The organism is Sphingomonas sp. P2_B6, from assembly GCF_056404755.1.
Genome location: NZ_JBFUDK010000004.1, coordinates 1 through 55,109, shown reverse-complemented (window position 1 = coordinate 55,109; position 55,109 = coordinate 1). Strand labels below are relative to the sequence as shown.

The following is a 55,109-nucleotide window of genomic DNA, read 5'->3' as shown; positions in this document are numbered from 1 at the left end:
GACCCGTGAGGGATCCCGACCGTCTGGTCGCGGCATTGCGCCAGATCGTGACCGCGCCTCAGCCCCTGTAGCGTGCCGCGGTCTCGCGGATCAGGGCGATCATGTTGGGTATGCCCTGAGTGCGGTTCGAGCTGAGCTGGTTCTTCAGGTCGAAGGGCGCCAGCGCCGCCTCGATATCGGCCGTGAGGATCGCGGCGGGGGCCTGATCCTGCACCGTCAACAGCACCAGCGCGATGATGCCCTTGGTGATCGCGGCGTTGGAATCGGCGAGGAAATGGAGCCTGCCGTCATCCTTTGCCGTGGGATAGACCCATACCGACGCGGAACAGCCGCGGACCAGCGTGGTGTCGGTCTTCAGCGCCTCGGGCATCGGTTCCAGGTCCTTGCCCAGATCGATCAGCAGACGGTAGCGATCGTCCGCATCGAGGAAGCTGTATTCGTCTTGCAGGTCAGCGAGGCTTTGCATGAGGTGGGCGCTAGGGCCTGTGCGGACCAAAATCAAACCGATGTTCCTTCCCCGGCGAAGGCCGGGGTCCAGTTGGGAAGGCCACTCGACGGCACGCATCGCCAGTTACAACCGTCCCCCAACTGGACCCCGGCCTTCGCCGGGGAAGTAGAAGAGCGAGGGTGTCCTTCACTACATTACCGCGCCGCTTCGCACCTGAGGATGTGCGAGGTGCGGCGCAGCCAGGTCAGAGATCCACGCCGGCGGCGATCGCCTCGAGCTTGCGGATGCGTTCCTTCAGGTCGGCAATCTCGATGCGGGCGCTGGCATTGGGCATCGAAGGGGCGGTGTGCAGGTCGCCCTGCAGATTGAGCTCCTGGCGCTTCAGGGCGAGCCAGCCGCGCCAGCCGGTGAGGGCGACGAAGCTCAGCATGCCGAGGCCCGCCAGCGTGGTCATTGCCATGGTGATGTAGAAGTTCGGATCGGTCATGATCCCTGCTCCCTCGGTCAAGTGCGGTCGCGCAGCTTTTCGATCTCGCGATCGAGGCGTGCGCCGCTGGTGTCGTTTTCGGTGGCGAGCCGTTCGAGGACCGCCAGGCGCTCCTTCATGGCCCGGAGTTCTTCGCGCAGCCGCTGGTTCTCTGCCTGGGCCATGCCGTCGTCGCGGACGCTGTAGTCGTTGCCCTTGCGGTCGCGGCCGATGCCGTAGCGAGCGCGGAGCACGCTGCCGATCGTGGCAATGACGACGATGGCGACAACCATTTCAAAGGGGTTCATGTTTCAACTCCCTGTTTCGAAAACGGGTGCTTCAGAGGGCCTTGCCGGCCTCACGCTCCAGGCGGCGGCGGGGGGCATCGACCCGCTCGCAGAGGTAGACGGCGACGCCGGCAACAGCGGTCATCACGGCCAGGAAGATAATCATCGCGAAATCCTTCTATTCAAAGTTCAGTTGAGCGGGGGCTGGTTCCGGAGCTTCTCGATCTCGTCCGCGACGTCGATGCCGCGGTCGGTGACGATCCTCTCCAGCACACGCACCCGTTGTTCGAGGCCGCCGGTCTGGGACGCATATTGCGCGGCCTTCTCGGCGATCATCTTGGCTTCGAGTTCCATCTGCTTCTCGCGGTGGGCCAGCCACGGCTTGACGATCACGCCGCCGACCACCGCCACCAGTCCGACCATGATCGCGAGGATCGGGATCATGAAAACGATATTGGGTTCCACAACCTGTCTCCTCAGTTTGCCTTCAGCCGGAGCTGTTCGATCTCGCGATCAAGGCTGTGCGCGCCGTCCGTGACGATGCGTTCGACATTAGCGAGCCGATCCTTAACCGCGCCGATCTCGGCGCGAAGCTGGCTGTTCTCCTGGGTCAGCAACTTGACCCGCTCGATCGTTTCCTCGCCCGAGCTCGGATAGAGCGTCTGCCCGTTGCTTCCCGTGAGCGGATAGCCGTGGCGGACCTTCATCCAGGTGGTGACCAGCCAGGCGCCGATCGCGATCAGCGTCAGCAGCGAAACCGGCTTGATCAGCTCCATGATCAGATGTTCGTTCATTGGTGCTGCTCCTAGCGAAGGGCGTCGATTTCGCGAGCGGTGCGCTCGGCGGGATCGGTGGCGATGCGTTCGAGGACGGCGATCCGCTCCTCGAGGCGGGAAACCTGGCCCACCAGCCGCTCGTTCTCGGATGAGAGGAGGTGGATCTTGCGTTCGGCGTCGGGACCGTCGTCGGCGTAGCGATCGCGGTACCGGCGGCTGCGGCGTGTTTCGATCGGCAGGCCGTGCTGGGCCCGGATCCACATCTTCGCGACACCGCCGAGCATGGCGAGGGCGATGATCGCGAGGACGAAAATTTGACCGTTGTGCATCGTTCTAACTCCTGAGCCTGTGCGCTTCAGCGCAGCTCGTCGATCTGGCGGGCAGTGCGTTCGGCGGGGTCGGTTGCGATGCGTTCCAGCACTGCGATCCGTTCCTCCAGCCGGCTGATCTGCCCGGCCTGGCGCTCATTCTCCGTCGTCAGCAGCTGGATCTTCCGTTCCGCGTCGGGGTCTCCCTTCGCGCTCTTGCCGGACCACTCATCCTCGAGAGGATAGCCGTGGCGGGCGCGGACCCAGTTGTTGATGATCCAGCCGGCATAGGAGATCGCGATGATCGCGATCACGAAGCCAGGTCCACCCCAAGTCATTGTCATTCTCCCCTGTTCGGCGGCGAGGTTCAGCGCAGGCTGTCGATCTCGTCGGCGAGGCGGCTGTTGCGGCTGGTGTACATCATCTCGATGTCGGCGAGCCGGCGATCGATGTCGCGGAACTTGGAGCGGACCTCAGCGGTCGAGCGCTTCGGGTTCGAACGGACACCCTGCCAGAACTTCGCGTCTTCCGGGGTTTCGTACAGGCCGTAGGGCTTGCTCTCGGCCATCCAGGCGACCAGCCAGTAAGCGAGCAGCGTCCAGGGGAAGCCGCCGGCGATGGTGAGCAGAACGGCGCCGACGCGGACCCAGGTGACATCGACCCCGGTGTAATCGGCGATCCCGGCGCAGACGCCCAGCCATTTGCGGTTCTGCTTGTCGAGATAGAATTTGGTGCGGCTTGCGGACATCTCAGTTGCTCCTGGGAAGGTCGTTGCTGGTCGAAGGCGTCATCGTGCCGGGGCGCCACTCGGGGTGGTCGGCGGCGACGATGCGCTCCACGGTATTCAGGCGGTCTTCGAGCCGGCGGGCGAGATAGTGCAGCTCATCGAGCAGATTCTCGTCCTCGGTGGTGATCTTCGGCGCCTGCTTCCACTTGGTCACATAGTGGAGGATCACCCAGGGCATGCCGATGAACAGGATGCCGCAGACGATCGCTGGGATAAGGACGTCTTCCATCTCAGACTTCCTTCGAGCCGGCGGCGCGCGCCTTCATCGCGGCGAGTTCCGCCTCGACCTTCTCGCTTGCCTTCAGCTCCGCGATCTCCTCCTCGAGGCTCTTCGGGACGCCCATGCCGGCGACTTCGGCGCGGCCCTCGGCCATGTCGACCCGGCGCTCCATGATCTCGAAGCGCGAGAACGCGTCCTGCATCTTCGGGCCGGCATACATTTCGCGCAGCTTGTAGCGGTTGTGCGCGGTCTCGAGCCGGGTGACGATCGAGTTCTGGCGGGTGCGGGCCTCGCGAAGCTTGGTCTGCAGCTTGTTGATGTCCTCTTCCGAGGCGCGGAGCGCTTCGTCGAGCACCGTGATCTCGCCGGTCAGCTGGGCGGCCATGTCGGCGGCCTTCTGCTTTTCGACCAGGGCGGCCTTGGCCAGGTCCTCGCGGCCCTTGGACAGGGCCAGCTCGGCCTTTTCGGTCCAGCTTTCCTGAAGCGATTCGAGCTTCGAGATGTGGCGGCGCATTTCCTTCTGGTCGGCAATGGTGCGCGCGGCGGAGGCGCGGACTTCAACCAGGGTCTCCTCCATCTCGAGGATGATCATGCGGATCATCTTGGCGGGGTCTTCCGCCTTGTCGAGCAGATCGGTGAAGTTGGCGGCGATGATGTCGCGGGTTCGGGAGAAAATGCCCATCTCGAAAACTCTCCTAATAGGTACGCAGGATACTGGGTGAGGGTTGAAGGGGTGCCGGGGCGGTGCAAGGGGTGGCCGCCCCGGCAGCGCCGCCTGACGATCAGGCGGCGGTCTGGGTGTAGAGGGCCGCCGGAGCGGCCTGGGCCGGCGCGACGGCGCCGAGCAGGAAGGTGGAGCCCAGCACGACCGCACAAGCGACGGCTGCGACGGTGTGGCGGAGGTCGCCGGCTTTGTAGCGGTTCTTCATGGCGTAATTCCCTGTAACTGGTTGTCCGTGTCGCCCTGTTGGGCAGATGCCAGGAGTATTGCAGGGAGCGTGCCAGTTTCTAAAAGCTCGGTTTTCCGCCATTTTCGGCTGAACGCCACATGAACCGATCTAAAATATCTTGCCAAGCCTTGGGAATTTACGCCAAGGCTTGGGCATGGATCGCACTACCCAGGTCATCGGCCAGTCGAACGTTTTTCTCGAGACGCTGGAGCGCGCCAGCCGCGCGGCCGCGCTCGACCGCCCGGTGCTCGTCATCGGCGAACGCGGCACCGGCAAGGAGTTGGTCGCCGAGCGTCTCCACCGCCTGAGCCCACGTTGGGACCAGCCTCTGGTGGTGATGAACTGCGCTGCCTTGCCCGAGACGCTGATCGAGGCCGAATTGTTCGGGCATGAGGCAGGGGCCTTCACCGGCGCGACCAAGTCGCGCGTCGGGCGGTTCGAGGAAGCGCATCGCGGAACCCTGTTCCTGGACGAGCTCGGCACCTTGTCGATGGGCGCGCAGGAAAGGCTGCTGCGCGCGGTCGAATATGGCGAGATCACCCGAATCGGATCCTCGCGACCGTTGCAGGTCGATGTCCGCATCGTCGCGGCGACCAACGAGAATCTGCCCGACAAAGTGGCGCGGCACCAGTTTCGCGCCGATCTGCTCGACCGGCTGTCGTTCGAGGTGGTGACCCTGCCGCCGCTCCGTGCGCGCCCCGGCGACGTGATGGTGCTGGCCGAGCATTTCGGGCGGCGCATGGCCTCCGAAATGGGCTTTGACGACTGGCCCGGATTCGGCCCCAACGCGATGGCGGCGATGGTCGACTATCAATGGCCCGGCAATGTGCGCGAGTTGCGCAACGTCGTGGAGCGCGCCGTCTATCGGTGGGAGCAGGCAGGGCCGATCGATGCGATCGAGTTCGACCCGTTCCATTCACCCTATCGGCCGGCACCGGCCGGCGCGCCCCTGACGCCCGCGCCGGTGTTGACGGCGCCGCCGGAAAGCGCGCAGCCCGTGACGGCACCGGCGGAGGAGGCCGATGAGGCACCGTCCGACTTCAAGACGCGCATTGCCCGGTTCGAGCGCGATCTGCTGACCAAGGCGCTTGGCGAGCATCGCTTCAATCAGCGCGCCACCGCGGAAGCGCTTGGGCTGAGTTACGACCAGCTTCGCCACGCGTTGAAGCGCCATGGGCTTATTTCCGCCGGGGCGTGACGGAATCGGTTGCGTAACGAGGCTGTCGGACCCATTTCACCGGCTCGGCGTTGCGTCAGTGACCCGCGCATTTCCAAGGAGGATGACTCATGGCTTTCGAACTGCCCCCGCTTCCCTACGCCTATGACGCGCTGGAGCCGACCATCAACGAAGAGACGATGAAGTTCCATCACGACAAGCACCACAAGGCGTATACCGACAAGCTCAACGAGGGGGTCGAAAAGGACCCCTCGCTGGCCGGCAAGACGATCGAAGAGATCCTGGCCGTGATCTCGACCCAGCCGCCGCTGGTCCGCAACAATGGCGGCGGTTTCTGGAACCATGACTTCTTCTGGAAGATCATGACCCCGGGCGGCGGCACGCCGTCGGGCAAGCTGGCGGAGGCGATCGACGCCTATGGCGGGCTCGACAAGCTGAAGGAAGATTTCAACGGCAAGGGCGCCGGCCAGTTCGGCTCGGGCTGGGCATGGGTGATCGCCGACGCCGATGGCAAGCTGCAGGTCACCAGCACGCCGAACCAGGACAATCCCCTGATGGACGACGTTGCCGTGAAGGGCACGCCGATCCTGGGCAATGACGTGTGGGAGCACGCTTATTACCTGATCTATCGCAACGACCGCCCCGGCTATCTCAAGGCGTGGTGGGACGTGGTGAACTGGGACGAGGCCGGACGCATCTACGACGGCGTGGTGGGCTGATCTACGGAATTCCTCCCCTGAGCGGAGCTCAGGGGAGGGGGGCGTAGCTGCGATCAGCGACATGCCGGGGGCATGTCGCGGCAGCGAAGCCGGGTTGCGGAGCAACCCGTGGCGAAGCTGGCGGAGGGGTTTGGAGCGCGGTGAACGCGTCTAAGTAGGAACGGTGAGAGTTGCGGCGTTCGCGCGGAGCCGGTCTATGCCAGGCCCCGCCCGACCAGCCCCTCCACCGCCTTCGGCGCGTTCGAGCGAGATCCTATTCCCCGGATAGGATCTTGTTCTGCCGGGGGGCAGAACAAAGCTCGGACGCCCTCCCCGTTCCGGGGAGGAATTTTATCCCTCAGGCGGGACCGGCGGCTCTTGCCCTGTATTCAGCCCGTGCTTCATCAGCATCGGCACATTGGCGATCGCGAAGACCAGGGTCAGCGGAATCGCACCCCATAGCTTGAACGCCACCCAGAAATCGGTGGTGCTGTTGCGCCACACAACCTCGTTGAGCACCGCCATGCAGGCGAAGAAGATCGTCCAGTTGATCGTCAGCTTGCGCCAGCCCTGTTCGGTCAGACCGGGATAAGCGGTCTCCAGCAGCGACTGGAGCAAGGGGCGGCCGGTTGCGAGGCCGAACGCCAGAATCGCCGCGAAACTGGCATAGACGAAGGTCGGCTTGATCTTGATGAAGGTCTCGTTGTGGAAATAGAGCGTGGCACCGCCGAACACGAGCACCAGGGTTCCGGTCATCCACAGCATCGGCGAGATGCGGCCGGTCTTCCAGCGCGACACCACCATCGCGATCGCGCTTGCAACCATGAACGCCGTCGTCGCCGCGAGCAGCCGCGCGATCTGCGGGCCGCCGCTCATGAAATTCACGACGAAAAAGACCGCGAGCGGCGCGACGTCGATCGCAAGGCGGAGGCCGGGGCCGACCGGGGGAAGCTTGGTTTCACTTGCCATGGCGAACCCCTTCCACACCCGCGATGATCCGCGCAACCTCGTTCGCATCGAACGGCCGAAGATCGCCCATGCCCTCGCCGACGCCGATGGCGTGAATCGGCAGGCCATATTTCTCCGCCGCCGCGACCAGCACGCCGCCGCGCGCGGTGCCGTCCAGCTTGGTCATGATCAGCCCGGTGACGCCGGCGAATTCCTTGAACACCTCGATCTGGTTGAGCGCGTTCTGGCCAGTCGTCGCGTCCAGCACGAGCAGGATGTCGTGTGGGGATTCCGGGTTGATGCGGCCGAGCACGCGGCGGATCTTGGACAGCTCGTCCATCAGCTCGCGCTTGTTCTGCAGGCGTCCGGCGGTGTCGACGATCAGCGCGTCGATCCCAGTAGCGGTCGCCTGCTTTACGGCCTCATAGACGATGCCGGCCGCGTCGCCGCCTTCGTTGCCCGAGACGATCGGCACGCCGACCCGGCCAGCCCAGGTGGCGAGCTGGCCGATCGCGGCGGCGCGGAAGGTGTCGCCGGCGGCGAGCATGACGCCATAATCCTGCTCGGTCAGATAATGCGCCAGCTTGGCGATGGTGGTGGTCTTGCCGGACCCGTTGACGCCGATGACCAGGATCACCTGAGGACGTGGAAACGCCGCGATCTCGAGCGGTTTGGCGACCTTCGCCAGCACCTTCTCGATCTCCTCCGCGACGACCAGGCGGATGCCGAGTTCCTCCATGTTGCGCTCGAAGCTGCCCTCCGCGAGGCGCGCGCGGATGCGGGCGGCGGTCTCGGGACCGAGATCGGAGGCGATCAGCGCTTCCTCGATCTCGTCGAGCGTCGCCTCGTCCAGGCGCGCGGTACCCAGGCCGGCGAGATTGCCGATCAGGCGATCGGAGGTGCGCTTGAAGCCGCCGAGCAGTTTGTCGTGCCAGCTTGGAGTAGTGCTCATGCAGGGATTCCGGTGAGGGTGGTGGCGCTGGCGCCGGTGATCAGGATGGGTTGGATACTCCCAACCTCCGTTCGCGCCGAGCCAACGGGGAGGGGGAAGCGTACTTCTGCGAAAGCCGGGGCATGGCCGCGGTCGCCGGGGCGCTCGACCAGGACCGGCTGGACGGTGCCGACCAGGCTCTGCAGCCAGGTCGCGCGTCGTGTCGCGCCAGCCTCGCGCAACATCGCGGCGCGGCGCTTGCGCACTTCCGGCTCGACCTGCGGCATCCGTGCCGCTGGCGTGCCCTCGCGCGGCGAATAGGGGAAGATGTGCGGGTGGACGATGTCGCAATCATCGATCAGCGCCAGCGTATTGCGGAACATCGCCTCGGTCTCGGTCGGGAAGCCGGCGATCAGGTCAGCGCCGATCGCGATCTCGGAGCGCGCCGCCTTGAGCCGTTCGACCATCCGGACGCTCTCCGCGCGGTTGTGGCGCCGCTTCATGCGTTTCAGGATCATGTCGTCGCCCGCCTGAAGCGAGAGATGGACGTGCGGCATCATGCGTGGCTCGGTCGTCAACAGCTCGAACAGCCGGTCGTCGATCTCGATCGAATCGAGCGAGGACAGGCGCAGGCGCGCGAGCTTCGGGGCATGGTTGAGGATGCGTTCGACCAGCAAGCCGAGAGAAGGCGTGCCCGGAAGGTCCGGGCCGTAGCTGGTGAGGTCGACTCCGGTCAGCACGATTTCGCGGTGTCCGGTATCGACCAGTGTCCGGATCCGGTCGATCACCCCGCCGGCCGGAACCGAGCGGCTGTTGCCGCGCCCGAACGGGATCGCGCAGAAGGTGCAACGATGGTCGCAGCCATTCTGCACCTCGACGAACGCGCGGGCGTGCGCGGCAAAGGCGGCGGCAAGATGCGGCGCCGTCTCGCGCACCTGCATGATGTCGCCGACCATCACCTCATCATGCGCTTCCCAGGCTTCCGGTTTCAATTTCTCGGCGTTGCCGATCACCCGGTCGACCTCGGGCATGGCGGCGAAGCTCCGCGGATCGATCTGCGCGGCGCAGCCGGTCACCACGATCTGCGCCCCCGGCCGGTCGCGGCGCACGCGGCGGATCGCGCTGCGCGTCTCGCGCACCGCGCTGTTGGTCACGGCACAGCTGTTGACGACCACCATGTCGCGGCCGCCGACGAGCGTACGGATCGTCTCGCTTTCCGCGATGTTGAGACGGCAGCCCAGGCTGATAATGTCGGGCTCAGCCATCAGGGAGGCCGGAACGGTGGTACATGCGCGGTGATCTAGGGGCGGGTTCGGACGAAGTCCATGAAAAGGCCCATGCGATACTGTCCTTCTGGTTTGACGAGGTTCCGGCGAAGAAGCGTTTCGGCAAGGATTTGGCGCTCGACCGCGAAATCGCCCAACGGTTCGGTGCATTGCGCGACGCGGTGCTGGCAAGCCAGGCGCGTGGCTGGCGGGACGACCCGGAGACTTTGCTGGGGGCGATCATCCTGCTCGATCAGTTCTCCCGCAACATCCACCGCGACACGGCGGCGGCGTTTTCCGGTGACGCGCTGGCGCTCGACCTGACGCGCGAGGCGATCGAGCGGGGCTGGGACGAACGGCTCGACCCGGACGAGCGGCGGCCCTTCCTCTACATGCCGCTGATGCACGCGGAGAGCCGCGAGGCGCAGGCGCTGTCGGTCGGCTGTTTCGAGCAACTCGGCAACGAGGAGAATCTCTCCTACGCCCATGACCATGCCGATGTGATCGCGCGGTTCGGGCGATTTCCGTCACGCAACGCGGCCCTCGGCCGGCAATCGACGCCCGATGAACAGGCCTATCTCAAACAGCCAGGCGCTGGCTGGTAGAAAGGCCGGCAGTTATCTCTCTGATATCGCCGGCAGCCGGCTGAAGCAGCAGGCGCCGCTCGGCGAGCAGGCGACGGGTGTTGGCGATGCTCATCGGCCGGCCGTAGAGATATCCCTGGCCTCTGGAGCAGCCAAGCGCGCGCAGCCGCTCCTCGATCGATGCGTCCTCGATACCTTCCGCGGTGATCGGCAGGTTGAGGCTGTCGCCGAGCCGGGTGATGGCATTGACGATCGCCGCGCTTTCGGAATTCTCGGTGATCGACATGATGAAGCTCTTGTCGATCTTGATCCGGTCGAAGGGCAGGGCGCGGAGATGCGCCAGCGACGAATAGCCGGTGCCGAAATCGTCGAGCGCGAGCCTGACACCCTGGTTCTTCAGGCTGGCGACGATCGACTGGGCGAGCGGCAGATTGTCGAACAGCGAGCTTTCGGTGATCTCGATTTCGAGCCGGGTCGCCGGGAAGCCGGTTTCGGTCAGGACCTTGATGATCTTCTGCGCGAGCCAGGCGTCCTTGAGCTGCCAGGGTGAGATGTTGACCGAAATCGACAGCGCCGGATTCCAGTCCTTCGCCGCCGTGAAGGCCTGGCGCATGATCGAGAGCGAGAGATCGGCGATCATGCCGGTTTCCTCGGCGATCGGAATGAAGGCCTCGGGCCCGACCAGGCCGCGTTGCGGATGCTCCCAGCGCGCCAGCACCTCGAACCCGCCGAGCCGGCCGGTGGTGAGATCGATCTGCTGCTCGAAATAGGGAACCACCTCCTGCCGCGGGATCGCGCCGCGCAGGCCGGCCTCGAGCTCGTTGCGTGCCTGGAGCTCGCGCTCCATCGACAGGTCGAACCAGGCGAACCGATTGCGGCCCGAATTCTTCGCGGCGTACATGGCGATGTCGGCAGAGCGAGTCAGTGCATCGATGGTCGCGCAATCGAAGTCCGAGCGGGCGATACCGAGCGAGACGCTGATATGGAGCTGAAGCCCCTCCGCCCTGAACGGCTGGGCGAGGCGCGACACGATTCGCTCGGCGATGCGTTCGACCGTGTCGGGATGGGCGGGGTCGAACAGAAAGGCGCAGGCGAACTCATCGCCGCCGAAGCGCGCGGTCAGCGCGATCGAGGGCATTGCGGCCGCGATCTCCACCGCGACCTCGCGCAATAGCGTATCGCCGATCGCGTGGCCGTGCATGTCGTTGATCGTCTTGAAATGGTCGAGATCGAGCATCATCATCGCCATCGCCTTGCCCCGGCGTTCGGCACGGGCGAACATCGCCGCACCCTGCTCGCCAAGGCTGCGGCGATTGAGGAAGCCGGTCAGCGGGTCCTTGGCGGCGAGCTGGTGCGCGCGTTCCTCGGCGGCGGCGCGGACCGTGACCTCGCGGGCGAGTTCGCGGTGGCGGCGCCAGCCGAACAGGATCAGGGCGACGTTGAGCAGCAGGGCGATGACCAGAGTCTGGTCTGTGCCTTCCCCACCGGAGAAATAATGCTGAAGCGTCGAGGACAGCACTGAACTGCCCGTGCCAATGAACAGCAGGATCGAGGCGACGGTAATTGCCCCACTGATCGAGTCGCCACGCGTGCTGGGCACTTCCAGCCCCGAGTCGTCGCCGATTTCACCCACCATCCCACGTGCCCCACGGATACTCATGCACCTCCTTTCCACGACAGGCGTATAGATCGGGTTAAGCCCGGTGCATGCAAATCGCCGGCGCGCACCGAGGTTGCGCGATCATGTGCGGTGCGCTAAGGGCGGCCGCGTTCGTTTCCGTCATCGGATTCGTGAAGGGGTGCCCATAGGGCTACGCCGGCCGACGAGGTTTCGTCCGCCGGCGTTCTTTGCGTTTCTCGGGCCGGATGTCGATCCGGAATGAAAGGTTGTTGATGTTCGAGAGCCTGAGCGACCGTCTTGGCGGTGTGTTCGATCGACTGCGTGGGCGTGGTGCGCTGACGGAGGCGGACGTGCGCGCCGCGATGCGCGAGGTGCGCGTCGCGCTGCTCGAGGCTGACGTGGCGCTGCCCGTCGCGCGCGATTTCGTCGACAAGGCGACCGAGAAGGCCGTCGGCCAGAATGTGCTGCGCTCGGTCACGCCGGGCCAGCAGGTCGTCAAGATCGTCAACGATGCGCTGGTCGAGATGCTCGGCTCGGACGCGTCGGAGCTGGAGCTGGGCGTCACCCCGCCGGCCGTAATCATGATGGTCGGCCTGCAGGGCTCGGGCAAGACGACCACCACCGCCAAGATCGCGCTTCGGCTGGCGAAACGCGAGCGCAAGAAGGTGCTGATGGCGTCGCTCGACGTCAATCGCCCGAACGCGCAGGAACAGCTGGCGACGCTCGGTACCCAGGCTGAGGTCGCGACCCTGCCGGTCGTGCCGGGCCAGCAGCCAGTCGATATCGCGCGGCGCGCGATGCAGGCGGCGAAGCTGCAGGGCTATGACGTCCTGATGCTCGACACCGCCGGCCGTCTCCATGTCGACCAGGCGCTGATGGACGAGATGAAGGCGGTTGCCGACGTCGCCAGGCCGGCCGAGATCCTGCTCGTCGTCGATGCGCTGACTGGCCAGGACGCCGTCAACGTCGCGAGCAGCTTCTCCGCACAGGTGCCGCTGACCGGCGTGGTGCTGACTCGCATGGACGGCGATGCGCGCGGCGGTGCTGCGCTGTCGATGCGTGCCGTCACCGGCAAGCCGATCAAGTTCGCCGGCATGGGCGAGAAGCTCGACGCGCTCGAGGCGTTCCATCCGGGCCGTGTCGCGGGGCGCATCCTCGGCATGGGCGACGTGGTCGGCCTGGTCGAGCGTGCCGCCGAGGCGATCCAGCAGGAAGACGCCGAGAAGATGGCGGCGAAGCTGGCCAAGGGCCAGTTCGACATGAACGACCTGCGCGCCCAGCTTGGCCAGATGCGCCGGATGGGCGGGCTCGGCGCACTCGCCGGCATGATCCCCGGCATGAAGAAGGCGCAACAGGCCATGGCTTCGGGCGCGGTCGACGAGCGGATCCTGCTCCGGATGGACGCGATGATCACCTCGATGACGCCCAAGGAGCGCGCCAAGCCGGAGATCATCAACGCCAAGCGCAAGATCCGCGTGGCGAAGGGCAGCGGCACGACCGTGCAGGACGTGAACAAGCTGCTCAAGATGCACCAGGAAATGTCCACCGCCATGAAGAAGATCCGCAAGATGGGCGGGTTGAAGGGCATGGCGGCGATGCTCGGCCGAGGTGGTCCTGGGGGCGGCATGGGTGGCCTCGGCAATGCCCTTGGCGGCCCCGGGCTCGGCAACATGCTGGGCGGCAACGGCCCCGTTGGCGGCCCCGGATTGCCGGGGCTGGGCGGCGGACAGGCCAATCTGCCCCCCGGTTTCGAGAATTTGATCAAGAAGAAATAACGTAATCGAAAGAAGGAAGAAGAAGTAATGGCACTCAGCATTCGTCTGTCGCGTGGCGGCTCCAAGAAGCGTCCGTATTACCGCATCGTAGTGGCGGACGCCCGTTCGCCGCGTGACGGCCGCTTCATCGAGAAGCTCGGCACCTACAACCCGCTGCTCGCCAAGGACGATGACAAGCGCATCGTGCTCGACGGCGAGCGCGCCAAGCATTGGCTGGGCGTCGGTGCGCAGCCGACCGACCGCGTCGCGCGTTTCCTCGACGTCGCGGGCGTCCGCGAGCGTCCGGCGCGCAACAACCCGAACAAGGGCAAGCCCGGCGAGAAGGCCACCGAGCGCGCCGAGGAGCGTGCGACCAAGCAGGCCGAAGCCGATGAGGCAGCCGCTGCAGCCGCCGCCGCGCCGGCACCCGAGCCTGAGCCCGTCGCCGAGGAAGCTCCCCCGGCGCAGGACAGCAACGAGGAAGCCGAGGCCGTGATCGCCGCCGAGGTCGAAGCAGCGACCGAAGAGCCGACGCCGGAAGCCGAAGCGGTTGCCGAGGCCGTCGCCGAGCAGACCCCGCCGGTCGAAGCCGCTCCCGAGGAAGCACCGGCCAACGAGGCGACCCCGGACAGCGATGCCGGCGACACCGACGAGACCGCCGAGGGCAAGTCGGCTCAGGCTCCGGCCGAGGGCTGATGCCTAAGGACGCCCCCGTCACGCTCGCCGTCATCATCGGCGCGCACGGCGTGACGGGGGAGGTCCGTCTCAAGGTCTTCACCGAGGACCTGAAAAGTTATCAACGCTTCAACGACGGGACACTGACGCTCAAGTCGGTGCGCCCGGGCAGCAATGGCACCATCGCGCGCATTGCCGAGATCAACGACCGCAACGCCGCCGAGGCGCTGCGCGGCACCGAACTGACGGTGCCGAGATCGGCGCTGCCTCCGCTCGAAGAGGGCGAATATTACCATACCGATCTGCTCGACCTGCCGGCCGTTTCGACGACGGGCGAGGACCTCGGTCGCGTGGTCGCGATCGACGATTTCGGGGCGGGCGACGTGATCGAGATCGAGCGGCCCGACGGCAAGCGCTTCATGGTGCCGATGCGGCCCGAGGCAGTGCCTGAGTGGGACGCGGAGCGGATGGTCGTCGCCGAGGAGTTCGTCACCGCCTGATCGGGCGGCGCTCGTCGAGCAGGTTGCGGATCGTCGTCGCGGCGACGCCGGCTTCGCCCATCGCGTGGCTGATCTGATCCAGCCCCTTCACCACATCGCCCGCCGCGAACAGGCCGGGGACCGAGGTGCGCTGATGGTCGTCGACCTCCAGGCACCCATCCTCCGATGCCCGCGCCCCGGCCGCCACGGCGAGGCCCGAGCGGATGCGCGAGCCGAGCGCGGGGTAGATGCTGTCAAAATGCAGATCGCCAGCGGGTGTCGTCGCGACGATCGTGTCCGTAGCCACTCGCAGGGGAGTGCAGGGGCCGTCGACATGGAGGATGCCCGCCTCTTCCAGCTTGGCACGGCAGGCCGCGTCGAGATCATGCGCGGCGCCGGGCGCGATCAGGGTGACGTCGTCGGTGTAGCCGCGAAGGAACAGCGCCTCGCGCATGCCATGCTCGCCGGTGCCGATCACGCCGACGCGCTGGTCGGTGACCTCATAGCCGTCGCAGATCGGGCAATAGCGCAGCAGCCCGCGCGACAGCGCTGCGTCATGCTCGTCGGCGGGCATGTCGGGGCGGTTGTTGAGCACGCCGGTTGCGAGCAGCACGGTACGGGCGCGGAAGACGGTACCGCCCTGGCCGACATGGACCTCGAACCCGTCCTCCGACGGGACGATCGCCGAGACCTCGGCCAGTTCGCGCCGGGCGCCGAAGCTTTCGGCCTGGGCCAGCATCAGGGCGAGCAACTCCTTGCCCGCGATGCCGCCCGGAAAGCCTGCATGGTTGTGCGTGCGCGGGATCAGCGCCGCGCGGCTGGAGCCGCAGTCGAACAGGCGGATCGAGAGATGGAAACGGGCAAGGTAGATCGCGGCGGTCAGCCCGGCGGGGCCGGCCCCGATGATGATGCAGTCTTCCATGCCCAGCCTTAAAGGTCGGCGGCGAGGATGGTTCCCGGCAGGTGGCAACGATTGACGGTATGAACATCGGAATGTATATACATTACGTATATACGGAGACTGATATGAACGCTCCACGCAAGTCGCGTACCTTCAAGTCGGGCAACTCGGTTGCCCTGAGGCTGCCCAAGTCGCTCGGCATCGAAGCCGGGGTCGAGATGACCGTGCGCGAGGAGAAGGGGCGGTTCATCGTCGAGCCGGTTGCGGCCGAACCGCGCAGGATTGATTTGACCGGCATCTATGGATCGATCCCAGGGCTGAAGCTGCTGACCTCCGAGGACCGTGAGTTCGAGGAACGGGAACTCGACTGGGAAGGGAAGCTGCTGAAGCGTGACTGACCCGAAGTTTCTGCTCGACAGCAATATCCTGATCTATCTTCTCGGTGGTCTTTCTCTCGAAGCAAAGGCGCGAGTCGAGGAGCGTCCTGTCGAAACGATCGCGACCTCGGCAGTTGCGTTCGCCGAGGTGATGCTCGGCGCGAAGGCGCTTGATGCGGAGCGGGAAGCGCGGCGATTGTTCGCCAATCTTCAAGTCCTGCCGTTCGACGCGGAGGCAGCGCTTGTCTATGCGAGGTTGCCGTTCAAGCGCGGGCGCTTCGACCGCTTGATTGCGGCGCATGCTCTGACACTTGGCCTGACCCTCGTCACCAACAACGAACGCGACTTCGCCGACATCCCCGGCCTCAGGATCGAGAACTGGACCTTATGACCTTCGCCGCCACCGTCCTCACGCTCTACCCGGACATGTTCCCCGGGCCGCTCGGCGTGTCGCTGGCCGGGCGGGCGCTGGGCGAGGGGAGATGGTCGCTCGATGCGGTCAATATCCGGGACTTCGCGGCGGACAAACACCGCACCGTCGACGATACGCCGGCCGGGGGCGGGGCAGGGATGGTTCTGCGCGCCGATGTACTGGCCGCGGCGATCGACAGCGTCGCCGATGACCGACCCATCCTGGCCATGACGCCGCGGGGCGCGCCGCTGAGCCAGGAGCGGGTCCGGGCGCTGGCCGAGGGGCCGGGCGTCACCATTTTATGCGGCCGGTTCGAGGGTTTCGACGAGCGGATCTTCGAGGGACGGCAGGTCGAGCAGGTGTCGATCGGCGACTATATCCTCTCCGGCGGGGAGATGGGGGCGTTGGTGTTGCTCGACGCTTGCATTCGGCTGCTTCCCGGCGTAATGGGCGCGGCTTCCAGCGGTGTGGACGAGAGCTTCGAAACGGGGCTGCTCGAATACCCGCAATATACCCGACCTGTTGAATGGGAAGGGCGCACGATCCCCGAAGTGCTGCGATCGGGGGATCATGCGAGGATCGAGGCATGGCGAAAGCTCATGGCCGAGACCGATACACGGCTAAGGCGGCCGGACCTTTGGGAGCGCCATGAGGGCGCTCGGGTCCAGTCGCCCTCTGGTGCGCGGCGACAGACGAAGGACGAATGAGATGAATCTCATCCAGACGATCGAAGCCGAGAACATTGCCAAGTTTCTCGAGAACAAGAAGATCCCGGAATTCCGCCCGGGCGACACGCTGAAGGTCGGCGTGAAGGTCGTGGAAGGCGAGCGTACCCGCGTTCAGAACTATGAAGGCGTGTGCATCGCGCGTTCGAACAAGGGCATGGGCTCCAACTTCACCGTGCGGAAGATTTCGTTCGGTGAGGGCGTCGAGCGCGTTTTCCCGCTTTATTCGCCGAACATCGATTCGATCGAAGTGGTCCGCAAGGGCGCCGTGCGTCGCGCGAAGCTCTATTATCTGCGTGGCCGCACCGGCAAGTCGGCGCGTATCGCCGAACGCCGCGACACGCGTCCGGCCAAGGTTACCGCTGCCGAGTAATCGGTCAGGCATTTTCGCCGAAGTTTCGAACGGGGCGTGGGGACGATGGTTTCCACGCCCCGTTTCGTTGTGCCTGGAAGGGCCGGCGATCTCCAACAGCGACTCGGCTTTTGCGCTGTTGCGCGCAGCGCATTTTTTCTTTCCGCTGTTATGTTGGATTTTGGAGCCGGATTTCCCCAATATTTATAGAGACTTGAGAGGCGATACCGCTGTTAAGCATAACAGCGGTAAAATCGGCCGAAAACAGCGGGAAAGTTCCGCTGTTTTCCGCTGTTACCGCGGTAAAAACATGCCTGAAATGATATCACGATGAGAAGGAGCGGGCCGGCGCAGATGCGCGCACCGGCCGCGCCTGCTGCCACACCGCGCGCGTGGGTTGAATCGAGCAGAGCTGACGATCCCCTATTCGATCCGGTCGTCATCGAGAAAATGGAAGCGCCGGCGGGCTTGTATCACGAGGGGCGCGGCGGCGATGGCTTTCGTGCCCGTTTTGCGAGCCGCGCAAATGCTTGACTCACGCGCATGAGGATGGCGGCGATCGTCCCGGAGAGCCGGGTGTGATGCTCGGCCCAGGCGGCACTGTGGAAATCATCGTGCATGGCCGCAGGCTTCGTCACGGACTCGCCCGTTTCCACACCGAATAGGCGATGGTGCCATTGCCCGAAGCGTTCGCCGGGACGGCATAGGACAACAGGTCGTTCGCGTAGGTGTAGTCGCGGACCTGTTTCCTGCCTTCCCAATTGGGGAAGGACGCTGCCTGGATGTCGAACAGCAGCTGGTGCCGCGCCCGATCGACCGTCACCCGGCCGAAATGGGTGCTCGATCCCAATACGGCCTGGCGATATTCGTCGGGCGATCCGCTGGTCTTGTCGCCCGAAGCGAATTTGGGGCGGTCGACCCGAAAGATCTGCAGGCTGTAACGGCCCGACGCATCGACGGTCAGCAGCCCTTGGGGATGCTCGCCATAGCCCGTCACGCGTGTGCCGTCGGCGCGTATTTCGTAAGCGGATTCCATCGTCCAGGTGCCGGTCAAGGACAGCGGCGCGGGATCAGGGGGCGAAACGGCGGAGGCCGGTGCCAGAAGGAGCCAGCCCGCCAGCAGCATCGTGATGGGTGTCGACATGATCAGCGCCTTTCAGTGAGTAACCGACTCAGCGGGTTACACGACATGTGTTGCGACGGCGTCGGTAACCTGTCAATGGGGTTTCATGAGCCGGCAGAAGATACGACCTCCGTCATTGGCCACATCCGAACTGCGCGACGGTTTCCGTTTCCGCGGAGGCCATGCGGCGCTCGATTTCGCCGCGACGCTGGCCGCCCGGATGAAGCCTTCGCCGCGCGACCTGCTCGCGACCCCGGCCGATCTCGATCGATGGCTCGCGGCCGCTGGCCTGGCCTCCCGGCTGCCGTCGACGGCGGACGACCTTTCCAGCGCCCGCGCGCTGCGCGAGGCGATCTATGCGCTCTCCACCGCGGTGATCGCCGGCGGGCCCATGCTTCCCGACGCCGTCACGACGCTGAACCGGATCGCGCAGGCGCCGTCGGCCGTGCCGCATTTGGGAGAAGATGGGAGCCTCCGTCTCGACGGTTCGCCGGGCGCTTTCCTCGCGACGCTCGCGCGCGACGCGATCCAGCTGTTCGGCGCAGATCCGGACGGGCGCCTGCGCCAATGCGAATCCGACGGTTGCGCGCTGCTGTTCCTCGATACCTCGCGGGGTGGCGACCGCCGCTGGTGCTCGATGACCGGGTGCGGCAACAAGGCCAAGGTCGCTGAGTTCAGGCGGCGGCGGCGGGAGGCCTCCTGATTACCCGTAGCTGACGATCTCATATTCGATCCGGTCGTAATCGAAGAAATAGAAGCGCCGGCCGGGTTCGTAATCGCCGTGCGAGAAGGGTTCGAGCCCGGCGGCGACCACACGGCGTTCGATCTCGTCCAGGTCGTCGACCACGGCAGCCGACGGACGGCGATCAGCAACAGCTTTGCGCCTGTCGACGCAATACCGTAATCCCTAAGCGATTATTGCGCACAGCCAGAGGTCGCAGCCGGCAGAACCGGCGCACTGCTCCCTGTGCGCCAGGTCCAGGACTGGCTGCCTTCCGCCCGGCGTCGGCACATCACTTGCTCGTGAAGCGCGTACATGCCCGGCATGAACCCGGTCGAGGCGTTCGCGCTTTCGCCGAAGTGCATGAAGGCGCTCCCGGTACCGAACGGCGCCCAGGCAGGTCCGTTGGGGGACGATGGCGTCCCGTTGCGGGCAAAACCCGTCCAGTAGTCGAGCATCTGGTCCGAGATGCGCCGCTCAGCGGCCGTGTTGGGGATCGCCGGCCAGAAGGACGGGGTATTGGTCATCGTCCCGAACACGAACGGCACCTCGCTGGCGTGGAAGCCTGTCATGTCCGCGGCGTCCGCGCTCGGATAGCTGTGGCTGAAATAATAGAGGTATGCCGGCTGGCCGAGCGCGGCCTGCTTGCGCACAAGCCGTTCCGAGGCCCAGCCGAACACTGCGTCGCGCGTGCTGTCCAGGCCGTTCTGGGCGAGGTCGCGGGACGTGGGGTAGAGGCGCAGATAGGCGTCGGCGAGGTCGCCGTACCGCGCCTTGATCTCGTCCGCATAGGCCTGCGCGCTTTGCGGAACCGGCGGCAGCAAGTGGCGCAGCGTGCGGATCTCGCCGCTGTTGAATCCGGCGATGAGCGGCACCGGCGCCTGCTCGCCGCGATCGAAGGTGTCGACGAGCTGGCGCTTGAGGATTTTGCCGTCGATCGTGCCATAGGGGACATAGCCTGTGGCAGCGGAGGCATCGGCGAGCTGGCGCGCATCCATCGCGCGCAGTGCCGCGAGATTGGGCGCCTGCAGCTTGCCCGCCAGCCAGACGCCGATGTCCTCGGCGGCGAACTCTTCCCCGCGCTTGCTGCGTAGCTCGGGCATGGTGAACAGATAGCCGCTCTCGACGATGGCCCGGTCGAACGTGCCGCGCGCCGTCGGCGAGGCGAGCAGATATTCGGTGCTGAGCGCGCCCGCCGATTCGCCGAAGATCGTCACGTTGCGCGGATCGCCCCCGAACGCGGCGATGTTCCTGCGCACCCATTGCAGCGCCTGGATCTGGTCGAGCAGGCCGTAATTGCCGGAGACGCCTTCCGACGATTCCTTGCTCAGTTCGGGGTGGGCGAGATAGCCGAACACGCCGAGGCGATAGTTGATCGAGACAAGCACGACGCCGCGTTTGGCGAACGCCCCGCCGTCGTACATCGGCGAATGGCCCGAACCCCAGATCAGCGTGCCGCCATGAATCCACACCATCACCGGCGCGTTGCGCGCGTTCGCCGGTGCGGTCACATCGAGCGTCAGGCAATCCTCCGACATCGCGACCTTGCCGCGATCATAGGGACCCGCCGCCATCGGCGGCTGCATGCAGGCGACGCCCATGGTTTTCGCGGGTCGCACGCCTTTCCACTGCGGCATCGGCGCGGGCGCGCGCCAGCGGCGCTGACCGACCGGCGGCAGCGCATAGGGAATTGCGCGGAATACATCGGCATTGCCCTCGCGCAGGCCGCTCACCGATCCGGCCGGGGCCTTGACGACCGGCGCCTGGCCGGGCGGCGACGCGCCTGCGCCGGCGGGCAGGACAAACGCCCCGAAGGTGGCGATGGCGGCGATCAGCAGGTGCGACAGGCTCTTCATGACAGGGCTCCTTCGTGGAGACGTTCGTTGCGACGGATCAGGCGACCCAGGACCAGGAAGAGCGCGGCTCCGATCAGGTACATGGGGGCGAGGGCGTAATAAGCGGCCTGGAGGGCGTGACCGCCATGCGTTGGCCGGAAGAAGTCGCTGGCCATGCCGACATAGGTCGGGCCGAGGCCGAGGCCGATGAAGTTCATCACCAGCAGCAGCAGCGCGCCGGAGATCACGCGCCGCTCGGCCGGAACCTCGCCTTGCACGAAGGTGACGGTCGCAGACAGGAAGAAGGAATTGAGGAACATCGGCACGCACAGAAAGGCCAGGGCCAGCTGCCAAGTCGGCGCCCAGACGAAGCCGAGGAAGAAGGGCAGGGCCAGCAGCAGCGAGATGGCCGGGACCGTGGCATAGGCCGCCTTGCTGCGCGCCGCGAACCGATCGACGATCCGCCCCGAGGCGAAGATTCCGCCGCCCATGCCGATGCCGACGACCAGCGCGTACCAGACCGCGACGTCGCCCAGCGCCATGCCCTTTTCGCGCATCAGGAACAGCGTCGTGAAATTGAGCAGTCCGTAGGTGATGAAATTGCCCGCGCCGCTGGCCAGCGAGGCCATCAGCAGCAGCGGATTACGGAAGAACTGCGCGATCGTCGCGACAAGCCCGAGCGGCTCGGGGCGGGGGGTGGATGCGTCCAACGGCGCGTCTTTCTGGCCGCGCGCGGGCTCCCGGACGATGAGCCAGACGCCCAGGGCAGCGACCACGCCGATCGCGCCGATCACGTAGAAGGGCGTACGCCAGTCGAAGGCCGCCGCCAGCGTGGCCCCGAAGGCAACGCCCAGCGCCGACCCGATCGGCGGTCCGAGATTGAAGATCGCCATCGCCGTGGTGCGCCGCTCGCGCGGAAAGGAGTCCGAGATGATCGCGTAGGATGGCGGCACGCCGCCTGCCTCGCCGATGCCGACCATCATCCGCGCCGCCACGAGCTGGCCGTAACTGCCGGCCAAACCGCAGGCCGCGGTCGCCGCGCTCCAGATCGCGCAGGCGACCGACAGGACGTGGACCCGGTTGGTGCGATCGGCGAGCCAGCCGATCGGGATCGCGATCACGCAGTAGAAGCACGCGAAATAGAAGCCGGTGATCATGCCCAGCTGGCCATCGCTGACGTGCAGGCCGTCCTGGATCGGCTTGGCGAGGATCGAGATCAGCTGGCGATCGAGGAAATTGAGGACATAGACGAAACACAGCATCGCCAGCGTGATGGTGGCGCCCCGGCTCGATCGAGTAGTCATTGGCTGTTCCACGCGTCTCTCCTCAAGCCTTGCCGAGCCAGCCCGGCTTGCCCCGTCCGCCGGCATAGCCGGCGGCGACACGCTGCTTGAGCAGGGGCGGCGGGCGGAAGCGCTCGCCGTAGGAATCCAGCAGGATCTCCTGGACCTGGACGCACAGGCTAGACGTCACAGCGTCCATCAGGGCGAACGGCCCGATCGGATGGCCGAGCCCCAGACGGCAGGCCGTGTCCAGGTCCTCGGGCGTCGCGACGCCTTCCTCGACCAGCCGCACTGCCTCGATCAGCATCGCGTGCAGCATCCGGTTCACCGCGAAGCCGGCGACGTCCTTGACCGCGATCGGTTGCTTGCCGACGCGGGCGAGCAGGGAGAGGGTCCAGGCGAGGATGTCGGGATCCGTGTCGAAGGCCGGGACGACCTCGACCAACTGCATCCGCGAGACCGGCGAGAAATAATGGGTGCCGAGGAATCTCGCCCTGCGCTCGGGCGGCAAGGCCGCGCTGAGCGTCGAGATCGGCAGGGTGGAGGTATTCGATGCGATGATGCATGCCGGCGGGCAGGCATGGTCGAGTGCGGTGAGGACCGTGCGCTTGACGTCGAGCGATTCGAACACTGCCTCGGTCACCAGGTCGCGGTCGCCGAAACGGGCGAGATCGGGCGCGGGCTGCAGCCGTTCGAGCGCCAGGGTGCGCTGATCCGCTGTGTAGAATCCGCGCGCGATGCCGCGATCCAGGACTGTGCCGAGCCTTGCCATTGCGGCGTCCAATGCCGCCGGATTGCTGTCGTTGAGCAGCACGTCCATGCCCGCCAACGCGAAGACGAGCGCGATCTCCGCGCCCATCAGGCCCGCGCCGACGACACCGATCTTCAGGTCAGGGCCGATCTTCAGTTCAGGGGCGAGCGGCGACATAATGGTCGAACTCCCCTTGCGCATGAGCGGTGCGGAGCCGGACCTTGTCGATCTTGCCGGTCGCCGCCAGCGGCATGCGCGGCAGCTGAATGATTTCATCGGGCAGCCACCAATCGGCTACTCTGCCGCGCAGCGCCTCGATCAGCGCCCAGGCGTCGCCGGTGTCGCCGAGGCTGAGCTCCACCACCAGCACCGGGCGCTCGCCCCATTTAGGGTGAGGCTTGCCGATCACCGCGACCTGGCCGACGCGCGGATCGCGGCCGATGATCGCTTCCATCTCCGCCGGGTTGATCCACTCGCCGCCCGACTTGATCAGGTCCTTGGAGCGCCCGCAGATCGTCAGCGCGCCGCTTTCGTCGATGGTGGCGAGATCGCCGGTGTCGAAATAGCCTTCCGGATCGAGCGCGCTGTCTGCCGCGTTGAAATAGCGGTCGATCACCGCAGGTCCCTTGACCTTCAGATGCCCGATCACGCCGCGTTGCTCCGGCAAGGTGACGTCATCGGCATCGGTGAGCCTGAGATCGACGCCGAATGGCGGGCGGCCGGAGGACCGCTCGGCAGCCGGCGGAAACTGCACCGAATCCACGGTGCCGAGCGGCGACATCTCGGTCATGCCCCAGGTCGTCTGGACGCGCGCGCCCAGCCGCTCCTCCATGCGCCGGATCAGCGCCTCCGGGCATTTCGATCCGCCGATGATGAGGCGCTCGAGGCTCGGCACGTCCTCGCCGGTGGCGTCGAGATGGTCGAGCAGGCCGATCCAGACGGTCTGCACGCCGCCGGCGATGGTCACTTTCTCGCTGCGGATCAGCGCCGCCAGGCTGGCGCCGTCCAGCTCGCGCCCGGGCAGCACCAGGCTCGCGCCCACCGCCGGCGCGGAGAAGGGGAACCCCCAGGCATTGGCATGGAACATCGGGATGGCGACGAGAATGATGTCCTTCGCCGACAGGCAATAGGCGTCGGGCTGGATCGACATCAGCGTGTGGTGATAATTGGAGCGGTGGGTGAACACCACGCCCTTGGGCTTGCCGGTCGTTCCCGAGGTGAAGCACAGGCCGGCAGGGCTGGTCTCGTCGAACTGCCCCCATTCGATGGCGCGGCCATGTGCCTCGACCAGGGCGTCGAGCCCCTCGACCGGCACCGCGCAGCCGGCGACAAGGGCCGGATCGGCAGGCGCATCGAGCATGATGACTCGCTCGACCCTCGGGCAAAGCGGCAGCACTTCCGCCAATATCGGTGCGAGGGTCGCGGCGATCGCCAGCACGCGGTCCTCCGCCTCGTTGATCATCGCCGCGAGCTGCGCCGCGGTAAGCCGGGGATTCAGCGTATGGCACACCAAGCCGGCATTCATCGTCGCATAATAGAGCTCGAGATGATGCTGCGTATTCCACGCCAGCGTGCCGACGCGGTCGCCGACCCGGAGCCCGATGGCCAGCAGCGCGCCGGAGAGCCGGTTGCTGCGCGCGCGCAGGTCGGCATAGCCGGCACGCTGCAGGACCGCGCCGCGCGATGCGGTCGCGACCGTGCCGGCCCCATGCCATTTGGCGGCGTGGTCGATGAATTTGTCGAGGGTGAAGGCGTAATGTTGCATCTGGTGGAATACTTGCCGCTGGTGCGAGGGGGCAGGAGGGCCGAAGGAGACCGCGGCCATCGCCGCGATCTCCCGCTGCCCGTTCGATCGGTCAGAATGCCTTGCGCAGGCTCATGGCGGCGTAACGCCCGATGACATTGTAGCCGCCGCCGATCCCGTCGGTGGCCGGGAAATAGGGCGGCGTCGCGTCGAACAGGTCGTTGATCTGCAGCGACAGCTCCGTGCCCTTCGCAAGGCCGACATTGGGCAGCCGCACCGACAGCCGCAGATCGACGGTGGTGTATCCCTTGGCGGTGTAGACGCTCGATCCGGTCGGGGTCGCATAGGGGCCGGTCACGCCGCTGCGATGATTGACGAAATTGACCAGGGTGACCGGACCGGCCGTGACGCCCAGGGTCGTCCGCAGCGTCGTGCGCGGGATACCGGCATCCAGCGAGTTGCTGACGATGGAGGTCGCCGAGAACTGCGTCTTGTAGGTGAAGATGTAGTTGCCGGCGACGCCGGCGAACGCCGAACCGAACGAGGTCTGACGGCGATAATTCACGTCGAAGTCGAGGCCGTTGGTCTTGCGCACCCCGAAATTGCCCTGGCGAAGATCGAGGAAGTTCCCGACCGTCGGGACCGCGGCGAAGGTGAAGTAGAAGGGCACGGTATTGCTGATGCCGCTGGCCACCTGCGCGGCCGACGGATTGCGGAGGACCCGCGACGCGAAGGTCGGATCGGTGAAGATCAGCGCGCCCAGCCCGTATGGCGTGCCGATCACGTCGTTATAGACGATGTCGTAGAAGGTTACGCTCGCGCTGAAGCCGGGAAGGAAGGTCGGCCGCAGATCCGCGCCGAACGAGAAGGTGCGGGCCTTTTCGGGCTTTAGCGACTTGTTGCCGCCGAGCAGCAGGATCGTATTGACCTGGGTTGCGCCGCGCGAGGGATCGCGAACGCCAAAGGCGTCGACCAGAGAGGCTGCCGCGTAATAGGAGCCGACGGTCGAGCCCAGATCGCGCAGCCCCGGTGCGCGGAACGAGCGTCCGTAGGTGCCCCTCAGGGTAAGCCCGTCTAACGGCGCCCAATCGATGCCGACCTTCGGATTGGTGGTGGACCCGAAATCGCTATAATGGTCATAGCGCCCCGACAGCGACAGCGAGAGGCTGTGCATGAAGGGTGCTGCGTTCCCTTGACCGAAGAACGGCACGAACAGTTCGCCGTAGAGCGAGCCGACGTTGCGATCGAGATCTTCGGGGAACCCGACACCGCCGCTGGAGCCCCGCTGGTCATAGGTCTCGCGGCGATATTCGGCACCGGCCGCGATCTTGATCTGCCCGCCGGGCAGTTCGGCCAAGGGGCCGTCGATCCTGACAGCGCCCAATTTGGTGCGCTGGTGATTGATGAAATCGGTCGGGTTGTTCAGGATCGCCGCGACGACCGCCGGGCTGGTGCCGGTTCCGAACGGATCCAGTGCGGTCGCGCGCGTGGTTCCGGCTGCGGCCGCGGTCAGCGCCGTGGTGTTGATCCCGGGCTGGAACGTGTCGTTGCGCGACCAGTTGAAGGTGCCCGAGGCCGTCAGCTTGAAATCGCCGAGTTTCGCGTCGACACCCACCGACGAATTGCCGCTTCTTACTCGATAGGTCTGATCGAAATGATCGGCGCCGACGAGGTTGTCAGGCCGGAAATCGACATATTCATACCCCGCCGCGGTGCCGGGCGGTGCGCGGTAGAACGGATTGGACGGAAGAATGAGCACGAAGGTCTGGCCGGGCAACGCGGCCTGGACCGTATCCTTGCGGTCCGAATAAAGGACTTCGCCCCACAGCGTGACGTTCGTGGCGACGTCCTGGCGCGCGGTCAGGAACGCGCTGTGCGTGCGATTGGCGGGAAGAAGGTCGACGGGCCCTCTCGGGTCACAGGTGTTGATCCCTGGCGCAAGGCCGGGCGCGGCGTAGATCGTGCCAAGGAACAGATTGACGTTTGCCGCCGGGCACACGGTCGCGCGGGTGTCCACACCGCCGGCCGCCCTGAAATCGAGCGAGCGATAACGCCGGTCGTCGCCCGTGATGTTGTTGCTCTCCGCATATTGGTACGACGCCGCGATCGATCCGCTGCCCCAGTCCTTGCCGACGATGCCGCCGGCACTGAACGTGTGATAGTCGTCCGCCATGCCGTAGCGGGCGGTGGCTTCGACACCGGAAAAGTGATTGCGTGTGATGAAGTTCACCACGCCGGCAACGGCATCCGAGCCATAGATGGCCGACGCACCGTCCGCGACGATTTCCACCCGTTCGATCGCCAGTTCCGGCAGGAAGGGAAAATCGGGATTGGTTTGCTGCGTGCTTCCCGAGATCAGGCGATGCCCGTTCATCAACGGCAATGTCGCGCTCGACGGCAGGCCGCGGAGGCCGGGGGCGAAGGAACCCAGTCCGCCGTTGCTGGTCCGGGGTGCGGTATTGAAGCTGTTCAGTTGCGGCACGGTGGCGAGCAGATCGGGCGTGGTCGCCGCGCCGATCAGCTTGATATCGTCCCGCGACAGCCGGATCAGGTTGGACCCGGTGGGCGGAACGCCGCGAATGCTGGTGCCCGTGACGACGATCTCGGTCGTGTCGCCGTCAGCTGCGCTTGCATCGGACGGAGAAACCTGCGCGTCCGCTGCGGCGCCGGTGTCCGTGCTTTGAGCCCATGCCGGCGCGGCTGCGCACAGCATCGCGGCGAATGCCGAGGTACCGAGCAGGCGAGCGTTGAGATTCCGATTACCGGTCATGACATCCTCCCATATTTTTTATCTTGGGAGCATGTGGTCGATCAGGCGGCTCCGTGGCGATGACCAGTGTGACAGGAAGATTTAACGCAAGTGACCAACTTGTCGCCACGAGTCTAGGCGGTTGTTCGATCGCTGAGCAGCAGCGTCGCCGCCGTGACACGTCCGCTGTCCGACTTGTAGCGCGCGCGGTAGTCGCTCGGCGTCACGCCCGCCCATTCAGCGAAGTTGCGGGTGAAGCTGCCCGGCTCGCTGAACCCGACGCGGTAGCCGACTTCGGTTATCGGAAGCTCCGTCGCCAGCAGATAGGCCGCCGCAAGCTCGCCGCGGAGTCGCGTCCTGATGTGCTGGAAGCTCTCACCCTCCCGCGCGAGATCGCGCCGGAGCCGGCGCGGGCGGCTGCGCAATCGCGCTGCGACGGATTCGATCGGGGCCGACCAGATTTTTGCGCGCTGAAGCTCGACGAGCGCTTGCTCGGTTTGCGCGCGCCAGGTCGAACGGCCGATCGGCGTCGCGAACCAGTCGGGATTGCTCGCATTATATTCTTCGAATTCGGCGAGCGTGCGGTGGACCAGCGGCGCGCCGAGATCGGCGCGATCATAGCAAAGCGCATCGATCGGCGCCTCATACTCGATCGGACAGCCGAACAGAGCGAACCGATCGAAGCCGTTCGCCTGCACCGGCCGCGCGGCGCGCACGCTGACGCCGCGGAGGCGCAGCGGACGTCCGATGAGCCAACTGAACCACTGGAAAATCCATACGAAGCGCAGCCAGACGAAGATGTCGCGGTCCACGCCATCGACGGTGTGATAGACGCAGACATGCTTGAGGCCGGCATGGTCTTCGACGAGCTGGGGCCCAATGTCTCCCGACAATGCCTGGGTGAAGCGGATGCTGACCCGGATCGATTCCCCGAATGTCTCGCAGTGCAGATAGGTGAGCGTGCGTTCCAGCTCGAGCGCGAGCCGGAACCGCTCCGCGAAGAAGCCGAAAAAGGAATCATCCAGCGCGATTTGAGCCTGCCGCACGAGGCGAAACAGGTCGCGGCCATCGATCGACGCCTGGTCGTTGCCATACACTGCCGGGTCGATGCCCGCTTCGCGGAGCAATGCGTGCGGATCCTGCCCCTTCAACACGGCCCCGCCGAGGAGGCGTTCCACGGCAATGCCGTCCAGCCCGGCCAACCGCTTGGGCGCGGTGTGTTCCAGCGCTATATCGGGCATGTCGGTAACATCGGCCATCGGAACCAGAGACTTTCACGATCGCCCGCAACGCGCGGCACAACCAGGTGAGCGACCGTTGGATCGGCCATCTTCGACCGCTTAAACTACGCGTTCGATCGAAAAGCTAGGGATGCGCTGCTGCGAGGCACGCAGGGTCCGGCCCTGAACGGATAGCGGTCGCCCTATGATGCAGGCCCCGCCGCGCCGAACCGCCGGTAGAGCGTCGGCAGCAGGAACAGGGTGAGCAAGGTCGCGCTGACTAGGCCGCCGATCACCACCGTGGCAAGCGGCTTCTGCACTTCGGCGCCGGCGCCGTGACCGAGCGCCATCGGTACGAAGCCGAGACTCGCCACCAGCGCCGTCATCACCACCGGGCGCAGGCGCGCCAGCGCACCCTCCCGTGCCGCTGACGCACGGTCGTGCCCCTCGGCAACGAGCTGCTGGATCGAGGTGAGCATGACCAGCCCGTTGAGCACGGCGATGCCCGACAGCGCGATGAACCCGACCGCGGCGGAGATCGAGAAGGGCATGCCGCGCAACAGCAGAGCGAGCACGCCGCCTACCAGCGCGAGCGGTACGCCGGTGAAGACGATCGCGGCATCGCGGATGTTGCCGAGCGCGCCGAACAGCAGCAGCATGATCAGCGCGAAGCAGGCCGGCACGACCAGCGCGAGCCGGTCGCGCGCCGAGGCCAGATTCTCGAACTGGCCGCCCCATTCGAGCCAGGTGCCGGCGGGAAGCTGCACCTCGCGTGCGATTGCCGTCCGTGCTTCGGCGACGACGCTCGCCACATCGCGGCCGCGGACATTGGCCTGTACCACCACGCGGCGCTTGCCGTTTTCGCGGCTGATCTGGTTCGGGCCGTTCAGGACCTGGATGTCGGCGACCGAGGCGAGCGGGACGAAGCTGCCGGCCGGGGTCGGTACCGGCGTCTGGCCGAGCGTTTCGAGATCGGCGCGCGCCGCATCGGCGAGGCGGATGACGACGGGGAAGCTGCGGTCGCCCTCGAAGATCCGCCCCGCCTCGCGCCCGCCCACCGCGGTGGCGACGGTATCGGCGACGTCCTGCGCGCTGACGCCGACACGCGCGGCGCGATCCTGCACATAGGCGATGTCGAGCATTGGCAAACCTTCGGTCTGCTCGACCTTGACGTCCTCGGCACCCGGCGTGCGGCGAAGCACGCCGGCGATCCGGGCGGCGGTGGCATTCATCTCGGCAAAGTCCTCGCCGAAAATCTTGACCGCCACGTCCGATCGCACCCCGGCGATCAGCTCGTTGAAGCGCATCTGGATCGGCTGGGTGACTTCATAGGCATGGCCGGGCACCTGCGCGATCCGCGCCTCGATGCGTTCGACCACGGCGGCTTTCTCTTCGGACGGGTTGGGCCAGAACCTGCGGTCCTTGAGCATGATGAAGGTGTCGGTCGCGTTGGGTGGCATCGGATCGGATGCGACCTCCGCCGTGCCAGTGCGGGAGAAAACGGTGCGGATCTCGGGCATGCCTTTCAGCGCGTGTTCGATCCGGGCCTGCATCTTCTGGCTCTGCTCGACCGAGGTGCCCGGCACGCGGAAGGCGGAGACGAGCACGTCGCCCTCGTCGAGCTGGGGCAGGAATTCCTGGCCGAGCGTGGTGTAGGCGCCGGCCGCCAATGTCAGCGCGCCGATCGCGATGCCGATCGTCAGCTTCGGCCGCTTCATCGCGCGGTCGAGGCCGGGTTCGTAGCGCCGGCGCAGCCAGCCCAGCACGCGCCCTTCCTTTTCCTCGACCGGGCGTGACAGCGCGACCGCGATCGCCGCGGGAACGAAGGTGAGCGACAGGATGAAGGCGAAGATCAGCGCCATGATGACGGTGAGCGCCATCGGCTCGAACGTCTTGCCCTCCACGCCGGTGAGGGTGAGCAGCGGGACATAGACGAGGATGATGATCGCCTGGCCATAGACGGAAGGGCGGATCATCTCGCGCGCGGCGGCGGTGATGGTGGCGAGCAGCTCCGGGAGGAGCAGCGGTCGTCCTTCGGCATGCTGGCGCCCGGCGATGCGGCGCAGTGCGTTCTCGACGATGATCACCGCGCCATCGACGATCAGGCCGAAGTCGAGCGCGCCGAGGCTCATCAGATTGGCCGAAACGCCGAGGCGGAGCATGCCGAAGCCGGTGAGCAGCATGGTGATCGGGATCACCAGTGCCGCGATCAGCGCCGCGCGGAAATTGCCGAGCAGCAGGACCAGCACGATAATGACGAGCAGGGCGCCTTCGGACAGATTCTTCGCGACCGTCGCGATGGTGGCGTCGACCAGCCTGGTGCGGTCCAGCACCGGTTCGATCACGATGTCGCGCGGTAGTGAAGGCGCGATCGCCTTGAGCCGGGCGTCGACGCCGGTCGACACGGTGCGGCTGTTCTCGCCGATGCGCATGATCGCGGTGCCGGTGATCACTTCGCGGCCATTTTCCGAGCCGGCGCCCATGCGCACGCCCTGGCCGAGCCGCGCTTCGGCGACCTGATCGAGGGTGATCGGCACGCCCTCTCGCGTGGCGATGACCGTGCCGCGCAACTGGGCGAGGGTGCGGATGCGCGCGTCGGCGCGGACTGCCAGGCCCTCGCCGTTGCGGTTCACCGTGCCGCCGCCGGTCGCGACGTTGTTGCGTTCGAGCGCGGTGGCGAGATCGGCGAGCGACAGTTTCAGCGCGGCGAGCCGCTGGACGTCGGGGACGACGAGATATTCCTTCTCGTATCCGCCGAGCGAGTCGATCCCGGCGACGCCGTCGATCGCCTTGATCTGTGGCGCGACGATCCAGTCCTGCACGGTGTGGAGATAGGTCGCCTTGTCGGCCTCGCTCGCCAGCCGGTCGCCTTCGGGGGTGATATAACTCCCGTCCGGTTGCAGGCCGGGTTCGCCCGGGCGGTGCTGGTCGTGCGCGCGTTCGGCATAGCGCAGGGTCCAGATATAGACTTCGCCGAGGCCGGTCGCGATCGGGCCCATTTCCGGCCGGACGCCCGAGGGCAATGTTTCCTGCGCGGCGGTCAGCCGTTCCTGTACCTGGGCACGGGCGAAATAGATGTCGGTCGAATCCGAGAAGATCGCGGTGACCTGCGCGAAGCCGTTGCGGCTCAACGAGCGCGTGCTTTCCAGCCCCTTGATGCCGGCTAGCGCGGTCTCGATCGGGAAGGCGACCTGCTTCTCGATCAGTTCCGGCGACAGAGCGGGCGCGATGACGTTCACCTGCACCTGGTTGTTGGTGATGTCGGGCACGGCGTCGATCGGCAGGCGCGCGAGCGAGATGCTGCCGATGGTCGCGGCGATGGCGGTGAGCAGCAGGACCAGCCAGCGCCGGTCGACGGCCCATGTGACGATATGGTCGATCACGGGTCAGTCCTCATGCCCGGCTTCGGCGGCGCCGAGCGCCGACTTGAGCGTGAAGCTGTTGGCCGCGGCGATCTTCTCGCGCCCGTTGAGGCCGGCGGTCACGACGACCGCGGCGCCATCCTGCCGGCCGAGCGTGACCGGTGTCGCGCGGAAGCCGGTGCCGGTGCGGGCGAAGACGATGGTCTTGCCGTCGAGCGTCTGGACGGCGGTGGAGGGTATGCGGATCGTGGCGTCGTTGCCGCCCGGAAGCTGGATCGAGGCCGTGACCGGCTCGCCGGCACGCCATTGCCCGGCTCGATTGTCGAGCATGGCGATGGCGGGCACCTGGCGCGTGGCGGCGTCGAGCACGGGCGAGACGAAGCTGATGCGGGCGGACTGGCTTCGGCCCGGTGCGGTGACCTGCACGGTGACGCCCGGCCGCACGCGCCCGGCATCGGCGGGCGACAGCGACAACGCGACGCCGAGGCGATCCAGCCGGGCGATACGGAACAGCTCGGTATCGGCTGCGTCCGCCGCGAAATTCCGGCCGAGAATGGCGGGCCTCGCGATGATCCTGCCCGATATCGGCGCGGCGATGACGATGCGGTTGTAGCTGCCACCGCGCGCGCCGCTGGCGGCGACCTGCTCGCGCGCGAGCCGCAGCGCCACGTCGGCCTGTCGGGCGGCGGCGCGGGAGATGTCGACCTCGCGGCGGGGCCGGAAGCCTCTCGCGTAGAGCGCTTCGTCTCGCGCGAGCGTCGTGCGTGCGAGATCGGCGCCGGCGGCGGCACGTTGCACCTCCGCCTGAAGACCGGCGGCCTCGCGGCTTTCCAGCACCGCCAGGGTCTCGCCGGCACGCACGCTGTCGCCGAGATTGTGGCGCAGCTCGACGATGCGGCCGGGCAAGGTGGCGGCGACGATCCGCGTTGCCTGCGGATCGCTTTCGAGCAGCGCGGGCAGCTCGATGGTGCCGCCATTGCCGCCGATCGTCGGGCTGACGATCTCGATGCCCGCGGTGGCGATCTGCTGGGGGGTGAGCTGGACCACGCCGTCGTCATGGCGGAATTCCGCCTCGGCATGGTTTTCGGGAGGGGGGCTCGCATCGCCACAGGCAGCGAGGGCAAGCGGGAGCAATGCTCCGACGATGATTTTCATGACGATTTTCCTGGGACGGCGGGAAGCCCGCGCCGACCGGGTTTCAGGGCTTGAGCGAAAGCGCGAGCGCGCTGTCGATCAGGCGCGGGGCGGCTTGAAGGCTGGACCGATCAGGCGCCGTGCGACGCGGGACGTGCCGGATGCGTCGGGCGCCTCGCGCGCGATCAGGCCCGGCTGGAGCGTCGCGGACGCAACCGGTGCACCGAGGCTGTGCCCGTGACAGGTGCCGTGATGATGGGGAAAGGGCTGGTCGGCGTCCGCCGGCACCTGATCGGCATCGCCGTCGACATGGGCGGTTCCGCCGCAGGAGGTCTCCGGGGCGGCATAGCCCTCCTGCGCGCACAGGGTCGCGGTCGCCAGCAGAGACGACGTAAGCAGGCACAAGAGCAGGAGCCATCCACGACGGAGCATCGATGCCGGGATAGCGGCTCGCGCCGGCCCTGTCATCGCAAAGCCTTTGGCGGCGTCGATCCCGCGTTGCCGTGGAGTCGTTTCACGGAAGTGATCGCCATGATTGGGCTCCGAATCTGTGGGCGATCGCCTCCATGCACTCTGAAGTCGCTACAGGGTCAAGCCATGAAGCGACATGTTGTGTATTATCATTGCAACACACTCCGTCCTGCGCTACCCAAAGGCTTCCAGCCGTTGGGGACCAGGCGATGACCGAGCAGACGACAGCCAGGGTCGAGGAACCGGACGGCGCGCCGCGTATCGCGGTGCTGGACATCCTGCGCGGGGTGGCGATCCTCGGCATCCTGTTCATGAACGTCAACGACATGGGCGCGTCGTTCCGCGCCGGGGGCGATGTGCGGCATTTCGGCTGGGCGCCGGTCGACCAGGTCGCCTGGTGGCTGCGCGAGGTGTTCGCCAACGGCACGGCGCGCTGCCTGCTCGAGATGCTGTTCGGCGCGGGCATGGTGATCCTGACGAGCCGCGCGGCCGAGGCGGCCGGGCGCTGGCAGGTGATGCGGCGTTATTATTGGCGCAACATCGTGCTGGTGGCGTTCGGGCTGGTGCACATGTTCATCCTGCTGTGGGGCGGGGACATCCTGCACACTTATGGTTTGGCCGCGCTGGTGGTGTTCTGGTTCCGCAGGCTCGGGCCGCGCTGGCTGATCGCGATCGGCCTGCTCATGGCGGTGACGCAACTCGGCGGTGCCGGCTATTTCGGCTATTATCGCGGCGTGCAGCAGCAGGCCGAGCTTACCGAGCTGAAGGCGCGGAGCGCGGCCGGCAAGGTGCTGAGCAAGGACGACAAGGCGGCTTTGGCAAAGGCGCAGAAGCGCGAGGCCGAGCGGACCAAGGACCGCGCGGAGCGCCAGGCGGAGATCGCCAAGGAAGATGCCGACCGGTCGAGCACGACCGTGCGCTGGGTGAGCGAGCAGGTGCGGATGAGCGCCGAGCGCCTGTTCGGTCCGGGCGAGCTGTTCGCGATATGGGAATCGGCGAGCCTGATGCTGATCGGCGCGGCGCTGTTCAAGCTGGGCATCTTGCAGGGGGAGCGGTCGCGGCGCTTCTACTGGCGGATGACGATCGCGGCCTATCTGGTCGGCGGATCGCTGCGCATCTTCGGCGCCGGGGAGATCATGCGCTTCGATGATGCGCCGCACATCAGCTGGGCGACACAGGAGATCGCGCGGCAGGCGATGACGCTCGGCCATGTCGGCCTGATCAACCTGCTGGCGACGAGCGTGATGGGCGCGCGGCTGGTGCATCCGCTGGTCGCGGCGGGACGGACGGCGCTGTCGATCTATGTGCTGCAGACGATCATCTGCCTGTGGATCCTCTATCCGCCCTTCGCGCTGGCGCTGTACGGCACGCAAGGGTGGGCGGCGATGATGGTGACGGCTCTGGTCATCGATATCGGGCTGTTGTGGCTGGCCAATGTCTATGTCCGCCATTTCCGCATCGCGCCGGTCGAATGGGCGTGGCGGTCGATCGTGGAGGGGCGGCGGCTGCCGTTTCGCAAGGTGGCGGGGTGACTCTCCAACGTTGCGCCTGGGCCGGCAACGACCCGCAGATGCGCGCCTATCATGACGCGGAATGGGGCGTGCCCGAGCGCGACAGCCGGGCGCTGTGGGAGAAACTGATGCTCGACGGGTTCCAGGCGGGGCTCGCCTGGATCACGATCCTGCGCAAGCGCGATGCGTTCCGCGAGGCGTTCAAGGGGTTCGATCCCGAGGTGGTTGCGCGGTTCGGCGAAGAGGATGTGGCGCGGTTGCTCGGCGATGCCGGGATCGTGCGGTCGCGATTGAAGATCGAGGCAACGATCGGCAATGCCCGGGCCTATCTCGCGATGCGCGAGGCGGGCGAGGATTTCTCCGCATTTGTCTGGGGCATGGCGGGCGGCGCGCCGATCCTGGGCGACGGGATGCATCTGCCGGTCAAGTCGCCGCTGTCGGAGCAGATGTCGGTGGCGCTGAAGAAGCGCGGGTTCAAGTTCGTCGGGCCGGTGATCGTCTATGCCTGGATGGAGGCGGTGGGGATCGTCGACGATCATGCGGCGGGGTGTTTCCGGCGGAACAAGGGGTAGATGGCGCACAACTACCTCCCTCCGTTCGCCCTGAGCTTGTCGAAGGGCTGTTCTTCTCCGACCGGGAGGAAGAGCAGGGCTTCGACAAGCTCAGCCCGAACGGGGATAGGTTGCGATCTTTCGCCTTAGGCGCCAGGCTTGGCCTATTCGTATCGCGGGGAAAGAGCGATGCCGACGGTGGTTCGCGACCTGCCATTGCTCGAGGCGATCCTGTCGGAATGGCGGGAGACGATCGGCGACGATTATGCCGGCTATCGCAACCATGTCTGCCGCGTGGTGAACTTCGCCTTCGCGCTGGGTGAGTGGAGCGAGGAGCAGAAGCGGCGGATCGTCATTGCCGGGGCGTTCCACGATCTCGGTATCTGGTCGGCGGGGACGGCGGATTATCTGCCGCCGTCGATCGCGCTGGCACGGGCCTGGCTGGTCCGGGAGGGGTTGGACGACTGGGCGGAGGAGATCGCGCTGATGATCGACCTGCACCACAAGATCACGCCCTATCACGACCCGCGCTTTCCGCTGGTCGAGGTGTTTCGCCAGGCCGATCTCGCCGATGTGTCGCTGGGGATCATGCGCCGGGGACTGCCGCCCGCCTTTGTCGGTGCGCTCAAACGGGCCTTTCCCGATGCCGGCTTCCATTGGCGGCTGGTGAAGCTGGTGGGGCAGGGGCTCGCCGCGCACCCGCTCAATCCGATCCCGATCTTCCGCTGGTAGCGCGCCTCTTTACGACAATGCGACACCCCGCAATAAGCGACGGCATGCGCCCGCATTCGCCGGGCTTTGAATTATCGGGACTGGAGATGATCGATGCCGAAATCCTGGCTGCTGGCGGGCGTCATGCTCGCCGCACTGGCGACCCCTGTCATGGCCGCTGAGCCCGGCGCGCCGGTGACGGCCGCGCCCGCCGATGCGGGGGCGAAGACGCTGACGCTCGAACGCCTGTTCTCCAGCCCCGACCTTGCCGGCGCGCAGCCGCGCGCACTGAAGTTGTCGCCGGACGGGAGCTTGCTCACCTCGCTCAAGCCACGGCCCGACGACAAGGATCGGCTCGACCTGTGGGCGCTCGACACCAGGACCGGCAAGGAGCGCATGCTGGTGGATTCCAAGAAGGTCGGCAGCGGCGCCGAGCTGTCCGAAGCCGAGAAGATGCAGCGCGAGCGCGCGCGCATCGGCGGGACGCGCGGGATCGTCGCTTATGACTGGGCGCCCGACGGCACGTCGCTTCTGGTTCCGCTCGACGGCGATCTGTATCTGGCGACGCTCGACGGCAAGGTCTCGCGCCTGACCAACACGCCGGACGGCGAGCTCAACCCGGTGGTCAGCCCGAAGGGCGGCTTCGTCAGCTTCGTGCGCGACCAGAATCTGTTCGTCCAGCCGCTCGGCGGCGGTGCGGCGAAGCAGGTGACGACCACTGGTGCGGGGACGGTGCACTGGGGCGAGGCGGAATTCGTCGCGCAGGAGGAAATGGATCGCACCACGGGCTATTGGTGGTCGCCGAACGACGCGCGCATCGCGGTCGAGCGGTTCGACGAAGCGCCCGTGGGCATCGTCACGCGCGCTGCGATCGGGGCCGACGGGACCAGGGTTTATAACCAGCGCTATCCCGCCGCGGGCACGCCCAACGTGCTGGTCGAGCTGTATGTGATGAATGCCGATGGGACCGGCCAGGTGAAGGTCGATCTTGGCAATGATCCCGACATCTATCTCGCCCGGGTCGACTGGACGCCCGATGGCCAGACCCTGTTGGTCCAGCGCGAAAGCCGCGACCAGAAAACGCTCGATGTGCTGAAGGTCGATCCGGCGACGGGCAAGAGCACGATCCTGTTCACCGAGAAATCGGGCGAGCGGAGCTGGATCAACCTGTCGGACGCCTATCATCCGATGAAGGACGGCAGCCTGATCTGGCGCTCCGAGCGCGACGGCTATGGCCATCTCTATCGCTTCGCCAAGGGCAAGTGGACTCAGCTGACCAAGGGCGAATGGACCGTCCAGGCGCTGAACGGGGTGGATGAAGCCAAGGGCCGGATCTTCTTCACCGGCAACAAGGACGGCGCGCTTGAGCAGCATGTCTATTCGGTGGATATCGCGCGGCCCAACGACATCACCCGCCTGACCGAGCTGGGCTGGTGGAACGCCGGCAAGATGGACAAGGCAGCGAGCCGGCTGATCGTCACCCGCTCCAACCCGACCCAGCCGCCCCAGACTTTCCTCGCCGATGCGGCGGGCAAGCGCATCGCCTGGGTCAACGAGAATGCGGTGGTGCCGGGGCATCCCTATTACCCGTATCTCGCGAGCCACCAGGCCAAGAGCTTCGGCAGCTTCAAGGCGGCTGACGGCACTACGCTCTGGTACGAGATGATCACGCCGACGCTCGAGCCGGGCCGGAAATATCCGGTGTTCTTCGAACATTATGGCGGACCGGGCACCGGCCAGCAGGTCACGCGCGCCTGGCAGAGCCCGCTGGCGCAATATGTCGTCAGCCGCGGCTATGTCTATTTCCGCATCGACAATCGCGGCTCGAACAACCGCGGCAAGGCGTTCGAGGACCATATCTATCGCGCAATGGGCAGCGTTGAGGTCGAGGATCAGCTCACGGCCGCGAAATGGATCAAGACCCAGCCATTCATCGATCCGGCGAAGGTCGCGACCTATGGCTGGTCCTATGGCGGCTACATGACCCTGAAGATGCTCGAGGCGAACCCGGGCGTCTATGCGGCGGGCATTTCGGGCGCACCAGTGACCAAATGGGAATTGTACGACACCCATTATACCGAGCGTTACATGGGCGACCCGAAACGGGACGCGAAGGCCTATGCTGCGTCCGACGCGATCGACGATGCGGCGAAGATCAGGGATCCGTTGCTGCTGATCCACGGCATGGCCGACGACAATGTCGTGCTCGACAATTCGACCGCGTTCGCCGCCAAGATGCAGGCGCAGAATGTGCCGTTCCAGATGATGTTCTACCCGGGCAAGACGCACAGCGCGGGCAAGGACGTGCATGTCTGGACGACGATCTTCGATTTCCTCGACGAGAAGCTCGGGAAATAGACGGCACTGCGCTGGCCGGGGCGGGACCAAGGGAGAATCGCCGTCCCGGCCAACGAGGATGACGGCGATTATTCGCCAATGGCGCGGAGAGCTCGTGCTCCCGCGACCGCCGTCATCAAATCTATTCGGCCTGTTGCATTAACTGACTCCCGCCATTGTATTGCAAGGGGAGTCCGAACCATTTTCGCGATGAATTCATAACGGCTGCGATATAATATCGGTATATCGAACAATATTGGTCCATGACGATCGATCGAGAAGACTTGTTTGCATCGCATTATCGTGAAAATCCGGAATCGCCCTTCGTTGACCTTGTTCGGGGCGTGACATAGCCTTGGCGCTTCCCGGGGGGAGACGATCATGACCGACACGGTTCACCTGGCGCCGGTGCGTGGGCGCGCGCGGATCGAGATTCTCGACGTGCTGCGCGGGATCGCGATCCTCGCGATCTTCTACATGAACATCCCGTTCCAGGCGCAGTCGGTCCTGACCTTCTTCGCCGATGTCAGGCTGGTCGGCTGGACGCCGGCCGATCAGGCCGTATGGGCGGGCACGCAGATATTCCTCGACGGAACGCAGCGCTGCCTGCTCGAATTCCTGTTCGGCGCCGGCATGATGGTGCTGACCGCAAAGGCGATGGAGCCGGACGGGCCGGTCGCGATCGCCGATCTCTATTACCGCCGGACGATGTGGCTGTTGGCGTTCGGGCTGTTCGACATCTTCATCATCCTGTGGCCCGGCGACATCCTGGCGACCTATGCGCTCGCCGCGATGTTCCTGTTTCCCTTCCGCAAGCTCGGGCCGAAGACGCTCGTCGCGCTCGGGCTGGGCTTCGCGCTGTTCACGGCGATCGGCGGAGCGGGGCAATATGCCGAGCGCGCGGCACTGGTCGACAAGGTGCATGCGGTGGAGGCGAAGCAGGCGAACGGTCAGGCGGCGCCGCAGGATAGCGAAACGATGAAGGAATGGCGGCAGGCGCAGGATGCATTGCGCGTCACGCCGGAAGTTCAGAAGCAGATCGATTGGGAGCGCCAAGCGCACGCTGCCGGAGTGGCGGATTATTATGGCTTCTACTGGACTGTCTGGCAGCGCTTTTTCATCGGCGAGGGGCTGTTGTTCATGACCGTGCTCGAAGCATTCTTCGCCATGCTGATCGGGATCGCCTTGTGGAAATGGGGGATCATCCAGGGGCAGCGCAGCGGGCTTTTCTATGCCGTGCTCGCGCTTGCCGCTTATGGGTTGGGTGTCACGGCGCGGTCCATCGGGGTGAGCGAGGCATTTTCCTTCGCGCCGATCCCCAGGACGATCTGGGCGACCAGCGAACTCGCGCGGCTGGCCATGGGGCTGGGGCATCTCGCGCTGATCAACCTGCTGTACAAGGCGGCGATCGGGCGGACGATCCTGGGACCGTTCCGGGCGGCGGGCCGGGTCGCCTTCTCGCTCTATTTCCTCGAACAGATCATCGGGCTGCATATCCTGTTCTCGTCTTACGGACTGAACCTGTGGGGCCGTTTCGGCTGGGCGGGCATGGCCGCAATCGCGACCGGGGTGATCCTGCTGGTGCTGATCATCGCCAATATCTGGACGCGCTATTTCGCGATGGGGCCAATGGAATGGGCGTGGCGCAGCCTCGCCTATCTGGAGCGGCAGCCGTTCCGGAAGGTGCAAGGCGCTGCTTCCCCGGGCTGATAGATTTCCTGTACTGGACAAAATGTCGGGGGCGCGTATGCGACCGCTTCGTCTTCGGACTGGAGTTTGGACATGGGTTATCGGGTAGTAGTCGCAGGCGCGACCGGGAATGTCGGGCGGGAGATGCTCAACATCCTGGCGGAGCGCGAGTTTCCGGCGGACGAGATCGCCGTCGTCGCATCGTCGCGGTCGACGGGCGACATGGTCGACTATGGCGAGACCGGCAAACAGTTCAAGGTCCAGAACATCGAGCATTTCGACCCGACCGGGTGGGACATGGCGCTGTTCGCGATCGGATCCGAGGCGACGAAGATCCACGCCCCGCGCTTCGCCGCGGCCGGCTGCACCGTGATCGATAATTCGTCGCTGTACCGGATGGACCCGGACGTGCCGCTGATCGTGCCCGAGGTGAATCCCGAGGCGATCAACGGCTATACGCGCAAGAACATCATCGCGAACCCGAACTGCTCGACCGCGCAGATGGTCGTCGCGCTGAAGCCGCTGCACGATATCGCGAAGATCAAGCGCGTCGTCGTCGCGACCTATCAGTCGGTGTCGGGCGCGGGCAAGGCGGGCATGGACGAGCTGTTCGAGCAGAGCCGCAACATCTTCGTCGGCGATCCGGCGGAAGCGAAAAAGTTCACCAAGCAGATCGCGTTCAACGTGATCCCGCACATCGACAGCTTCCTGGACGACGGATCGACCAAGGAAGAGTGGAAGATGGTGGTCGAGACCAAGAAGATCCTCGACCCGAAGATCAAGGTCCACGCGACCTGCGTCCGCGTGCCGGTGTTCGTCGGCCATTCGGAAGCGATCAATATCGAGTTCGAGAACGAGATCTCGGCCGAGACCGCGCAGAAGATCCTGCGCGAGGCGCCCGGCGTGATGCTGATCGACAAGCGCGAGGACGGCGGATACGTCACGCCGATCGAATGCGTCGGGGAATATGCGACCTTCATCAGCCGCGTCCGCGAGGATCCGACGGTCGAGAACGGCCTCGCTCTGTGGTGCGTGTCCGACAATCTCCGCAAGGGCGCCGCGCTGAACGCGGTGCAGATCGCGGAACTGCTCGGACGGCGGCACCTGCAAAAGGCGGCGTGAACCAGTGATCGAGGGCGGCTGCCGCTGTGGCGCGTGTCGCTACACGCTGGCCATGGAGCAGCTGCCCCCGGTCTATTGCTGTCACTGCCGCGATTGCCAGACCTGGTCGGGCAGCGCCTTCACTGAACAGGGCGTGGTGCGCGAGGAGGCGATCGCCGCGACCGGGCCGATCGTCGAGTATCGCTTCACCAGTCCGAGCGGGTCGGAATCGCGTCAGCGGCTGTGCGGGACCTGCCATACGCGGTTGTGGAACACCAACAGCGCACGCCCCGGTATCGCGGTTGTGCGGGCGGGGACGCTCGATGCGAGCGACGGGCTCGAGCCGAAGTTGCATATCTGGGTGAAGCGCAAGCAGCCCTGGGTGGTGCTGGCCGCGGATGTGCCGGCGTTCGAGGAAAGCGCGTCACCGGCGGAGTTTGTGGCGATCCTGTCGCGCTAACCTCGCCCCCCTTCTTCCCCGGCGGAGGCCGGGGCCTAGTCGGGGGACGATCATGGCTGGCGCTGCGAGCCGTTACATCAACCTTTCCAACTGGACCCCGGCCTTCGCCGGGGAAGGAAGAGGGGGAGCGGAACCGCGCCTTCTTCAGCTCGGATTTGGCGCGAGAGTTCCAGCTACTCCGCCAGCACCGCCTCGACCTTGCCCTTGGGCTTCTTCAGGAAGAACACCAGCGGCAGCACCGCGATCGAGATTCCGGCCATCAGGTAGAAATCGTCGATATAGGCGATCATTGCCGCCTGGCGGTTGATCATCGCATCGGCATAAACGAACACGGTGTCCGACAGCGCCCCGAACCGGTCCACCGCGCTGAGATCGAGCGACGGGATGGTCTGCGCGGTGACGTGGCTGGCCAGATCCGAGTGGCTGGTCTGGATGTTGCGGGCGAGCAGCACCGTCACCATCGAGATGCCGGCCGACTGGCCGACATTGCGGAACAGGTTGAGCAGACTGGCGCCATCGGTGCGGTAATTATGGCTGAGCGTCGCGAAGGCGAGCGAGTTCAGCGGCATGAACACCAGCCCCATGCCCAGGCCCTGGACGAAGCCGCTGATGATCACCGGCCAGAAATCCATTTCCAGCGACCAGGTCGACATCTGGTAGAGCGAATAGGCGAAGATGATCAGCCCGACGACGATGACGAGGCGGGTATCGACCTTGCCCATCATCTGGCCGGCGAGAAACATGGTGAGCAGCACGCCGACGCCGCGCGGCGCGAGCATCAGCCCGGTATCGACCACCGGATAGCCGAACAATTGCTGCAACATCGACGGCAGCAGCGCCATCGGCGCCATGGTCGAGATGCCGATGACGACCATGAAGATCATGCCCATCACCAGGTTGCGATTCTTGAAGATGGCGCGGTCGAACAGCGGTTTGTCGGCGGTCGCGAGATGGACGATCGCCATCCACAGGGCGGCCGCCGCGATCAGGGCCTCGATCATGATCTCCCAGCTGGCGAACCAGTCGTCATGCTGGCCGCGGTCGAGCATCAGCTGGAAGGAGGCGACCGCGATCGAGATCATCGCAAAGCCCATCGCGTCGAACGAGCGTTTCGCCTTGGGCCGCGAGGGGAGCAGGAACCAGAGGATGGCGAAGGTCAGCAGGCCGACCGGCAGGTTGACGTAGAAGACCCAGCGCCAGTTATAGCTCTCGGTCAGCCAGCCGCCGATGACCGGGCCCATGATCGGGCCGACCATCACGCCCATGCCCCAGACCGACATGGCCTTGGCGGCATTTTCGGGCGGGTTGATGTCGAGCATCGCGGTCTGCGAGAGCGGGCCGATGAACGCGGCGAACACGCCCTGGGCGACGCGGAACAGCACCATTTCCTCGAGGCTGATCGCGGTGCCGCATAGCATCGAGGCAATGATGAAGCCGCCGACCGCGAACAGGAACAGGTTGCGCGAGCCGAGCCGGTCCGACAGCCAGCCGGTCGCAGGGATCGCGATGGCCGAGGCGACGATATAGCTGGTCAGCACCCAGGTAACCGTCTCGCCGGTCGCGCCGAGGCTGGTCTGCATGTGCGGCAGGGCGACATTGGCGATGGTGGTGTCGAGGATCTGCATGATCATCGCCCCCATGACGCCGACGGTCAGGAGCCCGCGGTTCCTGACCGGCAGCATCGCCTTGCCGGGCGGATGATCACTCACTTGGTGCCGCCAGCCTTTGTATCGATGGCGACGTCGGCGCTGAGGCCGGCGATCATGGCGCGCGGCGGCGTGCCCTCGATCGCGATGCGCACCGGCACGCGCTGAGTCACCTTGACCCAGTTGCCGGTCGCGTTCTGCGCGGGGAGCACCGAGGATTGCGAGCCGGTAAGCGCGCCGATGCTGGCGACATGGCCGCGCACCTTCAGGCCGGGATAGGCGTCGAACTTGATCTCGGCGGGCTGGCCGACCGCCATATGGTTGAGATCGGTTTCCTTGTAGTTCGCCTCGATCCAGGCCGCCTGGCTGACCACGATGCTGACCACCGGCACGCCGCTGGGCATGATGTTGCCGACCTGTAGGCGGCCGGTCTGGCTGGCGATGCCGTCCTTGGGCGCACGCACTTCGGTACGGAAGAGATCGAGCGCTGCCTTGGCGCGCTGCGCCAGCGCGGCCTGGACCGCGACCGGCGAACTGGAGGCGGCGGTGCCGCTGCCGAGCTGGTTGCGGGCATGCGCGGCATCGGCCTGGTATTTCGCGAGCTGAGCCTTGGCGGCGGCGACGCCGTGACGCGCGGCGTCGAGGCTGGCACGGGTGGTGAAGCCCTGCTTCATCAACGCTGCCTGACGGTCATAGGTCGCCTGGGCGAGCTGGATATCGGCCTGGGCGCTTTCGATATCGGCCTGCGCGCCGCCCATGTCGGTCGACATGGTGTTTACCTGCACCCGCGCATTGGCAAGCGCGGCGTCGGCCTGGGCGAGCGCGATCCGGAAGGGCTCGGGGTCGATGCGGAACAGCACGTCACCCGCCTTGACCGGCTGGTTCTCCTTCACGTTCACCGCGACGATGCGCCCGGTGACGTCGGGGCTGACCGAGATCATGTCCTGTTCGACATAGGCATTGTCGGTCGAGACGTAGCGGCCCGAGGTCAGGTAGAAATAGCCGCCGACCAGGGCGAGCAGCAGCGGCACGCTGAGCATCAGCACCGGACGCAGCCAGTTGCGGCGCTTTGCCGGGGTGGGGGCCGGAGCGGGCGCCGTGACCTCCTCGATCGGATTGATGGCGATCGTGTCGGCCTTGGTCTGGTCGATCCTGGGGTCTGCATCAGCCATGGTTGGCCTCGTCGCTTTCGAACTGGGTGTTGAGATTGGTGCGGATGGTGGTGAGCGAGGCCATCAATTGGTCGCGCTGCGCGGTGTCGAGGCCGAAGAGCGCGGTTTCGATCATGCCCTCGGCCAGGACGCGCAACTGATCGAGGATCGGCAGCGCCTTGGGCGTCAGGAAGATCTGCCAGGCACGGCGATCCGCGGGATCGGGCCGGCGCTCGACCAGATTCGCCTCTTCGAGGCGGTCGATCATGCGGGACAGGGTGATCGGCTCGACTTCGAGCAGATCGGCCATGCCGCCCTGATTGATGCCTTCGTGGCGCTTCAGGGTGGTCAGCGTACGCCACTGCGTTCGCGTCACGCCCATCAGGCGCGCGCGCTCGTCGAAACGCCGGCGCATCAGGCGCGAAACATCGCTAATCATGAAGCCGACCGAGTCACTCATGGGCGCGCATATAATAAGCATGCTTATATAATCCTAGCCCTGTCCGGGCGATTATTTTGCATCGCAACATGCAGGAGGCAGAATGCGACAGGAGATGGCTGGCGGATGCCAATGCGGACGCGTGCGGTATCGCGCGACGATCGATAATCGCGACGCCTATCTCTGCCATTGCCGGATGTGCCAGCGCGCGACCGGCGGCGTGTCGATCGCCTTCAAATATGTGCTGAAGGCGGACGTGACCTGGGAGCGGGAGCCCGACCGATACGCCTCGTCACCAATCGCGGTGCGGGGTTTTTGCGCGGCGTGCGGGACGCCGCTGACCTATGAGGCGCATGACAGCGACCATCTCGACCTGACGGTCGGCAGCTTCGACGATCCGTTCGGTTTCGTGCCCACCCAGCATTCGGGCGCGGAGAGCTGGCACGAAGCGTGGCTTGACACGACGGGCCTGCCCGCCGAACGGACTGACCAGAACCACCGCCTCGTGCAACGCTGGATGGACGCCATTGGCAAGTTCCCCGATTGAACCGGATTTCTTCGAAAGCTTCGATGGCGCGCGGATCGCGTGGCGCGAGATGGGGGAGGGGCGGCCGGTCGTTCTGATCCATGGCTTTTTCTCGGACGCCATGACCAACTGGATCCGTTACGGCCATGCGGCGAAGATCGCGGCCCGGGGATTCCGGGTGATCATGCCCGATCTCCGCGCGCATGGATCGAGCGCCAAGCCGCATGATGCGGCGAGCTATCCGCCCGATGTGCTGGCGCAGGACCAGTTTGCGCTGATCGCGCATCTCGGGCTTACCGATTACGATCTCGGGGGGTATTCGCTCGGTGCGCGGACGACGGTGCGCATGCTGATGAAAGGCGCCACGCCGGGGAAGGTCATCCTGTCGGGCATGGGCCTGTCGGGGCTGGTCGGCACCGCGCGGCGCGGCGACCATTTCCGGCATATCCTGACCAATCTCGGCAAGCATGAGCGCGGCACGCCGGAATGGTTGGCCGAGGCATTCCTGAAGACGACCAAGGGCGATCCGGTCGCGTTGCTCCGGATCATCGATACCTTCGTCAACACCGATAAAGCCGATGTCGTGGCGATCCAGGAGCCGGTGCTGGTCCTGACGGGCGACGAGGACAATGACAATGGATCGGCGGCGGAGCTGGCAGCGGCGCTGCCCCATGCCATTTTGCGGACGACGCCGGGTGGCCATATGAGCGCGGTCACCAAGCCCGAGCTGGGGCAGGAGATAGCGGACTTCCTCGCCGCTTGACCGTGGCGCGGGGGCGTCACAACGTGGCGCATGACCCGATTTTATCGAGGACCTTCCGCATGATCCGCACTGGAATTTCGACGCTTGCCCTGGCCCTGTCGCTCGCCGCGATGCCGGCGCTGGCCCAGACCAAGCTCACCGCCGCCGATGCCGACGCCTTTGTCGCGAAGACCGAAAAGGCGCTCGCCGACTTCTCGATCGTCGCCAACCAGGCCCAATGGGTCAACGCGACCTATATCACTGACGATACCGACGCGATCGCTTCGCGAGTCAATGCGGAGCAGACCGAACTTCAAGTGAAGGCCGCGCTGGAAGCGGCGAAATTCGACAAGGTCGCCGGGCTCTCGCCCGACACGCGGCGCAAGCTCGACCTGATGCGCAACGCCATCACCCTGCCGGCGCCGACCCGGCCCGGCGCGGCGGATACGCTGCAGACATTGGTGACCGGCATGTCCTCCTCCTATGGCAAGGGCAAGGGGACGCTCGACGGCAAGCCGATCAACGGCAGCGACATCGAGGCGGCGATGGGCACGGAGCGCGACCCGGCCAGGCTGAAGGAGATGTGGGTCAGCTGGCACGACAATGTCGGAGCCCCGATGCGCGGCGATTATCAGCGCATGGTCTCGATCGCCAATGAGGGCGCGGTCGGCCTCGGCTACAAGGATACCGGCGCGCTGTGGCGCTCGGGCTACGACATGGACCCGGCGGCGTTCGCCAAGATGACCGACACCCTGTGGAAGCAGGTCGAGCCGCTCTATCGTTCGCTGCACACCTATGTCCGCTGGAAGCTGAACGAGAAATATGGCGACGCGGTGCAGTCCAAGACCGGTCCGATCCGCGCCGACCTGCTCGGCAATATGTGGGCGCAGGAATGGGGCAATATCTACGACATCGTCGCGCCTTCCGGGGCGGGCGATCTCGGCTTCGACACCGGCGAGCTGCTCAAGGAAAAGGGCTATGATCCGGTCAGGATGGTGAAGACCGGCGAGGGCTTCTATTCCTCGCTCGGCTTCGCGCCGCTGCCCGAGACCTTCTGGACGCGCTCTCAGATCGTCAAGCCGGCGGACCGAGAAGTGATCTGCCACGCCTCGGCCTGGGACGTCGACAACAAGGACGATCTGCGCATCAAGATGTGCACCAAGGTGAATGGCGACGACTTCGTCACGATCCATCACGAGCTGGGGCATAATTATTACCAGCGGGCGTACAACAAGCAGCCCTTCCTCTACGAGAACGGCGCCAATGACGGCTTCCATGAGGCCATTGGCGATTTCGTCGCGCTGTCGATCACGCCCGATTATCTCGTCCAGATCGGCCTGCTCGGCGAGGCAAAGGTGCCGAGCGCGGACAAGGATATCGGTCTCTTGCTACGCCAGGCGATGGACAAGGTGGCGTTCCTGCCGTTCGGCCTGCTGATCGACAAATGGCGCTGGGGCGTGTTTTCGGGATCGATCCGGCCGAACGGTTACGAGGCGGCGTGGAACGCGCTTCGGCTGCAATATCAGGGTGTCGAGCCGCCCGTCGCGCGTGACGAGACCCGGTTCGACCCCGGCGCGAAATATCATGTGCCGGCCAGCGTGCCTTATACGCGCTACTTCCTCGCCCGGCTGCTGCAGTTCCAGTTCTACAAGGCGGCATGCGACCAGGCGGGCTGGAAGGGGCCGCTGCATCGCTGCTCCTTCTATGGGAACAAGGAAGTCGGCGCGAAGCTGAACGCGATGCTGGAGCTCGGCCAGTCCAAGCCGTGGCCGGATGCGCTCGAGGCGTTCACCGACAGTCGCGAGATGTCGGGCGAGGCGATGGTCGCGTATTTCGCGCCGCTGAAGGCGTGGCTCGACGAGCAGAACAAGGGCAAGCCGACCGGGTGGTGAGAAAATTCCCTCTCCCAGCGGGAGAGGGAGGGAGCCGCGAAGCGGCGGAAGGGTGAGGGTGACTTTCATGGCCGCTCTCACCCTTGATCGCCCTCATCCGGCGCTTCGCGCCGCCTTCTCCCACAAGGGAGAAGGGTTCTCAGGCGATGATGCGGTTGGGGATGGTGCCTTCGTCGGCGATCCCGGCCTCGAACGACGCCGAGGAATCCGTGCCGTCGGCCTGATGCGCGCCGTCGCGATGCAGCAGCGAGTCCAGATCGGTCGGGATCTTGTCGCGGAAGGCATAAAGCGCGGCAGTAGCGGCGGCGCCGACCGCGGCGACACCGCCGACGATCGCTGCGGTGCCCCAATGGCTGCCCGATTTCTTGGCGAAGGTGCCGTTCTTGCCACGAACCGGCGTTTTGCGCGCCGCTGGCTTGGCAGCGGTCTTAGGGGCCACGGTCTTGCTGGCCGCAGCAGGTTTGGCAGCAGCGGGTTTGCGGGGGGCGGTCGGCTTCTTTGCGGCGGTAGCCATCACATGCTCCTCAAGAATGTTGAGCAGCCGTAACGCACGAAACGCAAAGGGTTTCCAAGGGCCGGCCACATCCAGCCTATGCCCGCCTGCAAAGCGCGATTTCCTGCGCTCCGATGGTAGGAAACCACGTTTTTCGGCTCGGCCTGACCGAATGTCGCCCGACCCTCGTTTACCGGAAAGGCGGCTCGTTGAAGGCGCGCAATTTGCGCGAGTGGAGCTTGGCACCCTCGCGGCGCAATTCCTCGCAGGCCTGGATGCCGATGCGCATATGCTCGCTGATCGCGCGCTCGTAGAAGCGATTGGCCTGGCCGGGCAGTTTGAGCTCGCCATGGAGCGGCTTGTCCGACACGCAGAGCAGGGTGCCATAGGGCACGCGGAAGCGATATCCCTGCGCGGCGATGGTGGCGGATTCCATGTCGATGCCGACCGCGCGCGAGAGCGAGAAGCGCAGCGCCGATCGGGCATAGCGGAGTTCCCAGTTGCGGTCGTCGGTCGTGACGATCGTGCCGGTGCGCAGGCGGCGCTTGAGTTCCTCGCCCGACTGACCGGAAACGGTCTCGGCCGCGCGGGCGAGCGCGAGCTGGACTTCGGCGATGGCCGGGACCGGGATCTCCGGCGGCAGCACATCGTCGAGCACATGATCGTCGCGCAGATAGGCGTGAGCGAGCACATAGTCGCCGATGCGCTGGCTCGGGCGCAGGCCGCCGCAATGGCCGATCATCATCCAGGCCTCGGGACGGACGACCGCCAGGTGATCGGTGATCGTCTTCGCATTGGACGGGCCGACGCCGATATTGACGAGCGTGATGCCGGTGCGGTCGTCCGCCATCAGGTGATAAGCGGGCATCTGGTGGCGGCGCCACGCGCTGCTGTCGGCCAGCATCGCCTCGACATCGTCGCCCGCGCGCATGATCGTGCCGCCCGCGCCCGAGACCCCGGTGAAGCGGCTGGGATTCCCGTTTTCATCGGGCCCAAGCTGCTGGCAGGCCCAGCGCACGAACTCGTCGACATAACGGTGATAATTGGTGAACAGCACATAGCGCTGGACATGCTCGGGCGGGGTGCCGGTGTAGTGGCGCAGGCGCGCGAGCGAGAAATCGGTGCGCAAGCCGTCGAACAGGGCCAAGGGTCGCGTGCCGTCGGCGTCCGTGTAGAGCCCGTCGGCGATCTCGTCGCCGATATAGGCAAGCTCGGTCGCCGGGAAATGGCGCGCCAGGTCGAGCGCCGAGACTTCGTCCAGGCTCATCGCGTGCCCGGCATCGAGCACATAGGGGAAAGGGATTTCCTGCCGGCCGGGCACGGCTTCGACGAAGACGTCATAGTCCTCGATGAGCAGGGTGAGCTGCTCGGTCAGATAATCGGCGAAGATCGCCGGCTTGGTGACGCTGATGCGATATTCGCCCGGGGTGACGAGCCGGCCGAACGAGCGCATCGGGGTCGGGCGATCATTGTCGCCGCGATAGCGCAGCCTGATCTCGGGATAGGCGAAGCTGCCGTCATGCCGCGCGTCGCGCGAAGGAACCGAACCATCGGTGAGATAGGCTGTTAGGGCCGCCTGCAGCCGCTCGACCGATGCACGGTAGAGGGTGTCGAGCTGGGCGACGATATCGGAGGCAGTCGTCATCCTTCGTGGCTAAAGCACGCGCATGACGCTGGCAAGACGGCCGGGGAAGGGGAAATGAAACGGGGCGCCGGTGAGAGCGCCCCGCTCATGTCAGGTCAGGATTTGTCGTCTTCGCCGTCGTCCAGCAGTTTGCTGATGCCGTAAGCGGCACCGGCGACGGCGGCAGTCGCGCCGGCCGCGATGGCCGCCGCCGCGGCGGGATGCTCCTTGACCGCTTCGACGGTCGATTCGACCGCTGATCCGATCGCTTCCTGGGCGCGTTCGAGGAAAGACTTCTCGTCAGTCTTCGCGGCGGTGCTATTGGTCTCGTCGGTCATTTATGCCTCCATGGTCGATCGCAATTCCCGAACGGGGAAGGAACGTGCAAGTTCCCCGCGGGGAGGCGGATCGTTGCCCGTCCGCGCCCCGCCGAGTGGCGACCCGAGTCTCAGACCTTCAAAGGTCGTTTAGCATGTGCTCGGCCGAGGATACGTTGAATTCGCCGGGAGCCTCGACATTGAGCTGCTCGACGACGCCATCATTGATGACCATCGAGTAACGCTGGCCGCGCGTGCCCAGGCCGAACTTCGAGCCGTCCATGGTCAGGCCGACTGCTTCGGCGAAGGTGCCGTTGCCGTCGGCGAGCATGGTCACCGCATCGGCGTCGTTCGCCTTGCTCCAGGCGCCCATCACGAACGGGTCGTTGACCGCGGTGCAGGCGATCTCGTCGATGCCCTTGGCCTTCAGCTCCGCGGCCTTGTCGATATAGCCCGGCAGGTGCTTGGCCGAACAGGTCGGCGTGAAGGCGCCGGGCACGGAGAACAGGGCGACCTTGCGGCCCGCGAAATACTCGTCCGAGCTGACCTGCTCGGGGCCATTCGCCGTCGCCTTGACGAGAGTGGTGCTGGGCAGCCGATCGCCGACGCTGATGGTCATGTTGGAATCCTCCTGGAGCGCGCATTGTTCTGGTCGCCGCGGGACCGCGGCGGGATCGATCGTCGCGAAAAACGCGACGGAGCCTACCTCGTGCAGGCGCGTTCGGATTTCAAGCATGGCGAGCGCCGATCGCTGCGCTATGATGGACGGCGATGGATAAAGCGGCGAATCTCACGGGGCAGCTTCTGCTCGCAATGCCGGGAATCGGCGATCCGCGCTTCGAACGCGCGGTGATCGCGATCTGCGCGCACGACCCGAAGGGCGCGATCGGCATCGGCATCGGCCAGACGATTCGCGGGCTGGGACTGCACGAGGTACTGGCGCAGTTCGGCATCGAGCCGGGCGCCGCGCCCGACGCGCCGGTGCATTCGGGCGGCCCGGTGGAGCAGCGTCGCGGCTTCGTGCTGCATTCCAACGACTGGAGCGGGCAGGACACGATCGATGTCGCCGGGCGCTGGGCGCTGTCGGGCACGATCGACGCGCTGAAGGCGATCGCCGATGGATCCGGACCGAGCCGCTGGCTGGTCGCGCTCGGCTATGCCGGATGGGGCGAGGGGCAGCTGGACGAGGAACTGACCCGGCATGGCTGGTTCAATGTCCAGGGCGATATCGAGCTGCTGTATGACACGGACGCCGCGATCCGGTGGGAACTGGGATTTGCCGAAGCGGGGATCGACCCGCGCCTGCTGGCGACCAGCACCGGAACGGCGTGAATTCTCCTCGAGCCTCTCGCTTTCGCTGAGCGGTACCGCTACCATCCTATAGGAAATCCGGACGGCCTGCCGATCCGCGAGAAAAGGAGTGGGTGGCATGAAGCCGAGCCGGATCGTCGCGCTATGCGCGTTCGTCGGGGTGGCGCTGTGGGGCAGCGCGACATCTCACGGGCAGATAAAGCCACCTGCCGGGTTGTTCGAGCAGAGCGTCGATATCGGCGAGACCGCGTTGCGTGGGTCGGTGCTGCGTGACGCGGCGACGGACAGCTACCGGGTTACCGCAGGCGGGGCGAATATCTGGGGCGGCAAGGACGCGTTCCATTTCGTGGCGACGCGGCGGCCGGCAGGCGATCTTCATATCGCCGCCGACGTGGCCTTTGTCGGAACGGGCGGAGATCCGCATCGCAAGGCGGGGCTGATGATCCGCGAGAATCTGACGGCCGGATCGCGCTATGCCGATGTGATGGTGCATGGCGACGGGCTGACGGCGCTGCAATATCGCGAGGTGCAGGACGGGCCGACCCGGCAGATCATGTCGAACGTCAAGGCGCCGCGCGGGATCAGGCTGGAGCGGGAAGGGGACTATGTCTTCTTCTCGGTGCGCGGGGCGGACGGCATGTGGCATCATGCCGGCGGCAATTTCCGGATCGCGCTGCCCGACGCCTATGTCGGGCTCGCGGTCTCGGCGCATGACAACAAGGTGAGCGAGACCGCGGTCTTCTCCAACGTTTCGCTGGCGGTGCCGGTGCTCGCACCGGTGCCGGACACGGGATATCCGGCCAAGGTCGAGAGCACGCTCGAGACGGTGCAGGTCGCGGGCGAGCAAAGCCGGACCGTGGTGCGCCATTTCGTGGGCAAGATCGAAGCGCCGAACTGGACGCGCGACGGCGCCTCGCTGATCTACAACAGCAATGGCCGCATCTACCGCATCCCGGCGACGGGCGGCGAACCGGTGGCGATCGATACCGGGCGGCACATCAAGAACAACAACGACCACGGTCTGTCGCCCGATGGCACGCAGCTGATCATCTCCGACCAGATCGAGCCCGACAATCTCTCGCGCATCCATGTCCTGCCGCTGACCGGATCGGCCGAGCCGCGCGAGGTGGTGAGCCATGCCGATGCGCGGTCCTACTGGCATGGCTGGTCGCCCGACGGGAAGACGATCGCCTATGTCTATGTCCATACGAAGAACGGGACCTATGACATCCGCACCCGGCCGCTGGCGGGTGGGCCGGACACGATGCTGATCAGCGGGCCGGGCACCGACGACGGGCCGGAATATTCGCCGGATGGGCACTATCTCTATTTCAACTCGACCCGATCGGGATCGATGCAGATCTGGCGGGCGAACGCGGCGGACGGGAGCAATCCCGAGCGCATCACGCAGGACGAGGCCTATCGCGACTGGTTCCCGCATCTCTCGCCCGACGGGAAGTGGATCGCGTTCATTTCGTTCGGGCTGGATGTCGATCTGGGCGATCATCCGCCGAACCGCGACGTGCTGCTGCGGATCATGCCGGCGGACGGCAGCGCACCGCCGCGCGTGCTGACCCGGCTATTCGGCGGGCAAGGGACGATCAACGTGCCGTCCTGGTCGCCCGACGGCAAATCCATCGCGTTCGTGAGCTATCGGCTGGTGCGGTGACGTAACGCTGTTCGCGGGCGACGTGAATCCAGCAGGTAATCGAGATGTGCGAATCCCGAAACCGGCTGGGCTAATCATGCCATGGCCTCCGGCGTCACCTCCTCGCCTGTCGACCGGCGATCGTCGAAGCCATAACATATAAAGACATCTTTATATTTGATTTGGGGGCGCCGGGGGCCTATGTGGCCGCTATCCATTAGCCTATCCGGAGACACCTACGTGGCCACCGCACTCGCCGACCGCGCCCAAGACTATGTCGTTGCCGACATCGATCTCGCCGATTTCGGTCGCAAGGAAATCAACATCGCCGAGACCGAGATGCCCGGTCTCATGTCGCTGCGCGAGGAGTTCGGGGCGTCGCAGCCGCTGAAGGGCGCGCGCATCACCGGCTCGCTGCACATGACGATCCAGACTGCGGTGCTGATCGAGACGCTGACCGCGCTCGGCGCCGATGTCCGCTGGGCGACCTGCAACATCTTCTCGACCCAGGACCATGCCGCCGCCGCGATCGCCGCGACCGGCGTGCCGGTGTTCGCCGTAAAGGGCGAGAGCCTGGCGGAATATTGGGACTATGTCGGCGACATCTTCAACTGGGGTGCCGGCACTGACGGCACCACCGCCAACATCATCCTCGACGATGGCGGCGACGCCACCATGTTTGCGCTGTGGGGCGCCAAGCTCGAGGCCGGCCACACGCTGGGCGAGCCGGAGAATGAGGAGGAAGTCGAGTTCCAGCGCGCGCTGAAGGCGTTCCTTGCCAAATATCCCGGTTACTTGACCGAGACGGTCAAGAACCTGAAGGGCGTTTCGGAAGAGACCACCACCGGCGTTCACCGCCTGTACGAGATCGCGAAGAAGGGTGAACTGCCCTTCCCGGCGATCAACGTGAACGACAGCGTGACCAAGTCGAAGTTCGACAATCTCTATGGCTGCAAGGAATCGCTGGTCGACGCGATCCGCCGTGCCACCGACGTGATGCTCGCCGGCAAGGTCGCGACCGTCGCCGGCTTCGGTGACGTCGGCAAGGGCTCGGCCCAGTCGCTCCGCAACGGCGGCGCGCGCGTGATGGTGACTGAAGTCGACCCGATCTGCGCGCTGCAGGCAGCGATGGAGGGCTTCGAGGTCGTGACGATGGAAGAGGCTGTCACCCGCTCGGACATCTTCGTGACCGCGACCGGCAATGCCGACGTCATCACCGCCGATCACATGAAGGCGATGAAGCCGATGTCGATCGTGTGCAACATCGGCCATTTCGACAGCGAGATCCAGATCGCGGCGCTCAGCAATTACGAGTGGACCGAAGTGAAGCCGGGCACCGACCTGGTCAAGTTCCCGGACGGCAAGCAGATCATCGTGCTGGCCAAGGGCCGCCTGGTGAATCTGGGCTGCGCGACCGGCCACCCGT

56 protein-coding genes and 2 pseudogenes are annotated in these 55,109 nt (G+C 65.7%); 24 read left to right on the top strand and 34 right to left on the bottom strand.

Annotation, left to right across the window (positions count from 1 at the left end):
* Positions 1–58: 58 nt before the first annotated feature.
* From AC1DX5_RS06890 to AC1DX5_RS06840, 11 genes are all read right to left on the bottom strand, one after another.
* Entirely contained in the window at positions 59–466 is a 408-nt protein-coding gene (locus AC1DX5_RS06890; RefSeq protein WP_465176837.1) for a SufE family protein, read from the bottom strand.
* A gap of 226 nt (positions 467–692) precedes the next feature.
* Positions 693–935 (bottom strand): hypothetical protein, encoded by a 243-nt coding sequence (locus tag AC1DX5_RS06885; protein ID WP_465173542.1) that lies wholly within the window; start codon positions 933–935, stop codon positions 693–695.
* Positions 936–952: 17 nt separating this feature from the next.
* The gene (locus AC1DX5_RS06880) at positions 953–1,222 is read right to left on the bottom strand and encodes a hypothetical protein (RefSeq protein WP_465173541.1); all 270 of its coding nucleotides are present in this window, start codon (positions 1,220–1,222) and stop codon (positions 953–955) included.
* 168 nt (positions 1,223–1,390) lie between these two features.
* Positions 1,391–1,666, bottom strand: a complete 276-nt coding sequence (locus tag AC1DX5_RS06875) for a hypothetical protein (RefSeq protein ID WP_478014654.1) — start codon at positions 1,664–1,666, stop codon at positions 1,391–1,393.
* Positions 1,667–1,677: 11 nt separating this feature from the next.
* Positions 1,678–1,995, bottom strand: coding sequence for a hypothetical protein (locus AC1DX5_RS06870; protein WP_465173539.1), 318 nt, complete (start codon positions 1,993–1,995; stop codon positions 1,678–1,680).
* 11 nt (positions 1,996–2,006) lie between these two features.
* Positions 2,007–2,306, bottom strand: a complete 300-nt coding sequence (locus tag AC1DX5_RS06865; RefSeq protein ID WP_465173538.1) for a hypothetical protein — start codon at positions 2,304–2,306, stop codon at positions 2,007–2,009.
* Positions 2,307–2,332: 26 nt separating this feature from the next.
* Complete coding sequence (locus AC1DX5_RS06860; RefSeq protein WP_465173537.1) at positions 2,333–2,623, bottom strand: hypothetical protein; 291 nt, start codon at positions 2,621–2,623, stop codon at positions 2,333–2,335.
* Between the two features lie 29 nt (positions 2,624–2,652).
* Entirely contained in the window at positions 2,653–3,033 is a 381-nt protein-coding gene (gene pspC, locus AC1DX5_RS06855) for an envelope stress response membrane protein PspC (protein ID WP_465173536.1), read from the bottom strand.
* 1 nt (position 3,034) lies between these two features.
* Entirely contained in the window at positions 3,035–3,301 is a 267-nt protein-coding gene (pspB, locus tag AC1DX5_RS06850) for an envelope stress response membrane protein PspB (protein ID WP_465173535.1), read from the bottom strand.
* A 1-nt stretch (position 3,302) separates the two neighbouring features.
* Positions 3,303–3,974, bottom strand: coding sequence for a phage shock protein PspA (pspA, locus tag AC1DX5_RS06845; RefSeq protein ID WP_465173534.1), 672 nt, complete (start codon positions 3,972–3,974; stop codon positions 3,303–3,305).
* A gap of 100 nt (positions 3,975–4,074) precedes the next feature.
* Positions 4,075–4,221: a hypothetical protein gene (locus AC1DX5_RS06840; protein WP_465173533.1), complete on the bottom strand. Its 147-nt coding sequence runs from the start codon at positions 4,219–4,221 to the stop codon at positions 4,075–4,077.
* A 175-nt stretch (positions 4,222–4,396) separates the two neighbouring features.
* On the opposite strand from AC1DX5_RS06840, the gene pspF reads away from it, so the two are divergent.
* Together pspF and AC1DX5_RS06830 are read left to right on the top strand one after the other, a co-directional pair.
* Complete coding sequence (gene pspF / locus AC1DX5_RS06835; RefSeq protein WP_465173531.1) at positions 4,397–5,440, top strand: phage shock protein operon transcriptional activator; 1,044 nt, start codon at positions 4,397–4,399, stop codon at positions 5,438–5,440.
* An 89-nt stretch (positions 5,441–5,529) separates the two neighbouring features.
* A complete protein-coding gene (locus AC1DX5_RS06830) occupies positions 5,530–6,138 on the top strand; it encodes a superoxide dismutase (RefSeq protein ID WP_465173530.1) in 609 nt (202 codons plus the stop codon).
* Between the two features lie 330 nt (positions 6,139–6,468).
* Here AC1DX5_RS06830 and AC1DX5_RS06825 read toward each other — a convergent pair whose 3' ends face one another.
* From AC1DX5_RS06825 to mtaB, 3 genes are read right to left on the bottom strand one after another with little or no spacing between them, the layout of a single operon-like run.
* The gene (locus AC1DX5_RS06825) at positions 6,469–7,086 is read right to left on the bottom strand and encodes a septation protein A (RefSeq protein WP_465173529.1); all 618 of its coding nucleotides are present in this window, start codon (positions 7,084–7,086) and stop codon (positions 6,469–6,471) included.
* The gene (gene ftsY / locus AC1DX5_RS06820) at positions 7,076–8,017 is read right to left on the bottom strand and encodes a signal recognition particle-docking protein FtsY (protein ID WP_478014653.1); all 942 of its coding nucleotides are present in this window, start codon (positions 8,015–8,017) and stop codon (positions 7,076–7,078) included. The genes AC1DX5_RS06825 and ftsY overlap by 11 nt, the downstream gene beginning before the upstream one ends.
* Positions 8,014–9,261: a tRNA (N(6)-L-threonylcarbamoyladenosine(37)-C(2))-methylthiotransferase MtaB gene (gene mtaB, locus AC1DX5_RS06815; protein ID WP_478014652.1), complete on the bottom strand. Its 1,248-nt coding sequence runs from the start codon at positions 9,259–9,261 to the stop codon at positions 8,014–8,016. The genes ftsY and mtaB overlap by 4 nt, the downstream gene beginning before the upstream one ends.
* A gap of 23 nt (positions 9,262–9,284) precedes the next feature.
* Between mtaB and AC1DX5_RS06810 the strand changes: the two genes are divergently transcribed.
* The gene (locus AC1DX5_RS06810) at positions 9,285–9,866 is read left to right on the top strand and encodes a DUF924 family protein (RefSeq protein WP_465173526.1); all 582 of its coding nucleotides are present in this window, start codon (positions 9,285–9,287) and stop codon (positions 9,864–9,866) included.
* On the opposite strand, the gene AC1DX5_RS06805 is transcribed toward AC1DX5_RS06810, so the two are convergent.
* Positions 9,841–11,481 (bottom strand): putative bifunctional diguanylate cyclase/phosphodiesterase, encoded by a 1,641-nt coding sequence (locus tag AC1DX5_RS06805; protein WP_465173525.1) that lies wholly within the window; start codon positions 11,479–11,481, stop codon positions 9,841–9,843. The two genes, AC1DX5_RS06810 and AC1DX5_RS06805, sit on opposite strands and share 26 nt — an antisense overlap.
* Before the next feature lie 257 nt (positions 11,482–11,738).
* On the opposite strand from AC1DX5_RS06805, the gene ffh reads away from it, so the two are divergent.
* The 3 genes and pseudogenes from ffh to rimM all read left to right on the top strand — a co-directional run bounded on the left by ffh (position 11,739) and on the right by rimM (position 14,395).
* Positions 11,739–13,241 (top strand): signal recognition particle protein, encoded by a 1,503-nt coding sequence (gene ffh, locus AC1DX5_RS06800; protein ID WP_465173524.1) that lies wholly within the window; start codon positions 11,739–11,741, stop codon positions 13,239–13,241.
* A 27-nt stretch (positions 13,242–13,268) separates the two neighbouring features.
* Positions 13,269–13,709 (top strand): annotated as a pseudogene (gene rpsP, locus AC1DX5_RS06795) (30S ribosomal protein S16); the annotation flags it as partial.
* A gap of 206 nt (positions 13,710–13,915) precedes the next feature.
* A complete protein-coding gene (gene rimM / locus AC1DX5_RS06790) occupies positions 13,916–14,395 on the top strand; it encodes a ribosome maturation factor RimM (protein ID WP_478014651.1) in 480 nt (159 codons plus the stop codon).
* On the opposite strand, the gene AC1DX5_RS06785 is transcribed toward rimM, so the two are convergent.
* A complete protein-coding gene (locus tag AC1DX5_RS06785) occupies positions 14,385–15,296 on the bottom strand; it encodes an NAD(P)/FAD-dependent oxidoreductase (RefSeq protein ID WP_478014650.1) in 912 nt (303 codons plus the stop codon). The genes rimM and AC1DX5_RS06785 overlap by 11 nt on opposite strands.
* Before the next feature lie 104 nt (positions 15,297–15,400).
* On the opposite strand from AC1DX5_RS06785, the gene AC1DX5_RS06780 reads away from it, so the two are divergent.
* Genes AC1DX5_RS06780 through rplS form a run of 4 tightly spaced genes read left to right on the top strand, consistent with a single transcriptional unit; the run spans position 15,401 to position 17,162 of the window.
* Positions 15,401–15,673 carry an AbrB/MazE/SpoVT family DNA-binding domain-containing protein gene (locus tag AC1DX5_RS06780; protein ID WP_478014649.1) on the top strand — a complete coding sequence of 91 codons (273 nt, stop codon included), beginning with the start codon at positions 15,401–15,403 and terminating at the stop codon, positions 15,671–15,673.
* A complete protein-coding gene (locus AC1DX5_RS06775) occupies positions 15,666–16,043 on the top strand; it encodes a PIN domain-containing protein (protein WP_478014648.1) in 378 nt (125 codons plus the stop codon). The genes AC1DX5_RS06780 and AC1DX5_RS06775 overlap by 8 nt, the downstream gene beginning before the upstream one ends.
* Positions 16,040–16,771: a tRNA (guanosine(37)-N1)-methyltransferase TrmD gene (trmD, locus tag AC1DX5_RS06770; RefSeq protein ID WP_478014647.1), complete on the top strand. Its 732-nt coding sequence runs from the start codon at positions 16,040–16,042 to the stop codon at positions 16,769–16,771. The genes AC1DX5_RS06775 and trmD overlap by 4 nt, the downstream gene beginning before the upstream one ends.
* 1 nt (position 16,772) lies before the next feature.
* Complete coding sequence (rplS, locus tag AC1DX5_RS06765) at positions 16,773–17,162, top strand: 50S ribosomal protein L19 (RefSeq protein WP_465176829.1); 390 nt, start codon at positions 16,773–16,775, stop codon at positions 17,160–17,162.
* Positions 17,163–17,775: 613 nt separating this feature from the next.
* Here the strand turns inward: rplS and AC1DX5_RS06760 are convergent.
* Positions 17,776–18,285: a lipocalin-like domain-containing protein gene (locus tag AC1DX5_RS06760; protein WP_478014646.1), complete on the bottom strand. Its 510-nt coding sequence runs from the start codon at positions 18,283–18,285 to the stop codon at positions 17,776–17,778.
* A gap of 85 nt (positions 18,286–18,370) precedes the next feature.
* Here AC1DX5_RS06760 and AC1DX5_RS06755 point away from each other — a divergent pair, with 85 nt between their 5' ends.
* Complete coding sequence (locus tag AC1DX5_RS06755; RefSeq protein WP_478014645.1) at positions 18,371–18,967, top strand: CGNR zinc finger domain-containing protein; 597 nt, start codon at positions 18,371–18,373, stop codon at positions 18,965–18,967.
* Here the strand turns inward: AC1DX5_RS06755 and AC1DX5_RS06750 are convergent.
* The 10 genes and pseudogenes from AC1DX5_RS06750 to AC1DX5_RS06705 form a co-directional block, all read right to left on the bottom strand.
* Positions 18,968–19,111, bottom strand: a pseudogene (locus AC1DX5_RS06750) (VOC family protein); the annotation flags it as partial.
* Positions 19,112–19,179: 68 nt separating this feature from the next.
* Positions 19,180–20,841 carry a carboxylesterase/lipase family protein gene (locus AC1DX5_RS06745; RefSeq protein ID WP_478014644.1) on the bottom strand — a complete coding sequence of 554 codons (1,662 nt, stop codon included), beginning with the start codon at positions 20,839–20,841 and terminating at the stop codon, positions 19,180–19,182.
* Entirely contained in the window at positions 20,838–22,124 is a 1,287-nt protein-coding gene (locus tag AC1DX5_RS06740; protein ID WP_478014643.1) for a spinster family MFS transporter, read from the bottom strand. The genes AC1DX5_RS06745 and AC1DX5_RS06740 overlap by 4 nt, the downstream gene beginning before the upstream one ends.
* Positions 22,125–22,146: 22 nt before the next feature.
* Positions 22,147–23,031, bottom strand: a complete 885-nt coding sequence (locus AC1DX5_RS06735; protein WP_465173512.1) for a 3-hydroxyacyl-CoA dehydrogenase family protein — start codon at positions 23,029–23,031, stop codon at positions 22,147–22,149.
* Positions 23,012–24,619 (bottom strand): AMP-binding protein, encoded by a 1,608-nt coding sequence (locus tag AC1DX5_RS06730; protein WP_478014642.1) that lies wholly within the window; start codon positions 24,617–24,619, stop codon positions 23,012–23,014. Before AC1DX5_RS06730 ends, AC1DX5_RS06735 begins: the two co-directional genes overlap by 20 nt.
* A gap of 91 nt (positions 24,620–24,710) precedes the next feature.
* Entirely contained in the window at positions 24,711–27,368 is a 2,658-nt protein-coding gene (locus AC1DX5_RS06725; protein ID WP_478014641.1) for a TonB-dependent receptor plug domain-containing protein, read from the bottom strand.
* Positions 27,369–27,481: 113 nt separating this feature from the next.
* Entirely contained in the window at positions 27,482–28,606 is a 1,125-nt protein-coding gene (locus AC1DX5_RS06720; RefSeq protein WP_478014640.1) for an AraC family transcriptional regulator, read from the bottom strand.
* Positions 28,607–28,770: 164 nt separating this feature from the next.
* A complete protein-coding gene (locus tag AC1DX5_RS06715) occupies positions 28,771–31,950 on the bottom strand; it encodes an efflux RND transporter permease subunit (RefSeq protein WP_478014639.1) in 3,180 nt (1,059 codons plus the stop codon).
* Between the two features lie 3 nt (positions 31,951–31,953).
* Positions 31,954–33,084 (bottom strand): efflux RND transporter periplasmic adaptor subunit, encoded by a 1,131-nt coding sequence (locus tag AC1DX5_RS06710; RefSeq protein ID WP_478014638.1) that lies wholly within the window; start codon positions 33,082–33,084, stop codon positions 31,954–31,956.
* Between the two features lie 78 nt (positions 33,085–33,162).
* Positions 33,163–33,468: a hypothetical protein gene (locus AC1DX5_RS06705; protein WP_478014637.1), complete on the bottom strand. Its 306-nt coding sequence runs from the start codon at positions 33,466–33,468 to the stop codon at positions 33,163–33,165.
* A gap of 275 nt (positions 33,469–33,743) precedes the next feature.
* Here AC1DX5_RS06705 and AC1DX5_RS06700 point away from each other — a divergent pair, with 275 nt between their 5' ends.
* The 7 genes from AC1DX5_RS06700 (at position 33,744) to AC1DX5_RS06670 (ending at position 41,894) form a co-directional block, all read left to right on the top strand.
* Positions 33,744–35,066 carry a DUF418 domain-containing protein gene (locus AC1DX5_RS06700; RefSeq protein WP_478014636.1) on the top strand — a complete coding sequence of 441 codons (1,323 nt, stop codon included), beginning with the start codon at positions 33,744–33,746 and terminating at the stop codon, positions 35,064–35,066.
* The gene (locus tag AC1DX5_RS06695; RefSeq protein WP_478014635.1) at positions 35,063–35,617 is read left to right on the top strand and encodes a DNA-3-methyladenine glycosylase I; all 555 of its coding nucleotides are present in this window, start codon (positions 35,063–35,065) and stop codon (positions 35,615–35,617) included. The genes AC1DX5_RS06700 and AC1DX5_RS06695 overlap by 4 nt, the downstream gene beginning before the upstream one ends.
* A 168-nt stretch (positions 35,618–35,785) precedes the next feature.
* Entirely contained in the window at positions 35,786–36,328 is a 543-nt protein-coding gene (locus tag AC1DX5_RS06690) for a hypothetical protein (protein WP_478014634.1), read from the top strand.
* A 93-nt stretch (positions 36,329–36,421) separates the two neighbouring features.
* Positions 36,422–38,665 (top strand): S9 family peptidase, encoded by a 2,244-nt coding sequence (locus AC1DX5_RS06685; protein ID WP_478014633.1) that lies wholly within the window; start codon positions 36,422–36,424, stop codon positions 38,663–38,665.
* Between the two features lie 360 nt (positions 38,666–39,025).
* Complete coding sequence (locus AC1DX5_RS06680) at positions 39,026–40,354, top strand: DUF418 domain-containing protein (protein WP_465176817.1); 1,329 nt, start codon at positions 39,026–39,028, stop codon at positions 40,352–40,354.
* Between the two features lie 72 nt (positions 40,355–40,426).
* Positions 40,427–41,455 carry an aspartate-semialdehyde dehydrogenase gene (locus AC1DX5_RS06675; RefSeq protein WP_465176816.1) on the top strand — a complete coding sequence of 343 codons (1,029 nt, stop codon included), beginning with the start codon at positions 40,427–40,429 and terminating at the stop codon, positions 41,453–41,455.
* Positions 41,456–41,459: 4 nt separating this feature from the next.
* On the top strand, positions 41,460–41,894 hold the full coding sequence (locus AC1DX5_RS06670) for a GFA family protein (RefSeq protein ID WP_465173499.1): 435 nt from the start codon (positions 41,460–41,462) through the stop codon (positions 41,892–41,894).
* 173 nt (positions 41,895–42,067) lie between these two features.
* Here the strand turns inward: AC1DX5_RS06670 and AC1DX5_RS06665 are convergent, their stop codons facing one another.
* Genes AC1DX5_RS06665 through AC1DX5_RS06655 form a run of 3 tightly spaced genes read right to left on the bottom strand, consistent with a single transcriptional unit; the run spans position 42,068 to position 45,151 of the window.
* Complete coding sequence (locus tag AC1DX5_RS06665; RefSeq protein ID WP_465173498.1) at positions 42,068–43,603, bottom strand: DHA2 family efflux MFS transporter permease subunit; 1,536 nt, start codon at positions 43,601–43,603, stop codon at positions 42,068–42,070.
* Positions 43,600–44,712 (bottom strand): HlyD family secretion protein, encoded by a 1,113-nt coding sequence (locus AC1DX5_RS06660; RefSeq protein ID WP_478014632.1) that lies wholly within the window; start codon positions 44,710–44,712, stop codon positions 43,600–43,602. Before AC1DX5_RS06660 ends, AC1DX5_RS06665 begins: the two co-directional genes overlap by 4 nt.
* Complete coding sequence (locus AC1DX5_RS06655) at positions 44,705–45,151, bottom strand: MarR family winged helix-turn-helix transcriptional regulator (RefSeq protein WP_465173496.1); 447 nt, start codon at positions 45,149–45,151, stop codon at positions 44,705–44,707. The genes AC1DX5_RS06660 and AC1DX5_RS06655 overlap by 8 nt, the downstream gene beginning before the upstream one ends.
* Positions 45,152–45,233: 82 nt before the next feature.
* Between AC1DX5_RS06655 and AC1DX5_RS06650 the strand changes: the two genes are divergently transcribed.
* Genes AC1DX5_RS06650 through AC1DX5_RS06640 form a run of 3 tightly spaced genes read left to right on the top strand, consistent with a single transcriptional unit; the run spans position 45,234 to position 48,290 of the window.
* Positions 45,234–45,677 carry a GFA family protein gene (locus tag AC1DX5_RS06650; RefSeq protein ID WP_465173495.1) on the top strand — a complete coding sequence of 148 codons (444 nt, stop codon included), beginning with the start codon at positions 45,234–45,236 and terminating at the stop codon, positions 45,675–45,677.
* Positions 45,658–46,419, top strand: coding sequence for an alpha/beta fold hydrolase (locus AC1DX5_RS06645; RefSeq protein WP_478014631.1), 762 nt, complete (start codon positions 45,658–45,660; stop codon positions 46,417–46,419). The genes AC1DX5_RS06650 and AC1DX5_RS06645 overlap by 20 nt, the downstream gene beginning before the upstream one ends.
* Positions 46,420–46,478: 59 nt before the next feature.
* Positions 46,479–48,290, top strand: a complete 1,812-nt coding sequence (locus tag AC1DX5_RS06640; protein WP_478014630.1) for a M2 family metallopeptidase — start codon at positions 46,479–46,481, stop codon at positions 48,288–48,290.
* Positions 48,291–48,429: 139 nt separating this feature from the next.
* Here AC1DX5_RS06640 and AC1DX5_RS06635 read toward each other — a convergent pair whose 3' ends face one another.
* From AC1DX5_RS06635 to AC1DX5_RS06620, 4 genes are all read right to left on the bottom strand, one after another.
* Complete coding sequence (locus AC1DX5_RS06635) at positions 48,430–48,804, bottom strand: hypothetical protein (RefSeq protein WP_465176810.1); 375 nt, start codon at positions 48,802–48,804, stop codon at positions 48,430–48,432.
* A gap of 169 nt (positions 48,805–48,973) precedes the next feature.
* The gene (locus tag AC1DX5_RS06630; protein ID WP_465176809.1) at positions 48,974–50,428 is read right to left on the bottom strand and encodes an AMP nucleosidase; all 1,455 of its coding nucleotides are present in this window, start codon (positions 50,426–50,428) and stop codon (positions 48,974–48,976) included.
* Between the two features lie 95 nt (positions 50,429–50,523).
* On the bottom strand, positions 50,524–50,745 hold the full coding sequence (locus tag AC1DX5_RS06625) for a hypothetical protein (RefSeq protein ID WP_465176808.1): 222 nt from the start codon (positions 50,743–50,745) through the stop codon (positions 50,524–50,526).
* Positions 50,746–50,863: 118 nt separating this feature from the next.
* Positions 50,864–51,343 carry a redoxin family protein gene (locus AC1DX5_RS06620; RefSeq protein ID WP_478014629.1) on the bottom strand — a complete coding sequence of 160 codons (480 nt, stop codon included), beginning with the start codon at positions 51,341–51,343 and terminating at the stop codon, positions 50,864–50,866.
* A 152-nt stretch (positions 51,344–51,495) separates the two neighbouring features.
* Here AC1DX5_RS06620 and AC1DX5_RS06615 point away from each other — a divergent pair, with 152 nt between their 5' ends.
* The 3 genes from AC1DX5_RS06615 to AC1DX5_RS06605 form a co-directional block, all read left to right on the top strand.
* Positions 51,496–52,056 carry a YqgE/AlgH family protein gene (locus tag AC1DX5_RS06615; protein WP_478014628.1) on the top strand — a complete coding sequence of 187 codons (561 nt, stop codon included), beginning with the start codon at positions 51,496–51,498 and terminating at the stop codon, positions 52,054–52,056.
* 97 nt (positions 52,057–52,153) lie between these two features.
* The gene (locus AC1DX5_RS06610; protein WP_478014627.1) at positions 52,154–53,704 is read left to right on the top strand and encodes a TolB family protein; all 1,551 of its coding nucleotides are present in this window, start codon (positions 52,154–52,156) and stop codon (positions 53,702–53,704) included.
* 180 nt (positions 53,705–53,884) lie between these two features.
* A partial coding sequence (locus AC1DX5_RS06605) for an adenosylhomocysteinase (protein WP_478014626.1) occupies positions 53,885–55,109 on the top strand: 1,225 nt, incomplete at its 3' end.

Bases quoted from the DNA above. Each gene is read 5' to 3' on its own strand.
- AC1DX5_RS06735 (WP_465173512.1), bottom strand. From the start codon at position 23,031: ATGTCGCCGCTCGCCCCTGAACTGAAGATCGGCCCTGACCTGAAGATC.
- AC1DX5_RS06755 (WP_478014645.1), top strand. From the start codon at position 18,371: ATGAGCCGGCAGAAGATACGACCTCCGTCATTGGCCACATCCGAACTG.
- AC1DX5_RS06860 (WP_465173537.1), bottom strand. From the start codon at position 2,623: ATGACTTGGGGTGGACCTGGCTTCGTGATCGCGATCATCGCGATCTCC.
- AC1DX5_RS06825 (WP_465173529.1), bottom strand. From the start codon at position 7,086: ATGGCAAGTGAAACCAAGCTTCCCCCGGTCGGCCCCGGCCTCCGCCTT.
- mtaB (WP_478014652.1), bottom strand. From the start codon at position 9,261: ATGGCTGAGCCCGACATTATCAGCCTGGGCTGCCGTCTCAACATCGCG.
- AC1DX5_RS06620 (WP_478014629.1), bottom strand. From the start codon at position 51,343: ATGACCATCAGCGTCGGCGATCGGCTGCCCAGCACCACTCTCGTCAAG.
- AC1DX5_RS06740 (WP_478014643.1), bottom strand. From the start codon at position 22,124: ATGACTACTCGATCGAGCCGGGGCGCCACCATCACGCTGGCGATGCTG.
- AC1DX5_RS06785 (WP_478014650.1), bottom strand. From the start codon at position 15,296: ATGGAAGACTGCATCATCATCGGGGCCGGCCCCGCCGGGCTGACCGCC.
- ftsY (WP_478014653.1), bottom strand. From the start codon at position 8,017: ATGAGCACTACTCCAAGCTGGCACGACAAACTGCTCGGCGGCTTCAAG.
- pspF (WP_465173531.1), top strand. From the start codon at position 4,397: ATGGATCGCACTACCCAGGTCATCGGCCAGTCGAACGTTTTTCTCGAG.
- AC1DX5_RS06720 (WP_478014640.1), bottom strand. From the start codon at position 28,606: ATGGCCGATGTTACCGACATGCCCGATATAGCGCTGGAACACACCGCG.
- AC1DX5_RS06870 (WP_465173539.1), bottom strand. From the start codon at position 1,995: ATGAACGAACATCTGATCATGGAGCTGATCAAGCCGGTTTCGCTGCTG.
- AC1DX5_RS06725 (WP_478014641.1), bottom strand. From the start codon at position 27,368: ATGACCGGTAATCGGAATCTCAACGCTCGCCTGCTCGGTACCTCGGCA.
- rimM (WP_478014651.1), top strand. From the start codon at position 13,916: ATGCCTAAGGACGCCCCCGTCACGCTCGCCGTCATCATCGGCGCGCAC.
- AC1DX5_RS06655 (WP_465173496.1), bottom strand. From the start codon at position 45,151: ATGAGTGACTCGGTCGGCTTCATGATTAGCGATGTTTCGCGCCTGATG.
- AC1DX5_RS06890 (WP_465176837.1), bottom strand. From the start codon at position 466: ATGCAAAGCCTCGCTGACCTGCAAGACGAATACAGCTTCCTCGATGCG.
- AC1DX5_RS06685 (WP_478014633.1), top strand. From the start codon at position 36,422: ATGCCGAAATCCTGGCTGCTGGCGGGCGTCATGCTCGCCGCACTGGCG.
- AC1DX5_RS06880 (WP_465173541.1), bottom strand. From the start codon at position 1,222: ATGAACCCCTTTGAAATGGTTGTCGCCATCGTCGTCATTGCCACGATC.
- AC1DX5_RS06660 (WP_478014632.1), bottom strand. From the start codon at position 44,712: ATGGCTGATGCAGACCCCAGGATCGACCAGACCAAGGCCGACACGATC.
- AC1DX5_RS06710 (WP_478014638.1), bottom strand. From the start codon at position 33,084: ATGAAAATCATCGTCGGAGCATTGCTCCCGCTTGCCCTCGCTGCCTGT.
- pspA (WP_465173534.1), bottom strand. From the start codon at position 3,974: ATGGGCATTTTCTCCCGAACCCGCGACATCATCGCCGCCAACTTCACC.
- AC1DX5_RS06675 (WP_465176816.1), top strand. From the start codon at position 40,427: ATGGGTTATCGGGTAGTAGTCGCAGGCGCGACCGGGAATGTCGGGCGG.
- ffh (WP_465173524.1), top strand. From the start codon at position 11,739: ATGTTCGAGAGCCTGAGCGACCGTCTTGGCGGTGTGTTCGATCGACTG.
- AC1DX5_RS06760 (WP_478014646.1), bottom strand. From the start codon at position 18,285: ATGTCGACACCCATCACGATGCTGCTGGCGGGCTGGCTCCTTCTGGCA.
- AC1DX5_RS06630 (WP_465176809.1), bottom strand. From the start codon at position 50,428: ATGACGACTGCCTCCGATATCGTCGCCCAGCTCGACACCCTCTACCGT.
- AC1DX5_RS06805 (WP_465173525.1), bottom strand. From the start codon at position 11,481: ATGGTGGGTGAAATCGGCGACGACTCGGGGCTGGAAGTGCCCAGCACG.
- rplS (WP_465176829.1), top strand. From the start codon at position 16,773: ATGAATCTCATCCAGACGATCGAAGCCGAGAACATTGCCAAGTTTCTC.
- AC1DX5_RS06650 (WP_465173495.1), top strand. From the start codon at position 45,234: ATGCGACAGGAGATGGCTGGCGGATGCCAATGCGGACGCGTGCGGTAT.
- AC1DX5_RS06640 (WP_478014630.1), top strand. From the start codon at position 46,479: ATGATCCGCACTGGAATTTCGACGCTTGCCCTGGCCCTGTCGCTCGCC.
- AC1DX5_RS06625 (WP_465176808.1), bottom strand. From the start codon at position 50,745: ATGACCGACGAGACCAATAGCACCGCCGCGAAGACTGACGAGAAGTCT.
- AC1DX5_RS06730 (WP_478014642.1), bottom strand. From the start codon at position 24,619: ATGCAACATTACGCCTTCACCCTCGACAAATTCATCGACCACGCCGCC.
- AC1DX5_RS06885 (WP_465173542.1), bottom strand. From the start codon at position 935: ATGACCGATCCGAACTTCTACATCACCATGGCAATGACCACGCTGGCG.
- pspC (WP_465173536.1), bottom strand. From the start codon at position 3,033: ATGTCCGCAAGCCGCACCAAATTCTATCTCGACAAGCAGAACCGCAAA.
- AC1DX5_RS06865 (WP_465173538.1), bottom strand. From the start codon at position 2,306: ATGCACAACGGTCAAATTTTCGTCCTCGCGATCATCGCCCTCGCCATG.
- AC1DX5_RS06700 (WP_478014636.1), top strand. From the start codon at position 33,744: ATGACCGAGCAGACGACAGCCAGGGTCGAGGAACCGGACGGCGCGCCG.
- AC1DX5_RS06830 (WP_465173530.1), top strand. From the start codon at position 5,530: ATGGCTTTCGAACTGCCCCCGCTTCCCTACGCCTATGACGCGCTGGAG.
- AC1DX5_RS06610 (WP_478014627.1), top strand. From the start codon at position 52,154: ATGAAGCCGAGCCGGATCGTCGCGCTATGCGCGTTCGTCGGGGTGGCG.
- AC1DX5_RS06840 (WP_465173533.1), bottom strand. From the start codon at position 4,221: ATGAAGAACCGCTACAAAGCCGGCGACCTCCGCCACACCGTCGCAGCC.
- AC1DX5_RS06780 (WP_478014649.1), top strand. From the start codon at position 15,401: ATGAACGCTCCACGCAAGTCGCGTACCTTCAAGTCGGGCAACTCGGTT.
- AC1DX5_RS06635 (WP_465176810.1), bottom strand. From the start codon at position 48,804: ATGGCTACCGCCGCAAAGAAGCCGACCGCCCCCCGCAAACCCGCTGCT.
- pspB (WP_465173535.1), bottom strand. From the start codon at position 3,301: ATGGAAGACGTCCTTATCCCAGCGATCGTCTGCGGCATCCTGTTCATC.
- AC1DX5_RS06745 (WP_478014644.1), bottom strand. From the start codon at position 20,841: ATGAAGAGCCTGTCGCACCTGCTGATCGCCGCCATCGCCACCTTCGGG.
- AC1DX5_RS06690 (WP_478014634.1), top strand. From the start codon at position 35,786: ATGCCGACGGTGGTTCGCGACCTGCCATTGCTCGAGGCGATCCTGTCG.
- AC1DX5_RS06810 (WP_465173526.1), top strand. From the start codon at position 9,285: ATGCGCGGTGATCTAGGGGCGGGTTCGGACGAAGTCCATGAAAAGGCC.
- AC1DX5_RS06615 (WP_478014628.1), top strand. From the start codon at position 51,496: ATGGATAAAGCGGCGAATCTCACGGGGCAGCTTCTGCTCGCAATGCCG.
- trmD (WP_478014647.1), top strand. From the start codon at position 16,040: ATGACCTTCGCCGCCACCGTCCTCACGCTCTACCCGGACATGTTCCCC.
- AC1DX5_RS06680 (WP_465176817.1), top strand. From the start codon at position 39,026: ATGACCGACACGGTTCACCTGGCGCCGGTGCGTGGGCGCGCGCGGATC.